The 57,671-nt window shown below is 61.0% G+C and carries 33 protein-coding genes (1 of these 33 running past the window's edge); 19 read left to right on the plus strand and 14 right to left on the minus strand.

What is annotated here, in order from left to right; genetic code table 11:
- Nucleotides 1-9,473, minus strand: a 9,473-nt coding sequence (locus FBY03_RS00005) for a peroxidase family protein (RefSeq protein WP_147170128.1), incomplete at its 3' end; no start/stop codon positions are given.
- A gap of 1,110 nt (nucleotides 9,474-10,583) precedes the next feature.
- On the minus strand, nucleotides 10,584-10,961 hold the full coding sequence (locus FBY03_RS00010) for a DoxX family protein (protein WP_147170129.1): 378 nt from the start codon (nucleotides 10,959-10,961) through the stop codon (nucleotides 10,584-10,586).
- Between the two features lie 312 nt (nucleotides 10,962-11,273).
- Here FBY03_RS00010 and FBY03_RS00015 point away from each other — a divergent pair, with 312 nt between their 5' ends.
- The 3 genes from FBY03_RS00015 (at nucleotide 11,274) to FBY03_RS00025 (ending at nucleotide 17,035) form a co-directional block, all read left to right on the plus strand.
- The gene (locus tag FBY03_RS00015; protein WP_147170130.1) at nucleotides 11,274-12,605 is read left to right on the plus strand and encodes a deoxyguanosinetriphosphate triphosphohydrolase; all 1,332 of its coding nucleotides are present in this window, start codon (nucleotides 11,274-11,276) and stop codon (nucleotides 12,603-12,605) included.
- Between the two features lie 264 nt (nucleotides 12,606-12,869).
- Nucleotides 12,870-13,928: an FUSC family protein gene (locus FBY03_RS00020; protein ID WP_147170131.1), complete on the plus strand. Its 1,059-nt coding sequence runs from the start codon at nucleotides 12,870-12,872 to the stop codon at nucleotides 13,926-13,928.
- Nucleotides 13,929-14,077: 149 nt separating this feature from the next.
- A complete protein-coding gene (locus FBY03_RS00025) occupies nucleotides 14,078-17,035 on the plus strand; it encodes an HD domain-containing phosphohydrolase (protein ID WP_147170132.1) in 2,958 nt (985 codons plus the stop codon).
- A 103-nt stretch (nucleotides 17,036-17,138) separates the two neighbouring features.
- On the opposite strand, the gene FBY03_RS00030 is transcribed toward FBY03_RS00025, so the two are convergent.
- Nucleotides 17,139-17,480, minus strand: coding sequence for a YggL family protein (locus FBY03_RS00030; RefSeq protein WP_147170133.1), 342 nt, complete (start codon nucleotides 17,478-17,480; stop codon nucleotides 17,139-17,141).
- 236 nt (nucleotides 17,481-17,716) lie between these two features.
- On the opposite strand from FBY03_RS00030, the gene dacB reads away from it, so the two are divergent.
- On the plus strand, nucleotides 17,717-19,159 hold the full coding sequence (dacB, locus tag FBY03_RS00035; protein ID WP_147170134.1) for a D-alanyl-D-alanine carboxypeptidase/D-alanyl-D-alanine-endopeptidase: 1,443 nt from the start codon (nucleotides 17,717-17,719) through the stop codon (nucleotides 19,157-19,159).
- Nucleotides 19,160-19,234: 75 nt separating this feature from the next.
- Here dacB and rlmKL read toward each other — a convergent pair whose 3' ends face one another.
- Entirely contained in the window at nucleotides 19,235-21,508 is a 2,274-nt protein-coding gene (gene rlmKL, locus FBY03_RS00040) for a bifunctional 23S rRNA (guanine(2069)-N(7))-methyltransferase RlmK/23S rRNA (guanine(2445)-N(2))-methyltransferase RlmL (protein WP_147170135.1), read from the minus strand.
- Between the two features lie 427 nt (nucleotides 21,509-21,935).
- Between rlmKL and rmf the strand changes: the two genes are divergently transcribed.
- Nucleotides 21,936-22,151, plus strand: a complete 216-nt coding sequence (rmf, locus tag FBY03_RS00045) for a ribosome modulation factor (protein WP_083491746.1) — start codon at nucleotides 21,936-21,938, stop codon at nucleotides 22,149-22,151.
- Between the two features lie 89 nt (nucleotides 22,152-22,240).
- Here rmf and FBY03_RS00050 read toward each other — a convergent pair whose 3' ends face one another.
- On the minus strand, nucleotides 22,241-23,269 hold the full coding sequence (locus tag FBY03_RS00050) for a quinone-dependent dihydroorotate dehydrogenase (protein WP_147170136.1): 1,029 nt from the start codon (nucleotides 23,267-23,269) through the stop codon (nucleotides 22,241-22,243).
- Between the two features lie 86 nt (nucleotides 23,270-23,355).
- On the minus strand, nucleotides 23,356-23,577 hold the full coding sequence (locus FBY03_RS00055; RefSeq protein ID WP_147170137.1) for a DUF2835 domain-containing protein: 222 nt from the start codon (nucleotides 23,575-23,577) through the stop codon (nucleotides 23,356-23,358).
- A gap of 150 nt (nucleotides 23,578-23,727) precedes the next feature.
- Between FBY03_RS00055 and FBY03_RS00060 the strand changes: the two genes are divergently transcribed.
- Nucleotides 23,728-24,633, plus strand: coding sequence for a DUF6685 family protein (locus FBY03_RS00060; RefSeq protein WP_147170138.1), 906 nt, complete (start codon nucleotides 23,728-23,730; stop codon nucleotides 24,631-24,633).
- A 63-nt stretch (nucleotides 24,634-24,696) separates the two neighbouring features.
- Here FBY03_RS00060 and FBY03_RS00065 read toward each other — a convergent pair whose 3' ends face one another.
- Nucleotides 24,697-25,026 (minus strand): hypothetical protein, encoded by a 330-nt coding sequence (locus tag FBY03_RS00065; protein ID WP_147170139.1) that lies wholly within the window; start codon nucleotides 25,024-25,026, stop codon nucleotides 24,697-24,699.
- Nucleotides 25,027-25,224: 198 nt separating this feature from the next.
- On the opposite strand from FBY03_RS00065, the gene FBY03_RS00070 reads away from it, so the two are divergent.
- The gene (locus FBY03_RS00070) at nucleotides 25,225-25,446 is read left to right on the plus strand and encodes a helix-turn-helix domain-containing protein (protein WP_147170140.1); all 222 of its coding nucleotides are present in this window, start codon (nucleotides 25,225-25,227) and stop codon (nucleotides 25,444-25,446) included.
- Entirely contained in the window at nucleotides 25,443-25,718 is a 276-nt protein-coding gene (locus FBY03_RS00075; RefSeq protein ID WP_147170141.1) for a hypothetical protein, read from the plus strand. The genes FBY03_RS00070 and FBY03_RS00075 overlap by 4 nt, the downstream gene beginning before the upstream one ends.
- 236 nt (nucleotides 25,719-25,954) lie before the next feature.
- Here the strand turns inward: FBY03_RS00075 and FBY03_RS00080 are convergent, their stop codons facing one another.
- From FBY03_RS00080 to FBY03_RS00100, 5 genes are all read right to left on the minus strand, one after another.
- Nucleotides 25,955-30,817 carry an NAD-glutamate dehydrogenase gene (locus FBY03_RS00080; protein WP_147170142.1) on the minus strand — a complete coding sequence of 1,621 codons (4,863 nt, stop codon included), beginning with the start codon at nucleotides 30,815-30,817 and terminating at the stop codon, nucleotides 25,955-25,957.
- A 337-nt stretch (nucleotides 30,818-31,154) separates the two neighbouring features.
- Nucleotides 31,155-32,459 (minus strand): TRAP transporter large permease, encoded by a 1,305-nt coding sequence (locus FBY03_RS00085; protein ID WP_147170143.1) that lies wholly within the window; start codon nucleotides 32,457-32,459, stop codon nucleotides 31,155-31,157.
- Nucleotides 32,460-32,520: 61 nt separating this feature from the next.
- The gene (locus FBY03_RS00090) at nucleotides 32,521-33,027 is read right to left on the minus strand and encodes a TRAP transporter small permease (RefSeq protein WP_147170144.1); all 507 of its coding nucleotides are present in this window, start codon (nucleotides 33,025-33,027) and stop codon (nucleotides 32,521-32,523) included.
- A 96-nt stretch (nucleotides 33,028-33,123) separates the two neighbouring features.
- Nucleotides 33,124-34,110 carry a TRAP transporter substrate-binding protein gene (locus tag FBY03_RS00095; protein ID WP_147170145.1) on the minus strand — a complete coding sequence of 329 codons (987 nt, stop codon included), beginning with the start codon at nucleotides 34,108-34,110 and terminating at the stop codon, nucleotides 33,124-33,126.
- Nucleotides 34,111-34,463: 353 nt separating this feature from the next.
- Nucleotides 34,464-35,408, minus strand: a complete 945-nt coding sequence (locus FBY03_RS00100; protein ID WP_147170146.1) for a LysR family transcriptional regulator — start codon at nucleotides 35,406-35,408, stop codon at nucleotides 34,464-34,466.
- Between the two features lie 280 nt (nucleotides 35,409-35,688).
- Between FBY03_RS00100 and FBY03_RS00105 the strand changes: the two genes are divergently transcribed.
- The 11 genes from FBY03_RS00105 (at nucleotide 35,689) to FBY03_RS00155 (ending at nucleotide 48,843) form a co-directional block, all read left to right on the plus strand.
- Nucleotides 35,689-36,909 carry an OprD family porin gene (locus FBY03_RS00105; protein ID WP_147170147.1) on the plus strand — a complete coding sequence of 407 codons (1,221 nt, stop codon included), beginning with the start codon at nucleotides 35,689-35,691 and terminating at the stop codon, nucleotides 36,907-36,909.
- A 143-nt stretch (nucleotides 36,910-37,052) separates the two neighbouring features.
- Nucleotides 37,053-38,936 (plus strand): methyl-accepting chemotaxis protein, encoded by a 1,884-nt coding sequence (locus FBY03_RS00110; protein WP_147170148.1) that lies wholly within the window; start codon nucleotides 37,053-37,055, stop codon nucleotides 38,934-38,936.
- Between the two features lie 527 nt (nucleotides 38,937-39,463).
- Nucleotides 39,464-40,216: a 5-oxoprolinase subunit PxpA gene (locus FBY03_RS00115; protein WP_147170149.1), complete on the plus strand. Its 753-nt coding sequence runs from the start codon at nucleotides 39,464-39,466 to the stop codon at nucleotides 40,214-40,216.
- On the plus strand, nucleotides 40,213-40,929 hold the full coding sequence (pxpB, locus tag FBY03_RS00120; RefSeq protein WP_147170150.1) for a 5-oxoprolinase subunit PxpB: 717 nt from the start codon (nucleotides 40,213-40,215) through the stop codon (nucleotides 40,927-40,929). Before FBY03_RS00115 ends, pxpB begins: the two co-directional genes overlap by 4 nt.
- Entirely contained in the window at nucleotides 40,929-41,870 is a 942-nt protein-coding gene (locus FBY03_RS00125) for a biotin-dependent carboxyltransferase family protein (RefSeq protein WP_147170151.1), read from the plus strand. Before pxpB ends, FBY03_RS00125 begins: the two co-directional genes overlap by 1 nt.
- 157 nt (nucleotides 41,871-42,027) lie before the next feature.
- Entirely contained in the window at nucleotides 42,028-42,987 is a 960-nt protein-coding gene (locus tag FBY03_RS00130) for a MoxR family ATPase (protein ID WP_147170152.1), read from the plus strand.
- A gap of 5 nt (nucleotides 42,988-42,992) precedes the next feature.
- Nucleotides 42,993-43,934: a DUF58 domain-containing protein gene (locus tag FBY03_RS00135; protein ID WP_147170153.1), complete on the plus strand. Its 942-nt coding sequence runs from the start codon at nucleotides 42,993-42,995 to the stop codon at nucleotides 43,932-43,934.
- Nucleotides 43,931-44,425 carry a DUF4381 domain-containing protein gene (locus tag FBY03_RS00140; protein ID WP_147170154.1) on the plus strand — a complete coding sequence of 165 codons (495 nt, stop codon included), beginning with the start codon at nucleotides 43,931-43,933 and terminating at the stop codon, nucleotides 44,423-44,425. Before FBY03_RS00135 ends, FBY03_RS00140 begins: the two co-directional genes overlap by 4 nt.
- Nucleotides 44,418-45,437, plus strand: a complete 1,020-nt coding sequence (locus FBY03_RS00145) for a VWA domain-containing protein (RefSeq protein ID WP_147170155.1) — start codon at nucleotides 44,418-44,420, stop codon at nucleotides 45,435-45,437. The genes FBY03_RS00140 and FBY03_RS00145 overlap by 8 nt, the downstream gene beginning before the upstream one ends.
- Nucleotides 45,434-47,203 (plus strand): VWA domain-containing protein, encoded by a 1,770-nt coding sequence (locus tag FBY03_RS00150; RefSeq protein ID WP_147170156.1) that lies wholly within the window; start codon nucleotides 45,434-45,436, stop codon nucleotides 47,201-47,203. Before FBY03_RS00145 ends, FBY03_RS00150 begins: the two co-directional genes overlap by 4 nt.
- The gene (locus FBY03_RS00155; protein ID WP_147170157.1) at nucleotides 47,200-48,843 is read left to right on the plus strand and encodes a BatD family protein; all 1,644 of its coding nucleotides are present in this window, start codon (nucleotides 47,200-47,202) and stop codon (nucleotides 48,841-48,843) included. Before FBY03_RS00150 ends, FBY03_RS00155 begins: the two co-directional genes overlap by 4 nt.
- 229 nt (nucleotides 48,844-49,072) lie before the next feature.
- Here FBY03_RS00155 and FBY03_RS00160 read toward each other — a convergent pair whose 3' ends face one another.
- Both FBY03_RS00160 and FBY03_RS00165 read right to left on the minus strand, forming a co-directional pair.
- Nucleotides 49,073-57,187 carry a calcium-binding protein gene (locus tag FBY03_RS00160; protein WP_147170158.1) on the minus strand — a complete coding sequence of 2,705 codons (8,115 nt, stop codon included), beginning with the start codon at nucleotides 57,185-57,187 and terminating at the stop codon, nucleotides 49,073-49,075.
- A gap of 38 nt (nucleotides 57,188-57,225) precedes the next feature.
- Nucleotides 57,226-57,671, minus strand: the 3' portion of a protein-coding gene (locus FBY03_RS00165; protein WP_147170160.1) for a hypothetical protein. 436 nt of this gene lie beyond the right edge of the window; 446 of the gene's 882 nt are visible here — the last part of the coding sequence; the start codon falls outside the window, past its right edge; the stop codon is at nucleotides 57,226-57,228.

The raw sequence follows: 57,671 nt of genomic DNA on the forward strand, positions 1-57,671 counted from the left end.
GAGCCACCACTGAGCACGTCATTGCCGGCGCCACCTATGAGCACATCGTTGCCCGCGAAACCGAAGAGCGAGTCGTTCCCAGCGAGCCCCTGGATCTCATCAGCGAACACCGTACCGTTCAACACATCGTTCCCCGGCGTGCCAATGATCAGATTACTCACTGGCGCCGTCGCCGCAGATGTGACCGACTCGAAGGTATTACCGTTGTCGGTGTAGCTCACAACGACCCGCAGTTGCTGACCGTTTTGTACATCAGTGGGCGTGAACGTCGCGGCAGTCGCACCGGCGATATCGGTAAAGATCGCGCCGCTACCGGCTTGCCATTGGAAGCTGAACACCACGCCGACGAGTCCGTTAGCGTCGGTGAACGCATTGGTTGCGCTCAGCAGCTGGCCTAGATTCGGAGTGGTATCGCTGATCAGCACCGTGCCAACCGGTAGGACGTTGACGCTGCCCGTGCCGAGCGGCGTGATCGGTGCGGTCGGCGCCGAGAACACCTGCTCCAGCACACCGTTTTGATCTTTGTAGACCGCCCGGACGCGCAGAGCCAGCCCCGTTGCCACGACCAGCTGCGGAATAGCCGGCACGGCGCCGATGAGGAACGCCGGTGGCGGCACCCTAAGATCCGTGCCCACCGTGACAGTGGTGCCCGCCGCGCGCGCGACCTCTCCGGCGGCAAAGAAGGTGATGTCCTCGAAGACGCCCGAGCCCGGAGTCGGCTCGAACTGCCAGAAGAAACTGATGGGCCCGGTGATCGCGCCGCCGGTCGCGGTATTGTCGGCATCAGTGATGCCTGCCGCCGACACGGTCAGCTGTTGGCCGACGGCTGGCGTGGGATCGTCGATCCTCAGCGAGCCGACTGGCGCCGAGTTCACACCGCCGAGCACAATCGCCTGATCGCTGAACTGCAGCCGTTCGATGTTGCTGAGACGGTCGGTGCCGTCCCTGTTCGCGACATTGTCGATGACCGTAACGGTGCCGTCGAGGTTCTCGACCACGGTGTAGTCCGACAACCGCCCGGAATACAGCGCAGTGTCGAAGTTGGGACCGGTCGCCGTCAGAATCTCGCGGACGATCTGCAGTTGCCCGGGGTTGTAGGTGCCGTTCAACATCAGCGGGACCAGCGGCTTCATGCTGTCGAAGGTGGCGATTTCCGGCCCGGTCGGCAGACCGTTGGCGTCGATGCCGGCGCGCACGCTGATACGCACGTTGAGCCACTTGTCGCCGTCGATCAAGTCGTCGCCGCCGCGGCCTGCGATGATGTCGCTGCCGCCGCCACCGAGGATGATATTGCCCCCGTCGAACCGGTCGTCGGCGGTGCCCACGAGGCCGTCGGGGCCGGCGGCAGCGCTGCCGACGAAGGCCCGCAGGCCATTGATCAGGTCGAAGTTGGTGAGCACGCTGCCCTTGGCCCCGGCGATGGCGAGCAGTGCCGCAGTGGAGTCGTCGCCGCTGAGGAAATCGGCGTGGGACGATCCCGACAACCCTTCCACCAGGTCCAACCGGGCAAGGATCGACGCAGTGGAGCCGGGCACCGCCGGTTGATCGAAGAAGCGCAGTCTGGAATTGAGGCCCATGGTCACGCCGACCGGATCGTCCTTGTAGGTCGCCCAGTCGTAACCGGAGAAGCCGATGAACCGGTCCGCCTCGCTGGGGCTGCCGATCATGATGTCATCACCGCCTTCGCCGTCGAAGTTGTCCGGGCCGCCATCGCCCTTGAAGACGTCGTTGCCGTCGATCGGATCGTTGCCAAATGGGTCGAAGTTGTCGCCGGCCACGCCGTCGGCGGAGCCGCCCTCGATCCAGTCGTCGCCTTCACCGCCTTTCGCGAACTCGTTGGCCTTGCTGCCGAGGATGAAGTCGTTGCCCAGGCCGCCGCTGGTGTCGGCCGCGTCCTCGCCGGTGATGATGAAGTCCTGACCGGCGCCGCCGAGGATCAGGTTGAGGCCGTTGCCGCCCTGGATGACGTCGTTGCCGTCCTCGCCGTGGATAACGTCGTCGCCACCGATGTCGGTGATGATGTCGTCGCCGGGACCGCCAAAGAGTTGGTCGTTACCGTAGCCGCCGTCGATCCGGTCGTTGCCGGCGTCGCCATAGACAGTGTCATCGTCCGAGTCGCCGGCGATGAGGATATCGTTGCCGGGCGTGCCGCCCAGCACTACCGTTTCGGCGCCGGTGTAGTGCAGGTAGTTGCTGTCGGGCCCAGGGGTGGCAGGATTGTCGCGGATCACCAGCGGCGTGAGGAAGTCGGTGCGCGGTGAGCCGATCGGGTGGTCCGACGGACCGAAGGGATCGGCGCTGGCCGGCAGATCGTCGGCCGTGCCAACGATGCCGTCGGGACCAGCGATCACGCTCGGGTTGTACTGGTGCGCCTGGTTGACCTCCAGGATGTAGGCCGGCGTCAGGAAAACCCTGGCCGGGAGGTGGGTTGCGTCGGTATTGGCCATTACCAGCGCGGAGAAGGTGTTGTTCTCGAGCTCGGCGCCAAAGTCCAGCGAGGCGGTGCGTTCCAGATAGTAGAAGCGGTCACCGTCCTGGAGCTTCTCCATCTGGTTCTCGAAGACGAAGTTGAAAGTCGAGCCAAGCATGCCGCCGAAGGGCATCTTCTCCTCGGCCAGCCCGCCGACCCAGAAATCGACGTTGTCCAGGCCGGTGATGGTGACGCCGTTGGCGGCGCTCGCCCAAGCGCCGGAGCTGTTCAGGAAGTCGACCCGATCCGCCGGCGCGGCGGCGCCGCCGAACACCAGGTCCGCAGCCGCGGCGCGCTTACCCGCCAGCGTGGTAGCGGCGGTGATGCTCGAATGCGTGCCGTAGGCGGCGATGAAGTTGACCAGGGACTCCGGGTGCTTCATGTGCTGCACGAAGTCGGCCCAGCTCGTGTAGGGCTTGAGCTGTGCATCGCCGGTGGGCCCATAGAACTCCCGCCGCGCCGCGTTCAGGGACGGAATGCCGGTATCGCGACCGCGTGCGAGGTTGATGCTCGGCAGGTCGAGCGGCAGGCCCAGCAGGTTGTTGCGCAGGGCTTCGGTCACGAACTCGTCGATCTCGTTGCCCACCTGGCGGGTGATGCCACGCACAATGGCACCGGCCGCCTCTTCCGGGGTGGGGCCGCTGGCCGCAAACTCGAGCGGGTTGAGGAAGGCTTGAATCAGCCCGATATCGCTCGAGGCGAAGTTCGGGTCCAGCCGGTCGACCTGCTCGAGCAGCATCGAGTGCCCGAAGCGATAGACGGTGTGCGCGAACTCGGCGACGATCGCCGGATTGATCTCGGTGTCGTACACCTGACCCGGGGCGAAGAAGGGATCGACCATCGGCTGAATCATCCGCGCGAATTCCTCGAACACCAGGTGCTGGTACTGCATCTCGGTGCCGAACTTCGCCGTCTGGAACAGCCGCTCGCCGTTCCAGTCGAGCGTGGTGGTATCGGCGGGAACGGCAGTGACAGGCGTCAGCAGCCACTCGTTCAGGAACGACACGTCACCGCTCGCAGCCGTCGCCAGAACCACTGCTTTGGTGTGATCAATCAGCCGGTTATGTTCGGAGTGGAAGATGTGGTGCACGGTGGTCAGGCCGATGTTCTCATTGACCCGGCCGTCACCGGCGATGTAGTGCGCGTCGAGCAACTCGTTGTCGTAGGTGCCCGGCTCGGACAAACCCACCACACTGTCGCTGTCCGGCATCAAGGCCCCGCCGGCACCGAACACCGGCACCGCATTGTGGGCGATGTCGACCAGAAACTCATGACCGGTGCGCACTGCGTTGGTGAGGTCAATCGGCGCCAGTCGGTTGCCTTCCACCAGCACGTCATCGGCGGTCCCGGCAATGCCGTCGGCCCCCTTCATCACTACCTGCGGTAAGCCATGCGGGCCCTTGATGAAATTGCCGTAGGCATCGGTGGCGAGCAGCGGAATATTGTCGACGTCGGCATCGGTCAGGTTGATCCCAAGAATGTCACGCGCCTGCGCCTTGACCACCTTCCAGGTGGCCATGCCGCCGATCACGCTATCATCGGCGGTGCCGAAGTGACCGTCGGCGCCGAGGTCGCGGTTGACGATCAGCTTACCGGTGGCAACCGGAGCGCCGGCGGCATTCAGCGCATAGGCGCGCAGGAACACCTGTTGCGAGGGATGCGAACCATAGGTCTGGTTCTGGTCGACGAACGGCGAGTCGGTGTTGGTCTGCTCGTGGATGTCGTCGGCGGTGCCGAGGATGCCATCGGGGCCGGGCAGATTGGTGGCGCGGGTCAACACCATGAAGTTGGTCGGGCTGCCCGGCACGAACAGCGGGTCGTCCGGTTGCAGCGGGATGAACACGGTGCCGCTACCGCCCTTGGTCACCAAGTCCAGGCCATGGTCGAAGAACTGGCCGAAGAAGGTCATCCACTGATTGAAGGGCGCGGTCAGGCCCGCGTCGGGGCTCACGTTCGGATTGAAGAAGGTCTGGAACGTCGTGCCGTCGGTACGGGTTCCAGTGACGACCTGCGCACCGGCCTTCAACACATCGTCAGCAGTGCCAAGGACACCATCCGGACCGGGATCGAACGTGGCCGCGACCGCCGCCGGGTTGTGGGCGGTCTGATCGACGATCAGGTTGCTGATGGTGCGCGGCTGTGAATCGACCACTAGGCCGCTGGTCTGGGTATAGCTCGTGCCGGCTTCGGCCGGGCGGAAGTTCGGTGTGGTCAGGCGCGGGAATACCGTATCGGCGGCGCCGAACTCGGACTGGCCCGGGAGCAGATTGTTCAACGATCCGTCGACTGTACGCAAACCGAAAGGCATCCGTATGTTCGGCAGCAGCGAGACCAGGTTCTCACCGGCCGCTTGGTGTTCTGCCACCTTGATCTGGTCAAGAATGAACGCCAGATCGGCTTGTGTGTAGCGCACCCCGTTGCTGGGGGCGGTGGTCTGTGGATCGATCAGTGACGGTGCCGCTGGGGGAACGAGTGCGCCGGCCGCCACCGCTGTCGTTGGCGCCGAGAAGACCTGCTCGGTCACGCCATGATCGTCCGCATAGAAGGCTTTGACACGCAGTGCCAGCCCGGCGAGATCCGACGTCACCGTGAAAGTTGGGCCGTCCGCCCTCGGGAATCCGATGCCGATGCGGCCGGGTGCGAGGATGATGTCCTGGAAGATGCCCGAGCCCGGGGCCGCTTCGAACTGCCACACGTAACTGATGGAATTGTGGATCGCCCCGCCTACGTTGTCGGCATCGCTGATGCCGGCCGCCGATACGGTCAGCTTCTGGCCGACGGTAGGCGCGGTGTTGCTCACCGTCAGCGCGCCCACCGGCTCGGCGTTGAGCCCGGGCGTCAGGACCACCGCCTGATCGGAGAACTGCAGCCGCTCGATGTGGGTGAGGCGATCGGTCTCTTCCTTGCCGACATTGTCGGTCACTGTGACGATATCGTTGGCGCCGACATTGAGGGGAACCGCCGGATCGACGACGACGCCGTTGACGGTGATGGTGTAGTTCGCCCGCGGGCCGAGGAAGTTGGCGGTGTCGAAAGCAGCCCCTCCTACGGATGTCCCGGGCATGATTTCACGCACGATGACGAGCTGGCCGGGGTTGTAGGTGCGGTTCAGCATGAACGGGATCATCGGCACCATGCTGTCGAAGCTGGCGATCTCCGGCCCGGTGCCGTCCAGGTTCTGGCGCACGCTGATGCGCACGTTAAGCCAGCTGTCGCCATCGATGACATCGCTGCCGCCGCCGCCCTCGATGATGTCGCTGCCGTCGCCGCCGAGGATGATGTTGCCCGCGCCAAACTGATCGTCGGCCGTGCCGGCGATGCCATCCGGGCCGTTTGCGGCCTCGCCAAGCAAGGCCCGCAGGCCGTTGATGAGAGCGAAGTTGGTGAGGATGCTGCCCCTGGCAGTGATGTTGGCGATGATGGCGGCGGTTTGATCGTCGCCGCGCAGGATGTCGGCGAAGCGCGAGCCCGACAGCCCTTCCACTTCTGCGAACCGGTCGAGGATCGAATCTGGCGATTGCGCCACCGCGCCCACGATTTGTCCCGAAGCGTTGGGTGTCCCGCGCAGGGGGCTTTCGATCGGGAGGCGCATGTCGATGCTGATGCCGTATTTGTCGTCCTTGTAGGTCGCCCAGTCGAAGCCCGACATGCCGTCCATCTTGTCCGGGCCGTCGCTGCCGACGAAGATGTCGTCGCCGCCTTCGCCGATCATTTCATCGAATCCACCCTTTCCGATGAAGATGTCGTTGCCTGGCACATCGTCGGACAACGTGGGGCTATTGTTGTCGCCGACCGCGCCGTCCTGGGTGCCCCCCTCGATCCAGTCGTCGCCTTCGCCGCCCTGTGGCGAGAGGTTGACCTTGTTGCCGAGGATGAAGTCGTCGCCCGTGCCACCGAAGATCATCGAGATGTCTTCGGTGGTAATGATGAAGTCTTTGCCCGCACCGCCGAGGACCAGATTGTTGCCGGCCAGGGTAGAGTTGCCGGCCTGGATGACGTCGTTGCCGTCGCCGCCTTGGATCACGTCGTCGCCGCCGATGTCGGTGATGATGTCGTCGCCGGCACCGCCAAAGAGGTTGTCGTTGCCGTAGCCACCGTCGATCCGATCGTTGCCGGCGTCGCCATAGACGGTGTCGTCGTCCGAGTCGCCGGCAATCAGGATGTCATCGCCAGGCGTGCCGCCCAGCACCACGGTATCGCCACCGGTGTAGTGCAGGTAGTTGGTGTCAGGCCCGGGGGTGTCGGGGTTGTCGCGGATCACCAGCGGGGTGAAAAAGTCATCGCGGGGCGAGCCAATCGGGTGGTTCGACGGGCCAAAGGGATCGGCGTTGGCGGGCAGATCGTCGGCCGTGCCGACGATGCCGTCGGGCCCGGCCACTACGCTCGGGTTGAACTGGTGCGTCGGGTCGGTTTCCAGGATGAAGGCCGGCGTCTGGAATATGTTAGCCGGCAGGTGGGTTGCGTCGCTGTTGAGCATGACCAGTTGGGCGAATGAGTTGCTCTCCAGCTCGGTGCCGAAGTTGAGTCCCGCGGTGCGGGCCAGGTAGTAGAAGCGGTCGCCATTCTGCAGATTTTCCAACTGGGTTTCGAAGACGAAGTTGAAGGTCGAACCCAGCAGGCCGCCGAAGGGCATCTTCTCCTCGGCCAGACCGCCGATCCAGAAATCGATGGCGTCCAGGCCGGTGGTGGTCACGTCGTCTGGCGTGTGCAGAATACCGTCCGCACCGGCGTTGCTGGTCCAGGCACCGGTGCTGTGCAGGAAGTCCAGGCGATCCGCCGGCTCACCGGCGCCGCCAAGCACCAGCAGCACGGCCGCCGCCCTCTTGTCCGCCATCGTAGTGGCGCTGAGGATGGACGCGTGAGTGCCATAGGCCGCAATGAAGTTGATCAGCGATTCCGGGTGCTTCAGGTGCTGCACCAGATCGGCCCAGCTCGTGTAGGGGAGCAACTGGCTGTCGCCGGTCATTTTGTAGAACTCGCGCCGCGCCGCGTTCAGCGACGGAATGCCGGTATCGCGGCCACGGGCGATATTGATGGCCGGCAGATCAAGCGGCAGGCCCAGCAAGTTGTTGCGCACGGCTTCGGTCACGAATTCGTCGATCTCGTTGCCGACCTGGCGGGTCAGGCCGCGCACGATGGCGCCAGCCGCCTGCTCAGGGGTGGGGCCGCTCGCGGCAAAGGCCAGCGGATTGAGGAAGGCGGCGATGAGGCCGAGTTGCTGATCGTTCGTCGGGTGCAGCGGGTCGGCGACAACCGGGTTGAAGTTCGGGTCGAAGCGGTCGACTGTCTCCACCAGCATCGAGTGGCCGAAGCGATAAACCGTATGCGCGAACTCGGCCACGATCGACGCGTCGATCGTGGTGTCGTTGCCCATGGGTGCCAGGAAGACGTCGATTTGCGGTTGGATGGTGCGCGCGAACTCCTCGAACACCAGGTGCTGGTACTGCATTTCGGTACCGAACTTGGCGGCCGCGAACAGCCGCTCGCCGTTCCAGTGCAGGGCCGCGATATCGGCCGGCGTCACCGGCAGCGCCGTCAGTTGGGCGTTGGGCATCAGCCACTTGTTCAGGAAGGCGAGGTCGTTGGAGGCGAGGGCGACACCCTTGGTCTGTTCGACCAGCCGGTTGTGTTCGGAGTGGAAGATCGAGTGTACGGTGGTCAGGCCGATGTTCTCATTGACCCGGCCGTCGCCGGCTATGTAGTGCGCATCCAGCAACTCGTTGTCGTAGAAGCCTGCGGCTACCGGCCCGCCAGCGACGTTGTCTGCATCGGGCGCCAGCATGGCGCCGGTCTGAGCATCAACAGGGTTGGCGGCATTGGCGATATCGATGAGGAACTGGTGGCCGGTGCGCACGGCGTTGGTCAGGTCGATTGGCGCGGCCGGATTACCCTCGACGAGAAAGTCATCTGCGGTATCGGCAATGCCATCGGCGCCCTTCATCATGACCATGGGAAAGCCGTTAGGCCCCTTGATGAAATTGCCATAGTCGTCGGTCGCGAGCAGCGGCACGTCGAACACGTCGGCATCGGTCAGGTTGATGCCGAGCAGATCACGGGCCTGGGCCTTGACCACCGCCCAGGTCGCCATGCCGCCGATTTCGACGTCGTCAGCGGTGCCGAAATGCCCATCGGCGCCCAAGTCGCGATTGGTGATCAGCTTGCCGGTGGCAAGCGGATGGCCGGCGGCGTCAAACTCATAAGCGCGCAGGAACACCTGGTGCGAGGGATGCGAGGTGTAGGTCTGGTTCTGGTCGACGAACGGCGAGGTGGTATTGCTCTGCTCGTGGATGTCATCGGCGGTGCCGAGGATGCCATCCGGGCCGGGCAGATTGGTCGCCCGCGTCAGCACCATGAAGTTGGTCGGGCTGCCCGGGACGTAAAGCGGATCATCGGGCTGCAGCGGAATGAACACCGTGCCGCTGCCGCCCTTGGTGACCAGATCCAGGCCGTGGTCGAAGAACTGGCCGAAGAAGGTCATCCACGCATTGAACGGCACGGTCAGGGCAGCGTCCGGCGTGATGTTAGGGATATTGAAGACGGTCTTGTCGTCGGCAGTGCCGAAGAGACCGTCGAGGCCCGGGCTGGTGACGACCTGTGAATCCGGGTTGGCTGCCGCGGCCGCGACCGCCGCCGGGTTGTTGGCGGTCTGGTCGACGATCAGGTTGCTGATGGTGCGCGGTTGCGAGTCGAAGACGGCGCCGCTGGTCTGGAGGTAGGAGGTCGGCGTGGTTCCGCCAGGGTCGGCGGGACCGAAGAAGCCAGCCGGCCGGACCTGCGCGGTATTGAACTCCGGCGGCAACAGGCGCGGGAAGATGGTGTTGGCGGCGCCGAACTGAATCTGGTCAGCGGCCAGGTTGTTGTAGATGCCGGTGACGGTGCGCAGGCCGAAGGGTACTTCCACGTTCGGCAGCAGGTCAGCCAGACTCGCGCCTGACGCATGCCGTTCGGCGATGAAAATTTGTTCGAGAATGAACTCGAGATCGGACTGGATGAAGTTGGCCATGGCTATTACCTCAATGTTCAAGGCGCAGAAGCGCAAAAACATAAAGCCACGGGCATGCATCGACCTCGCAAAGGCGTGGCTCAGCGTTGCAATTCAGAAAATGACTAATGCCAGGGATAGGGCCAAACGCTCTCTACACCGATAGCCTGTGCTGATCAGCGCCCAACATGGTTTGGCTTTATCCCATCAACGCCGAAGCAAGGTTCGGCGTTGAGCCTCAGGCATAGGGTGGCCCACGGAGTTGTGGATCGAAGAAATGCCCTAGCGAAAAAAGCTGTGCTTTCAGGTGACGCGAAACACTGTTCATAGTGTGTCTCTTCCGTCGGTGGCTGGCATAAGCCACTGCGCCCTCTCCTGCGCAATATGCTTCACCAGCACTCACTCACGTCTTGAATAAAGTACCGGCAGCAGACCCTGTCAATATATCAACCATTAAAAATTAAAAAATAACTTAGCGATTGTAAGTAATTGATAAATATACGAAAACTTATATATTGTAAATTACAAATTTTTCACACTCAACTTAAAGAAAAATTCACATCCAACTAACAATAGTTTCACATACACCCAACTAAAGCCGACACTTTCACTACTTTCACCAAGATTAATAGCGCTGAAAGTCGAGACGTCGACTTATGTGTGAAACCAATAACCACAATTGATCTACGGATACGCATAAGCGAGCCGACTCGAGTGGCCTGAGTTCTATTTATGCCGAGCGCTAAACATGGGTGGGGTTTACCAGCCCAAGGGTGACCGGTAATCAGCGGTCAATGCAGGTGACTGCCTACAGTGCGGCCCCAGCGCATCATCAATGGTGAGCGACCTCATGGCCTGAACGGCCAGGTGATTAACTCAAGTGCGGAGGGTTGAAGGCCGAGACAGGGGTGGCGTTTGCGTGACCAATTGCAGGCCATCAAGCGCTGAGAGTCTGGTGCTGCGGCTGTTCGACAGAAAGCCGGCCAGCACCGTGCTGCGACGCCTCAACTTGTCAGTTCGAGCATGTGCATGCTTAGCACTGAAGTCTGTGTTGGGGGTGGTTATTGCTGGGATCCATCAAAACCCCAGCGACGCCAAGCACCAAAGGCGCTCAGCGTCGCTGGCAAACACTTACTTGCCGCGCTGCGCGTCAAGACTGAAGGCGCCAGCACCTTGCACGTAGAGCAGCAGAAAACCGCCTGCCAGAGCAACGTTCTTCATGAACATGATCATCTGCGTTTGATCACTCCAGTTCATGTGAAAAATCAGCGCCGAGGCTACACAGAACGCGGCAAATGCCAGGGCGACCCAGCGCGTCAGGAACCCGATGATCAGCGCCAGACCACCGCCGAGCTCCAGCAAGATCACCAGAGGCAACAGTGCGCCCGGCACGCCCATGCTCTCCATATAGCCCTGCGTACCGGCATAACCGGTGATCTTGCCCACCCCGGCCAACACGAAGATATGGGCAAGCAGCAGCCGGGCGATCAAGACGATTGCATTATTCATAGAACCTCCTGTTGAAAGAAAACCGCTTCATCCAGCGTTTAGCGTTGAACTCACTCACCGAATAGCCCCGTGGGGTGCCTGAGCGGGAAACCTGCAACTCGTGAAACACGCCCCCGTACTGGCGGGATGCTTCCATTCGCGCTCTGGTTTGACCTTAGCAACGCCCAGCGGCCCCCGCCACTTCAGGCCAGATCGGCGATAAACTCAGCAGCGCCCGGTGCAACCCGCCGCAAGACGCGTTGTTAGGACTTGCGGCCCATCGCGCTAACCCCGAAGCTAGGCCCATCAGCCACTGAATGGCGAGGACTGGCCTTGGACTGGCAAACACTGCTTAACCGCGAACGGCTCGGTAAACCAACGCACAGCGTCGACGAACTGGGCCGCACTCCCTTTCATAAAGATCACGACCGCATCATCTTCTCCGGCGCCTTTCGCCGCCTGGGCCGCAAGACTCAGGTACATCCGGTATCGAGCAACGACCATATCCACACGCGCCTGACCCATTCGCTGGAAGTGAGTTGTGTCGGCCGTTCGCTGGGCATGCGCGTCGGCGAGATGATTCGCCCAGCCCTGCCCGACTGGTGTGAGCCGAGCGATTTGGGCATGGTCGTGCAATCGGCGTGTCTGGCCCATGACATCGGCAACCCGCCGTTTGGCCATTCGGGCGAGGATGCGATTCGCCATTGGTTTCAGCAGGCTGCCGGACGTGGCTGGCTGGATGCGATGAGCGATACCGAGCGCAATGACTTTCTCAACTTCGAGGGCAATGCTCAGGGCTTTCGGGTGCTCACCCAGTTGGAGTACCACCAGTTCGATGGCGGCACACGGCTGACCTACGCGACCCTCGGCACCTACTTGAAATACCCCTGGACCGCCCGCCATGCCGAGGCGCTCGGCTATAAGAAGCACAAGTTCGGCTGCTACCAGAGTGAGCTGCCGCTGCTCGAGCAGATCGCCCACAAACTCGGCCTGCCGCAAATCGAAGAGCAGCGCTGGGCGCGCCACCCCCTGGTGTATCTGATGGAGGCGGCGGACGATATTTGCTATGGCCTGATCGACCTGGAAGACGGCCTGGAAATGGAGCTGCTCGACTACAGCGAAGTCGAGTCCCTGCTGCTCGGCCTGGTCGGTGACGACCTGCCGGAAACCTACCGCCAACTCGGCCCGCAAGACTCCAAGCGGCGCAAGCTGGCGATCCTGCGCGGCAAGGCCATCGAACACCTGACCAACGCCGCCGCCCATGCCTTTGTCGAACAACAGCAGGCGTTGCTCGCCGGCACCTTGCAGGGCGACCTGGTCGAACACATGCATGGTCCGGCCAAGCATTGCGTACAAAGCGCCAAAGCCATGGCCCGGGAGAAAATCTTCCAGGACAAACGTAAAACCCTGCATGAGATCGGCGCCTACACCACCCTGGAAATCCTCCTCAACGCCTTTTGCGGCGCGGCCCTGGAGCAGCACGGCGGACGCACGCCTTCGTTCAAGCACCGGCGCATTCTCGATCTGCTCGGCAACAACGCGCCGGACCCGAGCTGGCCGTTACACAGCTCATTCCTGCGCATGATCGACTTTATCGCCGGCATGACCGACAGCTACGCTACTGAGATGGCACGTGAAATGACGGGGCGTTCGAGCCCGGTGTAACTAATGAAAGGCTATGCACCCATGACCTGTAGCGCCGAGCCGCCGCTTTTGTAGGGTGGGTTAGCCGCGAAGCGGCGTAACCCACCAGCGGGGCCGCGACGGACACGGCTCACAACAGTGTTACCTAGCACCTGCGCGTTCAGCAGGGGTGGTGGGTTACGCCTACGGCTAGCCCACCCTACGAGCGGCGGGCAAGGTGGTGCCCATAGCCATTTTTATCGCAGCATCAGTGATGCATAGCACAGTACGGATAGGCTCTAAGCGATGAAAAGTATCCTGCGACAAACCCTGACCTGGCATGCCGGTCCACTCGCCTGGGGACCGGCAATGGTGGCAGGTTTCGGCTGTGCCCTGCCCTTGCTGCTCGGCCTGTTCAGTGCCCACTCGGGTTTTTTGTGGGTCTCGGCCGGTGCGTTTCTAGCCGCTCAAGCCAACCCCTTGCACCGTTTCGGCATGCTGCGCATGTTGCTACTCATCGGCCTCGGCGCCTGCAGCGCCGGATTGGGCTTCTGGGCGGCAAGCCAGCCGCTGATCAGCCTGTGCCTGTTCGCTGCGTTCGGCTTCCTGTTGGCCTGGCTGCAACGCTTCGGCACCGAGTCCGCTAAATTGGGCCTCGGCCTGGCGGTCTGTTTGTGCTTGGGCCAAGGTCAGCAGGGCATCGGCCATCTGCATAACCCCTATGCGGTGGCGATGTTGTTCATCCTCGGCGGGCTCTGGGTGATGCTGCTGGCATTTGGCCTGCGCGGTATGCACGGCCTGCGCATGTGGCCGTACATGCCGCGTTTCATCAGTATTCTGAAAGTACTGAAGCGTCGCGCTAAGCGCCTACAGCAACGGCAGTGGCGCCTGCATGCACTGGGCTGCACCCTGGCCCTCTCGCTTGCCGGCCTGATCGTCAACCTGACAGGACTGCAACGCGGCTATTGGCTGACCTTGACCGTGGTCACCACGCTGCAGCTGGAGTTTCAGGGCAGCCTGGTGCGCGCCCTGCAATCGAGCCTGGCCAGCTTCGGCGCAGCGGGACTGTTGATTCTGTTCGGCCACAGCCTGCAGAACCCAGCGCTGCTGGTCGCCAGTCTGCTGCCACTGATCGCCCTCAGCCGAGCGCTGCAAGCCAATCATTATGGTCTGTTCGTGATGCAAACCACCCTGATCTTCGTCCTGCTCGCCGAAAGCCTGTCGCAGGACTGGAACCTGGCCGAAATACGCCTGTTCAACGCACTGATCGGCGTACTTTTGACGTTGTTTGTCGCCCTGCTGATGCACGGCCTGCGCCAATGGCTGGACCAGCGCGCGAAGCGCCGGACGGCCCTGCAACGGTAGCCCCGAGCCGATAGACACAGCGCAATCCGCTGGCGGCGTGGTGGCACAGGCCTGCAGCCCACTTATACGAAATCGCTTTTAGTCGGCAGTTTGACCGTCCGTTCACTATGCTTCCTGGGACCACGGCGCAACCCATGGAGTGACGCGCTATGCCCATCAGCACCCGGTCTCCTACTCGCCGATTCCCACTCCACGTCCATATCAGTGCACTGTTCACCTTGCTGTTGCTCTTGACCGGTGTGGCGCTGGGGCTGTTCAACTATCGGCAGACCTCGCAGATCATTTTTTCCAGCAGCGCCAAGCTGTTCGAACGCATCCAGCAGGATGTGCAACGGGATATCGAGCACACCTACCAACCGATTCGTAACCTGCTCAGCTTGCTGAGCCATGGCGAGCAGATTCAAGGGCTCGATCGCTACCAGCGCATGATGCTGCTACCGCTGTTCGTCCAGGCCCTGCGCGACAACCCCAAACTCGCCTCGCTGTACCTGGGTTATGCGGACGGCGACTTCTTCATGGTTCGCCCGCTACGCAGCGACACGCTGAAGAAAGCCTTCGACGCACCGGCCAAGGCGGCATTCCAGGTATGGAGCATCAACCGTTTGGGCCAGGCACGCCCAGACTCCGAGTACCTGTTCTTCGACGACAACCTGCAGTTGCTCAGCTGGCGCCAGAACCTCAAGGAGTCTTACGACCCACGCGCTCGCCCCTGGTACAACAGCGCCCTGCTCAGCGACGAGCACTACACCACAGCCCCGTATGTATTTTTCTCCAGCAGAGAAGTGGGCACCACCATCGCGTTGCACAGCAATGACAAGACCGTACTGGGCGCCGACCTGACCCTGGTCGATCTTTCCGCCACCCTGGCGCAACACCAGGTCACGGCCAACAGCCAAGTCATCCTGTTCGACCCCGCGGGCAATGCCGTGGCCTATCCCGACAGCACGCGCCTGGTGCGGCACAACGACACCCCGCACCAGGTTCCGGCGCGCGACCTCAGCCCGGCGCTGGACGCACTGCTGGCGAATGGCCTGGCCGGCCCACAACAGCGGGTCATGCAACTGCACAAGAAGCGCTGGGTAACGTCGCTCAGCCACCTGCAGGAAGGCGGGCCGCAGGGTCTGTACCTGGCATTGCTGGTGCCGGAAGAAGAACTACTGGCCGACGCTTACGCCATCCGCTGGCAAAGCGCGTTGGTCACCCTGAGCATCCTGCTGCTGAGCCTGCCGCTGGGCTGGCTGGCCTCGCGCATCATCGTCAGGCCCCTGCGTGGACTGGTGCTGGAGTCCGAGGCGATCCGCCGCTTCGATTTCAGCTACCCCGCCAGCGGTCACTCACCGGTACTGGAGGTCGACCAGCTGGCCGAGTCCATGACCCGGATGAAAGAGACCATCGCCAGCTTCCTGGAGATCGCCGCCAGTCTGTCGGCCGAAACCCGCTTCGATGCCCTGCTCAGACGCGTATTGGAAGAAACCGTGGGCATCAGCCAGGCGCAAGGTGGCTTGATCTACCTGATCGACGCCGAAAGCGGGCGCTTGGCGCCACAGGCGCTGATCCTCAATGACCAAACGCACAGCCTCGCGCTGCACGGCATCCCGGCCTACGAAAAAGATGGCCAGCCACTGCCCGACTGGCTGCAACAACCGGCCAATGGCGGCAAGAGCACAGTCACCACTATTGGTTTCGACCAGGCCGGCGAATACCAGCGCCTGCTGCAAGCCCTCGACTGCCCTCGCGTTCACCTGATCGCGACCGGCCTGCACCATCGCCAGGGCGACACCGTTGGCGTGCTGGTATTGCTGCACTGCGACTCTGGCGAAGAATCCGACCTGCTCATCCAACGCCCCGAACGCCTGGCCTTCATCGAAGCGGTCTCCGGCGTCGCCGCATTGTGTATCGAAAGCCAGCGCTTGCTGGAGCGACAGAAACGCCTGCTCGATGCCATCATCCAGCTCATCGCCGGCGCCATCGACGCCAAGAGCCCTTACACCGGCGGTCACTGTCAACGTGTACCGGAAATCACCCTGATGCTCGCCCACGCGGCGGCAGACAGTGAAGAGCCCGCCTTTCACGACTACCACCCCAGCGCCGAAGAGTGGGAAGCCCTGCATATCGCCGCCTGGTTACATGACTGCGGCAAAGTCACTACCCCGGAATACGTGGTGGACAAGGCGACCAAACTGGAGACCCTCTACGATCGCATCCATGAAGTGCGCACCCGTTTCGAGGTCCTCAAACGCGACGCCTGGATCGCTTACTGGAAAGCTCGTGCACAAGGCGGCGCCGAGGCACCGCTGGCCACCCTGCGTGATGAACTGCTGGCGACCCTGGATGAGGAGTTCGCCTTCGTCGCGCGCAGCAATCTGGGCGGCGAAACCATGGCCGACGCCGACCTGGAACGCCTGCAACAGATCGCCGAGCGCAGCTGGGTGCGCACCCTGGATGACCGCCTCGGCGTGTCATGGGAAGAAGCCCGGCGCCAAGCACGACAGCCAGCACCGAACCTGCCCGTCAGCGAACCCTTGCTGGCCGACCGCCCCGAACATTTGTTCGAGCGCCCGGCTGCCGAAATCATTCCCGCAGACAATCCCTGGGGCTTCAAGTTGCAGGTGCCGCAATACAAGTTCAACCGCGGCGAGCTGTACAACCTGAGCATCAGCCGCGGCACCCTGACGACCGAGGAACGCTACATCATCAACCACCACATCGTGCAGACCATCCTGATGCTCAGTCGCCTACCCTTCCCCAAGCACCTGCAGCATGTCGCGGAAATCGCCGGTGGCCATCACGAGAAGATGGACGGCTCGGGCTATCCGAAACGCCTGCGCCGCGAACAGATGAGCCTGCCGGCCAGGATGATGGCGATTGCCGATATCTTCGAGGCACTGACCGCGGCGGACCGGCCCTACAAGAAAGGCAAGCTGCTTTCCGAGTCACTCAACCTCATGGCGGACATGTGCAAAGGCGCGCACATCGACCCGGAGCTGTTTGCCCTGTTCGTGCGGGCGAAAATCTATCAACGTTACGCCGAGCGTTTTATGCAGGCGCAGCAAATCGATGCCGTGGATGAACACAGCGTGCTGAAGAAAGCCGGACTGGCGGACTAAATGACGGGGTTCAGGGCAGGACTGCAGGCAGGTACAGGGTGATGCGGGGTAGCGGGGCTAAACAACGGCCGGGCATGCGTTGCGCATGCCCGGCCGGCAGACATCAGGCCGGGTTGACCTGAGCTTCCGGGTACCAGACATCCATCAACGGGCTGACATTGAAGTCGACCAGCTCGCTGCGACCCTTCAACCAGGCCTCGACAGCGGCGCGCTGCTCTTCGTTGACCGAGCCGCGCTTGGCCAGGCACACCAGGCCATAGTCATCGCCGCCCACATAACCCAGACCGTTGGCGGTCATGGCGTCACTGAGGAACTGATCGAGGAAGGCATCAACGGCTTCGTCGGTCAGGTCCTCTTTAAAGTTCAGGTTCAGCTCAAAACCCAGCTCTTGGAATTCATCCACGCAGAGTTTTTTGCGCAGACGGCGGGAACGGTTGGTAGCCATGGAACAATCCTCAAGAGTGATAACGCGCGGCACTTTAGCAGCTTAGCGCCCGACATGCCCGACTCTCTGTCAACCGAACCACCGGGGGCCAATAAATAACTTGCGCACGCTGGTCGTAGAGCCGCCCTGGCGCCTTGGCCTTCGGGCATAATGCGCCACAATCTGCCAACCCGCTGTGGGACCGTGCGCATAGGCCACGCGTCCTTTTCAGCCCTCGCCCGGAGGGTACCTTCCCCATGCTCAAAACCCTGCGTCAGCTGGCCATCGCCGGCTTGTTACTGCCGCTCGCCTTACCCCTCAACGCCGCCGTCGACAGCAGCTTGCCCAGCAAGGTGCAGCAGGCGCTGAAAGCCAACAAGATCAATTCAAGGTCGCTGTCATTGGTTACCCTGCCGCTTAACGGCCCGGGCAACAGCACCTTTTTCAATGCCGACATTTCGGTCAACCCGGCTTCGACCATGAAGCTGGTGACCACCTATGCCGCACTGGAACTGCTCGGCCCTACGTACCAGTGGAAAACCGAGTTTTACACCGACGGCGCACTGAAGGACGGCGTACTGCACGGCAACCTGTTTCTCAAAGGAGGCGGCGACCCCAAGCTGAATATGGAGAAGCTCTGGTTGCTGCTGCGTGACCTGCGCGCCAACGGGGTGCGCCAGGTGACGGGAGACCTGGTACTCGACCGCAGCCATTTCAACCAGCCGCAACTGCCCACCTTCAATGATGACGGCGGCGACTCCAACAAGCCCTTCCTGGTCACCCCCGACGCCCTACTGGTCAACCTCAAGGCCCTGCGTTTCATCGCGCGCAACGAGGCCGGCACCGTGCATATCGCCGCCGAGCCACCGATTGCCAACATCCGCATCGACAACCAGGTCAAATCACTCAAAGCCGGCAAATGCCCAGGCTGGCCGGACGTGCGTTACAACCCGGTGAAACAGTTCGACGGCACCACGGTAATCGTCACCGGCAAGCTGGCGGCGGGCTGCAGCGCGCAGACCTACCTGTCGCTGCTCGACCACCCGAGCTATGCCGCCGGCACGGTGCGCGCCATCTGGCAGGAACTGGGGGGCAGCATCCTCGGCAAGGACCGCATGGCCGAAGTCCCGAAGGACGCCCGCCTGCTCGCCCGCGCCTTCTCCCCGGACCTGGTGGAGATCATCCGCGACATCAACAAATACAGTAACAACACCATGGCTCGACAGTTGTTCCTGAGCCTCGGCGCGCGCTTTCGCAACGAAGCCGACGGTGACGATGCCAAGGCCGCACAGCGGGTGATCCGCGCCTGGTTGGCACGCAAAGGCATCACCGCCTCGCAATTGGTAATGGAGAACGGTTCCGGCTTGTCCCGCGCCGAGCGACTCAGCGCCCGGGAGATGGCGAAGATCCTGCAACTGGCCTGGAACGGCCCCTATGCCGCCGAGTTCATCAGTTCCCTGCCACTGGTGGCAATGGATGGCACCATGCGCAAACGCCTGCTACGCACCGCCCTGGTCGGCGAGGCGCATATCAAAACCGGGACGCTGAACAATGTGCGCGCCATCGCCGGTTTCAGCCGCGACAGCAATGGCAATAGCTGGGCTGTGGTGGCGATCCTCAACGACCCCAAGCCTTGGGGCGCCTCGGCGATTCTCGACCAAGTGCTGGTTGATCTGTATCGCCAGCCGAAAACCCGCTGACGAACGTGTGGGAGTGAGCTTGGCCGCGATGAGCTGAAGACTCAATCGCGGCCAAGACCGCGCCACGCAAGCCGATCAGCCGCGCGAGGTCAGGCGCCAGGCCCGATGGATTTTCGGGTTGCGGGCGAAGTCCGGGTCCAGGGTCGTCGCGCTGATCTCCTCCACCGCATAACGCGTCGCCAGCCCCTCATCGAGCAGGAACTTGCGGAAGTTGTTGGAGAAGTACAGCACCCCGCCCGGGGCCAGGCGCGCCATGGCCAAGTCGAGCAATTGCACGTGGTCGCGCTGCACGTCGAACACGCCCTCCATGCGCTTGGAGTTCGAGAAGGTCGGCGGGTCGATGAAGATCAACTCATACTCGCCGCGATCTTCCGCCAGCCAGGCCATCACATCGCCCTGTTCCAGCTTGTTCTTGTCGGAGAAACCATTGAGCGACAGGTTGCGCCGCGCCCAGTCCAAGTAGGTCTTCGACAGATCGACACTGGTGGTGCTGCGCGCCCCGCCCTTGGCCGCATGTACGGTCGCGGTGGCGGTGTAGCAATACAGGTTGAGGAAGCGCTTGCCGGCGGCCTCACGCTGGATGCGCAAGCGCAGCGGTCGGTGATCGAGGAACAGCCCGGTGTCGAGGTAATCGGTGAGGTTGACCAGCAGCTTGGCGCCGCCCTCGTTCACCTCCATGAATTGCCCCTGACTGCTCTGCCGCTGGTATTGCTTGCTGCCTGCCTGGCGCTCGCGGCGCTTGATGATCACCTTGCTCTTGTCGACATTCAGCGCCTGCGGGATCGCCGCCAGGGCATCGAACAAGCGCGCCTGGGCCTTTTCCGGGTCGATTGACTTGGGCGCGGCGTATTCCTGCACGTGTACCCAGTCTTCATACAGATCGATCGCCAGGGCGTACTCCGGCATATCGGCGTCATACAGCCGGTAGCACTCGACCCCTTCACGGCGCGCCCACTTGCCCAACTGCTTGAGGTTCTTCTGCAGGCGATTGGCGAACATCTGCCCACCTTCGCTCAGGCGCGCCTGTTCGACGACAGGGGCCGGTACAGGCGCCGGCTTGATCGGATTGCCGTTCTTGTTGTACTGACGCTCTTGCGGCTCCAGCGGCGCCTTGGCGGCTTCAGCCTGCTCCCGCTCACGCTCGCGTTGCTCCGGCGTGCGCCGCTCGCCGGTGACGAACTGCTCCGGCTGCACCTTGATCAGCAACAACTTGCACGGCAAGGCGCCGTTCCAGAAGGCGTACTGTTTGTGGCTGCGAATCCCCATGCGCTTGCCCAGATCGGGCGCACCGGTGAACACCGCGGCCTCCCAGCCCATACAAGCCTGGCGCAGACGCTCACCGAGGTTCTGGTAGAGGTACAACAGGCTGGCCTCATCGCCAAGCCGCTCGCCATAGGGCGGATTGCAGATCACCAGGCCTTTCTGGTTCTGATCCGGGCGCGGTTCGAAGGTCGCCACTTCACCCTGGTAGACCTTGATCCAGTGGCTCAGCCCGGCGCGATCGATATTGTTCCGCGCCGGCTGAATCAGCCGCGGGTCGGCTTCATAGCCACGAATCCATAACGGCGGCTTGGCCAGGCCTTCGGCCTCGCGCTGCTTGGCCTCGGCATGCAGTTTGTTCCACAGGGCCGGCACGTGACCCAGCCAATTGCTGAAGCCCCACTGCTCACGGGTGAGGTTCGGCGCGATGTCGGCAGCGATCATCGCTGCTTCCACCAGAAAAGTGCCCACACCGCACATGGGGTCGGCTAGCGCGCCACCTTCGGCGGCAATGCGCGGCCAGCCGGCGCGAATCAGCACCGCCGCGGCGAGGTTTTCCTTGAGCGGCGCAGCGCCTTGCTGCAGGCGATAGCCACGCTGATGCAGGCTGTGCCCGGAGAGGTCCAGCGACAGAATCGCCTCACCGCGATCCAGGCGCAGGTGGATGCGCAGATCCGGGTTGAGCTTGTCGATCGATGGACGCGTGCCATCGGCCTGACGCAGCTTGTCGACGATCGCGTCCTTGACTTTCAGCGCACCGAAATGGGTGTTGTCGATACCCGAACCATTACCGCTGAACTCCACTGCCAGGCTACCGTCAGGCTCCAGGTGTTCGAACCAGTCCACCTCCAGCACGCCTTCATAGAGGGTTTCGGCGTCCTGCACCGAGAAGCGCTTGAGCACCAGCAACACACGGTTGGCCAGCCGCGACCACAGACACAGCCGGTAGGCAATCTCCATCGTGGCCATGCCGCGGATGGCGGACGTATGTTCGCGCGCCTCCTCGAGCCCCAGATTGCTGGCTTCCTCGAGCAGCAAGCCTTCCAGGCCTTTGGGGCAAGTGAGAAAGAGTTCGTAACGATCCGACATGGGAATATCCAGTGCCTAAGGCAATAAGCGGCGTGAAGAGCAATCAACACAGCCAAAATAAGTGACAAAAAGTCGCAGCGCGACCCTTCGTCGGAATAAACAATGCTCGCAATCGCGAGTTTTTTGCGATGGCATAACACCAGTACACACAGCGCAAACGCCCATGACAGCGGTGCCCACCTGCAAAAGCGGCGCATTTCCTGACCCGCCTTATGGCCACACCCTCAAAAGCATTGCGCCTTTATGACAAAACGATCATTCACAGGCACTCAAGCATTCGATAGAAATCTACCTAGGCCGTCGCCGCAAGGGCGAGGGCACAGGAGGTTCGCGACGCCGGCAGCGAACACCGATGGCAGATACTTTCTGCCCGACCTCGCCACGAGGTCTAAGGGACATAACAGTCAACAAGTGAGGGCAACACCCTATGAGAAGACTTAAGCGTGATCCGTTAGACAAAGCTTTTTTGCGCGGCTATCAATACGGCATCAGTGGTAAATCCCGTGAAATGTGTCCTTTCACTCTTCCCTCCGTTCGCCAAGCCTGGTTAAACGGCTGGCGCGAAGGTCGCGGTGATAACTGGGACGGCATGACCGGCACCGCCGGTATCCATCGACTCAACGAACTTCACGCTGTCGGCTGAACAAGGAACCTACTGACTTCACCATGCGGTCCCATCAGGGCCGCGGGCGCAAGCCCAAGGGCTCCCTCAGGGAGCCCTTTTTATTGCGCTCATGCCTTACGTGGCAGCCCGGCAATTGCATCAACCGCTTCGCGGATCAACGCCGGCCCCTTATAGATAAACCCTGAATAAATCTGCACCAGACTGGCGCCAGCGGCGATCTTCTCGGCCGCGTGCTTGCCTTCCGTGATGCCGCCTACGGCAATGATTGGCAAGCGCCCGGCCAGTTCGCTGGCCAACACCTGGACTATATGCGTGCTCTTGTCACGCACCGGCGCACCGGACAGACCGCCCGCTTCATCGCCAAATTCCAGCCCTTTGACCCCCTCACGGCCCAGCGTGGTATTGGTCGCAATCACCGCGTCCATCCCGGCCTCCACCAGCGCGGCGGCTACCTGCTGGGTTTCTTCGTCGCTCATGTCCGGGGCTATCTTGATCGCCAGCGGTACCCGCTTGCCATGTTGCTGAGTCAAGATTTCCTGGCGCTGGCGCAAGGCTTCGAGCAGCTGTTTGAGCGAGTCACCAAACTGCAGGCTGCGCAAGCCTGGGGTGTTCGGCGAGCTGACGTTGACCGTGACGTAACTGGCGTGGGTGTAGACCTTGTCCAGGCATAACAGGTAGTCATCCACCGCGCGCTCGACTGGGGTATCGAAGTTCTTGCCAATATTGATACCCAGTACACCCTTGAATTTCGCCGCCTGCACCCGTGCCAGCAGATGATCGACACCCTGATTGTTAAAACCCATGCGATTGATGATCGCCTCGGCCTTCGGCAAGCGAAACAGGCGCGGCTTAGGGTTGCCCGGCTGCGGACGGGGCGTCACGGTACCGATTTCGACGAAGCCAAAGCCCAACTGGGCGAAGCCATCGATGGCATCGCCATTCTTGTCCAGGCCGGCTGCCAAACCGACTGGGTTGGCAAACTCCAGGCCCATGACCTTGACCGGCAGGCTGGCAGGCGCTTTGTTCAGCCAAGCATTGAGGCCCAACCGACCGCCAGCGCCGATCAGGTCGATAGACAGTTCGTGGGAGGTCTCCGGAGAGAGTTTGAACAGCAGCTCGCGGGCCAGGGTATACATGGGCAGGCTTAGCTCGATAAGGGTGAAGTCGGGAAGCCAGCGATTATAGCCGTCCAGACGCCCTGCACGCGAGGCGCCCTGGCACTTCAGTTCAAACGCCGCAGGTTCACTAATTCGCCAGCCGCGCTAAACTCCAACTCAAAGGCGCCGTAGACACCCTCATGGGTCAAAAACGGCCGCACATGATGAGCCGGCAGACTGACCCGGCGACCGTCGCGGCTCTGCAGCAGAATGCGGTTGGCGCGGCCTTGATAGATTGCCCGTAAACGCTCGGCAGATAACGCAATATCCAGTACCAGACTGGGCATGGAGGCACCTTCACAAATGAGTGCGGCAATCTTGCCACAAGCGGCGCACAGGTCCCGTAATAAACCCGTCGCATTGTCCGACATAGGCTGTGCAAGGCGCGCAAGGCCCTGTCACACTGGCGTCGGTGATCCTGGAGTTCGTATCCGGCCATGAGTCTGCCCGAGCAACCCGCTACCCTCAGCTCACGCCTTACCGGCCTGGCTCAACGCCTGGGTCTGATCGGTCGTGCACCGCGCCAGATACTGGAGCGCGCAAGCACCCTTCGCCTGCCATTCGCCCCCCTGCCGGCGCATCGCGATAGCATCTGCTGGCTGGATGGCCCGCAGCTTCATCGTCTGGTTGAACTACCGCGTGATGCGCTCTCCGGCCCGGTTCAGGAAGACAAGGCCCAAGCCCGTGCGGTACTGATGCGGATCGTCGAGGTGCATGAGCAGCAGCTGACATCGTTCGACCTGCGTCAGGTCGATGGGTTGTCCAGCAACGAATCCGAGCAAGCCCACTTCCCCTGCTTCGAGGATTACGCGGCCAGCGAAGGCTGCCGCCAAGTGCGCATCATTAGCTACAAAGACTTCGTCAGAACCATCAGCTTGGCCTTGCCGCGGTTTCTCGCTGGCGAGCCCATCGAACTACGTCAAGCCTGCTGGCATGGCGAGAGGGTGTTCTGGGCTGGCGAGCATCACAGCGAAGCCTTCGCCTGTGCCGTGGCCTATGCCCGTCGGCGCGAGCTGGAAGTCCTCCTACCCGCCCAGCTGTCCCGCTACCGTTTGAGCGTCAACGGCCTGACCGAGTTGCAACGCTGCTATCACGTCCTGGCCATGCCCGGCGCCGCTTGGAGCGACCCGGCATTTATGAGCCTGCTGCTGGATAACGGCCTGCCCTACGCACGCCTGTCGCTGCTACGCACCCCAGGCGCTGCGGAATTTCTCCTACTGCCCAAACACTCAGCCGAGGCTACCGCCCTGGGTGAAGGCCTGCGCCTGGCCGGTGCAGCGGATGTGGTGGCCTATCTGAAGACTCTCGCGACGCAAGACGCGACTGAAACCTACCCGCGTTAAAGATAAAGAACCCCGTTAAGCGAAGGGGCTTTGCGTTTCGACTCGTAACCCGGTCTGCTAGGCTCAGCCCGCCCCGTCTTCACTGTCACTCAACTCATCCAGCACGGCCTGGTGACGACTCGCCCACTCCTCCAGAGAAATACCACTGCTTTCCAGCAGATCCGGATTGCACTTGACCAAATAGACCGCCGCCTTCTGTGCGGAATCCGCCACCTTGAGTTCCAGCGGGTGGCGGTCGACCGGCCCTTCGTAAGCGATCCAGCGGCTGAACTCCTCGAACACACTACAGACTTTCTCAAAGTCCTCGTCGTGCATCTTCTGCCAGCCGTTCTCAATATTCTCCAAGCGCTTGGGTTTTATCCCGACGATTTCAGCGAAGGCCGGCCGACTCAAGCCCATCAGCTCCCGCAGACCCCGAAGCCGCTCGCCAGCAGTGAATAGGAAACGCCTCTTCGTCATCGTTGACCCAGCCTTGACGGAAAATCATTATGCCGTTGACTTACTAATAATTAGTAACTAAAACTAACAATGTGGGGACCGGCCCATAGCGAACAGGCTTGCCGAGGAGGTCGTCATGGTGCAGGAAGCCGAATGAAAGTGGAAGAACTTGCCTCAGAGCTCTTCGTTGGCTGCCCCCGCTACCTCACTCAGGAGCGCTTCGCCGAACTGACGGGACTCAAGGAACAGCAGCAAATGCTGACTCGATGGATCGACGAAGGGATCCTGCCCACTCGCCGTTTCGGCCGGCATCGGCTGATCAACATGCAGGTGCTACTCCAGCGCCTTGACCAAGCCAAAGGGACTCAAGGATGAAACACGTCTGCCTTTCACAAGTGTGCCTGCATGCCGTCGATCTGGTTCGGGGCAAGGCCATCCACCTGCAGGAAGAAGAGCGCGCCATCTTCGAACCTTTTTCGTCGATCGGCTATTTAAGCTTCAAGCCCTGCGCGCATACGCCAACCCTCACCCTATGCACCTGCCGCCACCCTGCGCTCTTCGAGTTCTATTTCTACTATCGCTGGCTGCCCGGCAATCTGCATCACTTCAAGCTGCGGCATGGCGAATACCCGCACGAATTAATTTAGCGGCGATGCGACGCTCACACGGGGGTCACCTGCGGCGATTCTTCACAATCGCTGGCCTGGCGGATCAACTGCGTCTGGGCGCAATGACATACGCCAAGAGAGCAGAACGCTAGAGAGCGGTAGCCCCCACCACCTGACCTGTATTTCGCATGAGCGTCGACAATAGGATTTACCCGACAGCCGTTCCATAAAAAAGCCCCGCACTAGGCGGGGCTCAGACTTAGCTCAGGCATGCCTCAGGGAATGCAGACCCCATGCTGGGCGCTTTGCGCCAGATCCATCAGCTCACGATTGGCGACCGCGTACATGGCGTAGTCGGTGCCGGTCGAGGCGCGCAATTCGGCGAGCATGACCTTCCAGCGCTCGACCAACGGACGATGCTGCTCCAACCATACGCCTACGCGCTCCTCGATCTGTTCGGGTCCGCCAGCCATTTGCAGAACCGAAACGGTGATCGCCCGCTGCTGCCAGTCCAGATCATCACGGAATGCCTCCCGCGCCAAGGCTTGCCAGTTGCTTTCCACTGCCAGGCTGGTGATCTGCTGCACGTACCAGGACAGTTCCAGCGCCCCGCCTACGGCGAAGTAAGCCGTCGCCACCTGCACGGGATCCTGACCGGTGACATCCGAGGCTTCGATAATCGGCAGCAAGGTGTACAAGTGGCTGGTGCCCGCCACCACGCGCGCCAACGCCTCAGGCACACCGGCTTCGACATAACCCTGGAAGCGCGCCAGCCACTGCTCGCGGGCAGGACCTTCGAGCAACTCATCCAGGCGCATGGCCAAGGCTTCGATGCGGGGAGCAAAATGCGCCACATCGCGCGCGGCATCCAACTCGTTGCGCCGGCTACGCAAGAACCAACGCGTGGCGCGACGACCCAGGCGCATCAGCTCGTCCATCAGGGCCAATTGCAGTTCGGCCGGCACTTGGTAATCCAACGCTTCGATCTGCTGCCACCAATGCGGCAAGCGGAACACATCCCGCACGATTACATAGGCGCCCGCGACATTCGCCGCGCTCATGCCGGTGGACTCCTTCAAGCGCTGCACGAAGGTAATGCCCATGTGGTTGACCAGATCGTTGGCGATCTGCGTGCTGACGATCTCGCGCTTCAGACGATGACGGCGCATGGCCTCACCGAACTTATCGGCTAGCAAGGGTGGAAACGCGGTTTCCATCTCACGCGCCAGGTAGTCATCATCCGGCACCTGGGATTTCAGCAGCGACTCTTTCAGATCGATCTTGCTGTAGGAAATCAGCACCGACAGCTCGGGACGCGTCAGTCCCTGGCCACTGGCGGCACGTTCGTTGAGCTCCTCGTCCGTGGGCAGGAACTCCATGCCGCGATCCAGCTTACCCGCGGTCTCCAGCGCGCTCATCAGACGCTTGTACTCGGCCAGACGCTCACGCGCGCGGCGCTCGGCAATCGACAGCGCCTGCGTCTGCTTGTAGTTGTTGCCCAACACCAAACTGCCTACCGCGTCAGTCATCTCGGCCAACAACGTGTTGCGTTGCTTACCGGTCATGTCCCCGGCGGTGACGATCTCGTTGAGCAGGATCTTGATATTCACTTCATGGTCGGAGCAGTCCACCCCGGCGGCGTTGTCGATGAAGTCGGTGTTGCTGGCGCCGCCGTTGAGGCCGAATTCGACGCGACCAAGCTGGGTCACGCCGAGGTTACCGCCCTCGCCCACTACTTTTGCGCGCAGCTCGCGACCGTCGACACGCAGCGCGTCGTTGGCCTTATCGCCCACATCGGCATGGCTCTCCTTGCTCGACTTGACGTAGGTGCCGATGCCGCCGTTCCACAGCAGGTCGACCGGTGCTTTGAGCAGGGCATTGAGCAGCTCGGTCGGCGCCAACTTGTCGGCGCTGATATCGAAGCGTTCCTGCATCTCCGGGGTGATGGCGATGCTCTTGGCGCTGCGCAGGAAAATACCGCCGCCAGGAGAAATCAGCGAGGCGTCGTAATCCGCCCAGGACGAACGCGGCAGGTCGAACAGCCGCTGACGCTCGACGAAGCTCTTCGCCGCATCCGGATTAGGGTCGATGAAGATGTGCATATGGTTGAAGGCCGCGACCAGCTGCAACTTGTCGGAGAGCAGCAGACCGTTGCCGAATACGTCACCGGCCATGTCGCCGATGCCGATTACCGTGGTGTGGTCCTTTTGCACGTCGATACCGCGCTCACGGAAGTGACGCTGTACCGAAACCCAACCCCCTTTGGCCGTGATGCCCATGCCTTTATGGTCATAACCGGCCGAGCCGCCCGAGGCGAAGGCATCGCCTAGCCAGAAGTCGTACTCGCCGGCAATACCGTTGGCGATATCGGAGAACGTCGCGGTGCCCTTGTCGGCGGCGACCACCAGGTAGGGGTCGTCCTCGTCATGCCGTACCACGTTGACTGGCGGCACCACCTCGCCTTCCTTGAGGTTGTCGGTGATGTCCAGCAGACCACTGATGAAAATCCGGTAGCAGGCAATCCCCTCGGCCTGGATCTCATCACGCGAACCGCCCACCGGCAGGCGCCGCGGCACGAAACCACCCTTGGCGCCGACCGGCACGATCACCGCGTTCTTCACCTGCTGCGCCTTGACCAGGCCGAGTACTTCGGTGCGGAAGTCCTCCTCGCGGTCCGACCAGCGCAGGCCACCCCGGGCAACCTTGCCGCCACGCAGGTGGACACCCTCGACACGTGGCGAGTAGACGAATATTTCGTACTTCGGCACCGGCTTGGGCATGTCCTGAATAGCCCGCGGATTGAACTTGAAGCTGAAGTAAGGCTTGCCCAGCCCCGCTGCATCGACCTGATAGAAGTTGGTGCGCACGGTGGCCTTGATCAGGTCCAGGTAGCGCCGCAGGATGCGGTCTTCGCTGAGCACCGCAACATTGTCCAGGGCGTTGACAATCGCCTGCTCCAGCTTCTGTTGCTTGCCCTCCAGATCTTCGGCAGTCAGCTTGCGCGCCAGATAGAAACGGGTCTTGAACAGACGCACCAATTCCTTGGCGATATTGGTGTGACTGACCAGGGTGCTGGCGACGTAGCTGAGGGAGAAGCCCAGGCGAATCTGCGTGAGGTAACGCGCATAGGCACGCAGCAAGGCCACATCGCGCCACGGCATGGCGGCAGTCAGCACCAGGCGGTTGAAGGCATCGTTTTCGGCGTCGCCGCCGACGATATGCACGAAGGCATCCTGCAGGGTGTCATTGAGCTGCTGGATATCGACATTCAACCCTTCGGCATAGGTGAAGGCGAAGTCGTGAATCCAGAACTCGCGACCATCCTGCCGGTTGAGGCGATAGGGAAACTCACCGAGTACACGCAGGCCGAGGTTTTCCAAGACCGGCAAGACATCCGAGAGCGGCAACGGCGTGTCGGCGTGAAACAGCTTGCAGTGCAGTTGCTGGCCACTCTGAATCAACGGCTGGTAGAAGCTCATCACCAGCGGCCGTTCGTTGCTCAGGCTGAGCAAGTGCTGCATGTCGACTACAGCAGAGTGCGGCGCACAGCGCTCACGGTAGCCCGCCGGGAAACCACCGGGGAAGTCCGCCAGCACATTGGTGCCCTGCGCTTCGCCCAGGGTCTCCACGATCAGACCAGCGTAATCGTCATTCCAGGAACGACAGGCCTGGATCACTTCTTTTTCCAGGCGTACCGGGTCGATCTGCACTTTGTTGTTCGGGTCGACCCGCAGGATGAATTGCACCCGCGCCAACACCGACTCGGAGAAGAAAGTCCAGAACTCGACGTCGGTGCCCTGCAGGCGCTCCATCAGTACCTGTTGAATCTTCAGGCGGATCTCAGTGGAGTAGATATCGCGCGGTACATAGACCAGGCAGTAGCACACCCGCCCATAAGGGTCGCGGCGCAGGAATACGCGAATTTTGTTGCGTTCCTGAATCTGCACGATGGCCATAGCTGTGTTGAACAGCTCATCGACCGAGGTTTGAAACAGATCGTCGCGCGGCAATACTTCCAGCACCTGAGCCAGTTCCTTGCCCTGGTGCGCCTTGCTGTCGAAGCCCGCACGCTGCTCGATCACTGCGACCTTGCGGCGGATATAGGGAATATTCCACACGCTCTCGGCATACACCGCTGAGGTGTAGAGACCCATGAAGCGACACTCTTTGACCACCCGTCCCTTGCTATCCAGCTCGCGAATGGAGACGAAGTCCGGGTACGCCGGACGGTGCACCCGGCTCGGTTCGGCGGCCTTGGCGAAGGACAGCAACAGCGGCGCGCGCAGATAGCTGACCGCCTCGGGATCGATATGCTGCTCCTCAGCCTTGAGCCCCTTGCGCAGTCGCTTGGACAGGCCCAGCAAGGAACTCTCGTCATAGACCACCGTGCCGCCCTCGGCAGCATCGGCCACGGTAAATTCCTCATAGCCGAGGAAGGTGAAATGGTCGTCGAGCAGCCAGCTGAGGAATACCTTGATTTCATCGAGCTCGGCGCCTTCGACCTTGAGCTTGGCCTTACCCAACCAAGCCAACAGTTCCTTGGCCTTGGCCTTCATCGGCTGGAAGTCGGCGACGCTCAGGCGCACCTCCTTGAAGACTTCCTGCACGGCTTTTTCCAGAGTTCTTAACTCGCCAGCACTGGCGCAGCGGTCGATCTCCAGAAAAATCAATGCTTCTTGCAGCACACCCTCGCCCTGCGTGCCGCTTGGCAGGATCTCCAGCAGCTCGCCACTGTTGCTGCGGCGCACGCTGAGCACACTGTTCTGCAGGGTATGAATGCTGTAACCACGACGGTTCAGCTCCATGCGCACCGAGTCGACCAGAAACGGAATATCGCGATGGAGAACTTCCACCGCACTGTGGGTGGACTGCCAACCGTGTTTTTCATAATCGGGATTGAACACCCGCACTTCGGTCTTGGCAGGATCGAAGCGCTCCAGGAGACGCCACGCCGACAAGGTGCAGCCCACCAGGTCGGAAAGGCGACGCTGGGTGAGTTCCTCGAGAGCGATGATGCCGAAGAATTGCTCGGCGAACAGGGCGACTTGTGGCAACGCCTGCTCACTGACGTGCTGCGCCAAGGCCGCTTGCAGTTGATGCTGGAAGTCGGCTTTGCTGGCCGCAGTAAAGAACGCCATGGTTGTGCTCCGATTGGCTTGTGATTCGACTAGGGCAGTCGCGAGTCATGACTGGCGCCACAACGCTGTAGTTCAACGTTAGTCTAGGAGGCCACGATTGCATTAAAGTGGCTGCCCCCGAACTCTGGCGACGTCAACGACTCGCTGGTCACATTTGCCGGATGAGCTTAACGATGGAAGCCACCGCAGCGCTTGCCGCGCTGCGACATTTTCTTTCAAGGCTGCTACTCCCGGCAGTCAAATGCGATGGAAAGGGCACCCCTCCTCCAACCTGGAACATCGGGTGGCCGTTGCACCGCCGACAAAGAGCGCCGCAGCGCCCTTCGCCCAGATGGACTCAGACGCCCCGCATCGCCTGCGGTAACAGCAGAACGATCTGCGGAAATGCGGTGATCAGGATTGCCGCCAGTACCAGCAGCAGGAAGAAGGGGAAGCTGGCCTTGGCCACTTTCCACATGTCATACCCCGTCAGGTTCTGGATGACGAACAGGTTGAAGCCCACCGGTGGAGTGATCTGCGCCATCTCGACCACCAGAATCAGGAAGATGCCAAACCACAGCAGGTCGATGCCCGCGGCCTGCACCGCCGGCAGCACCACCGCAGTGGTCAGCAGGATGATCGAAATACCGTCGAGAAAGCAGCCCAGGACGATAAACAACAGGGTTAGCGCCAACAGCAATAGATAGGGCGAAAGCTGCTTGGCGATGATCCAATCGGCCAGCGCCGAAGGCAGCCCGGTGAAGCTCATGGCCGAGGTCAGATACGCGGCACCGAGCAAAATGAAGAAGATCATGCACGAGGTACAAACCGCGCCCATCAGGCTGGCCATAAAGGTCTCGCGGCTCAGCGAGCCCGAGCACAGGGCGATCAGCAGTGCGCCGACAACCCCGACCGCCGCCGCTTCAGTGGCAGTGGCAAAGCCGGCGTAGATTGAGCCGATCACCGTCATGATTAACAGCACCACGGGAATCAGCAACTTGGAACCCCGCAGCTTCTGCATAAATGGCAGGGCTTCGGTTTCTTCCGGCAGTTTGTCGCGATTGAACATCGCCCAGAGCATCAGAAAGCCACTGAAAATCGCCAACAACAGCAGACCCGGTAGGATGCCGGCGATGAACAGTCGGGAGATGGACACCTGCGCAGCCACGCCATAAACGATCATCATGATCGAAGGCGGAATCAACAGACCCAAGGTGCCGGCCCCCGCCAGCGACCCCATGGCAATGTTGTCCGGATAGCCACGAGACTTCAGTTCCGGCAGGGAAATCCGGCCGATGGTCGCCGCCGTGGCCGCCGACGAACCGCTGACCGCCGCAAAGATGCCGCAGCCGAACACATTGACATGCAGCAGGCGTCCCGGCAGCCCACGCATCCACGGCGACAAACCATTGAACATGTCTTCAGAAAGTCGCGTGCGATAAAGGATCTCGCCCATCCAGATGAACAGCGGCAATGCCGTCAACGTCCAGCTGGCACTGGAAGCCCAACTGGTGGAGGCGAGAATCGAGCCAGCCGGCGCACCGCCAAACAGCTCCATGCCGATGATACCCACGCCGATCAGCGACAGCGCGACCCATACACCCCCACCGAGCAACGCAAACAACGTCACCAGCAGGGTGACTGCAATTATCATGTGGTCCATGGCTAACTCACTGATGCGGTGCGGCCACAGCCGCAGAAAAGAAGGACGTCTCGGACAGCTCTCATTCGCTCATCGCCGCGCTGACGTCGGCGACCTCGAAACGCCGCCCCAGGCATACCAGTACCAGGCGCTCGGCCATCGCGATTACCAGGATCAGGGTGCCGAGCAGCATCGGTAGCTGTGGCAGCCACATCGGAATGGGCAGCAGGCCGGACGACACCTCGTTGAACTCGTAGGACTCGATCACGAACAGCGCGCAATACCAGGCCAGATAGGCGGCGATCGACAGCCCGATGAGTGTGCTCAGCACATCGGCGAAAAAACGCCCGCGAGCCGGCAGCAACCCACACAGCAGTTCGACACGAACATGTGCGCCACGCTGCAAGGCATAGGGCAACGCCAGGAAGCCCGAGGCCGCCATGGCGTAAGCAGCAAACTCATCCGCGGAAGGCACCATAGTCCCCAGCTGACGCGAGACGATCTGTGCGACCACCAGCAGGCAGATCAGCACGAGAAACACACCGGACAGCCATCCGGACAGGGTGTAGAGCTTATGCAATGGCGTCATGGTCCGCAGAATCCCCTGATCGCTGGTAGATACCGGGGTACAACGCGCACTGCATGCACAGATGCGCGTTAACCCCGATGATTCGAGACGACGGCGTCAGTTCTTGTACGCGTCGATGATTGCCTTACCGTCGGCGCCGGATTTCTGCAGCCATTCGTCGACCATGGTTTGCCCGATTTTCTCGAAACCGGCTTCGACTGCCTCAGGCGCGCTTTCGGCGACCTGCATACCGTGATCGGCGAGGGTCTTCACCAGCGCACTGGTCTCCTCCTGAGCGATCGCCCAGCCGCGAGTCTCGGCACGGGCGGCGGCTTCCAGCACAGCTTTTTGCGAAGCCTCAGGCAAACGTTTGAAGGCACGCGCATTGACGATCACGAAGTTCTTCGGAATGAACGCCTTCACGTCATAGTAGTAGGAGACAAAATCCCAGGCCTGGGAATCGACTCCGGTAGTGGGCGAAGTCAACATGCCGCTGATCATGCTGGTACTGAACGCCTGAGGGATTTCACCGGTTTGGATTACCGTCGGAATAGCCCCCATCAGCTCGGCCATGCGCGAGGTCGCCGGGTTATAGGCACGAAACTTCATGCCCTTGAAGTCATCCATGCTGCTGACCGGGGTCTTGCTGTAGATGCTCTGCGGCGACCAGGGCATGGCGTACAGCAGCTTGATGCCCTGCTTGGCAAGACGCGCCTCCACCGCCGGACGACTGACCTCCCAGAGCTTCTGCGCCTGAGTGTAATTGCGCACGAGGAAGGGCACGCTGTCCACTTCATAGATCGGGTCTTCGTTGCCCAATACCGACATCAGCACGTCGCCGACCTGAACCTGACCGGTCTGCACCGCGCGCTTGACCTCGGGGCGTTTGAACAGCACCGAGTTGGCATGGATGCGTATCTGCAACTCGCCGGCGGTGGCGGTTTCGACATCTTTGGAGAAGTCCTTGGCCACCGTGGTGATGAAGTTGCCGTCGGGCTGCTCGACCGACATGTTCCAGCGCTCGGCGGCCTGTGCGGAAAACGCAGCAATGCTCAAGGTGCAGGCCAGAGCCGACAGTGCGCAGCGAAACGAAGTGCTTTTCATAAGTTTCTCCAGATTATTGTTGTAGGCGCCATGGTCTGTGCCGGCGCTTGAGGGAAAACACCCCGAGTCTTGTTTAATAGGCACAGCCTGTCCAACTAGAAAAACCGGGAGCGCATGATCGGAAATCGTTATGAGGTGAAACGCGGCAGACACAGGGTGAACGCACCATCGAGGCGCAGAAGGCGCATGAATTATAGGGGAAAGGCTAATATTTCGCGGCGCCTCCTTGGCTGCGAAGTCGATCAGCGGATTGCAGTCGCTACTGTTGCGCGCAGACATTCGCGCAACGGCGCTTCGTTTGCCCACTCAGCGCACCGACGCGCCACAGTATTGGCGGTGCCGGCCTCACCGACTCAGTCGGTGCTCTGCTCCACAGCAGGGATCGTCAGCACCACCATGGCTTCGCCCATCTGCTCGCCGTACTCGCAGAGCACCTCACAAGCGAGTGCGACTATGTCTTCGCTCAGCTCAAGGCCAGCACCGGTGCGCCATGTGGCGACGATGCCAAGTGGCGAAGGTTGCGGTACATCATCGAGAATGGTCAGCACGCCCTGCTTCAGCTCTTCGCTGACCAAGGCCGCCGGTAACGCGCCGATGCCGAAACCGTCACGCACTAAACGTGTCATGGCCGCCACGGAATTCACGCAACTGATCCGCGGCGCACTGACGTTGCCGGCGTGCAGCAGGTTGAGGATGTCCTGGTGCGGGCGGGAATTTTTCGAGAAGGTGATGATGCGTTCTTTAGCCAATTCATCCATCGATGCATAGCCACGGTGATACAACGAGCCGGTCGGCACTATCCATTGCACCGGGAAGTTCGCCAGCTCCAGATTGCGCACACTGTCGCCGTTGACCATATCGGTCTGCAAAATGATATCCAGATAGCCCTTCTGCAATTGATCGCAGAGATTACGCGCGGTATCGGCCGTCAGCTCGATTTCCACCGCCGGGTAGCGCTCCATGATCTTGGTCACGAAGGGGCTCAGCCAGGTGTGAATAACCGTGTCCATAGCACCAACACGGATGCGCCCCTGGATGTTGCCGGTATCGCTGATTGACTGCTTAAGCGCCTGCATGGTGTCGATCATGCGCTCGGCGTATTCGAGCACCTTCTGCCCTTCCGGCGTCAGCGAAACGCCTTTCGAATCACGTAGAAAAAGGCGCACCCCCAGCTCGTCTTCCAGTGCGGCAATACGACTTGAAATAGAGGCCTGGGTGCTGAACAACTTTTCCGCGGTGAGACGAAAACTCTTCAGGCGCGCCACCCACACGAAGGTCTCGAGAAATCTCAGGTTCATGGCTGACGGGCCCCTCTCGGTAATGAAATTCAGTTGCAGGTAAGCAATACGCAATGATGCACGCGAAGCAGACCGCACGCCAATTTCGAGCCTACCCCCTGAATGCCGTATCGAATTTTCTTATCACCCGTCCCCCTGTTTTTCTCGTTGGACGCGTCCGTCTTCTCCTCCCAAGAATGCCCCGGCGGTATCGCAAGCCCCAATAAAAACAAACATAGAACTGCGTCCTGCCCAGCAGCCGCCTCTGCGCTGCGTGCATGGCGTCCAGGAGATACTCCGGATGACCCCGAACAATCGTATAGCGGCCCTACTGATAGCCAGCAGCAGCCTTCCCGGTCTGGCCAACGCCGATTTCATCAGCGACAGCAAAGGCACCCTCGAGCTACGCAACTTTTACTTCAACCGTGATTTTCGCCAGCACAACGCACGCGACAAGGCGGAAGAATGGACCCAGGGTTTTCTCCTGCGCCTGGAGTCTGGCTATACCGATGGCACGCTGGGTGTGGGCCTCGACGCCACGGGTCTACTGGGACTGAAACTCGACTCCGGCGCTGGCACCGCGGGCAGCGGCCTGTTGCCGGCCGACCGTTCCGGCGGCTCGCAGGACGAGTACTCGAAGCTCGACCTGACGGCGAAATTCAGAGTATCCAAGAGCACCCTGCGAGTTGGCTCCTTGGCCTTTCGCAGCCCGATCGTTTCGTCGAACGACTCGCGCCTGCTCCCGGCATCGTTCCGCGGCGCACTGCTGAATGTGCAAGAGATCGACCAACTCACCCTGCAGGGCGGCAAGATTGATCGCATCAAGGCCAACAGTTCCACCGACTACAGCGAGATGAGCGCCAACCGCATCGGCGGCAGCAGTGACTCGTTCGTGTTTGCTGGCGGCGACTACAAACTGACCCCCGAGCTCAGCGCCGGCCTGCACTACGGCAACCTGCAAGACATCTACCAGCAGTACTACAGCACCTTGGTTTACCTCAAGCCACTGGGCGAAGGCCAGGCGCTCAAGACCGACCTGCGCTTTTCCAAGAGCCAGGAAGCTGGCAACTTCCGCGACATCGACAACCAGGCCTTCGGCGCCATGTTCACTTACACCCTCGGCGGCCATGCCTTCGGTGCCGGCTACCAGCGCATGAGCGGCGATGATCCATTTCCTTACATCGCCAGCAGCGACCCCTACCTGGTGAATTTCATCCAGATCAATGATTTCGCCAACATCGACGAACGCTCCTGGCAGGCGCGCTACGACTATAACTTCGCCGCAATTGGCGTACCCGGCCTGACGTTCATGAGCCGCTATGTCTCCGGCGACAACGTACAGGTTGGCGCCAGCAACGCTGGCAAGGAATGGGAGCGCAACACCGACATCGCGTACGTCGTCCAGCAAGGCCCGCTGAAGAACCTCGGGGTCAAATGGCGTAATGCGACCGTGCGCTCGAACTTCGGCAACGACCTGAACGAGAACCGCCTGATCCTCAGCTATAGCTTGGCGCTCTGGTAAAGCGCTGCACGGCCGACGGTCAGGCACCGTCGGCCCTTCTCCTGTTCCGCCAACTGCCTGCGGCGTTGGCGCTTTCGATGCTCAAGCTATCCAATCACCGGCCGATGCCTGTAACTCATGCCCGAAGGTGGTGAGGAGTATCCATGCAGTTCTTCCTATCCTGGAAACAGAAGTTCCGTCTATTGATCATCGTTACCCTGATCAGCCTGGGCCTGATGGCGGCCTCGTCGTTTTGGGCGAGCCAGCGATTGAGTACCTCTCTGCAAGCCCGCGCAGAAGCCACGGCCTACGCTGGCGCCTCCTTCGCGCTGATGAACGACTGGCTGAAACTCGGGCCCCTGCGCCAAACACTCACCCCCGAAACCCAAGACGCCTTCCCTCAGCGGCTGAACGCGCTCGAACAGCGCGCCGGACAGTTCGTCGCCCAGGCCCAAGGCCTGGGGCACAGCGTGATCGCCGAGAGCGCCAGGCAGATAGAGCAGCTGATCCTGGCCGAAACCGACTTGCAACGACAATGGCTGGAGCTGAGCCAGCAACTCGGTCTGAGCCCCTTCACCGGCAAGCGCCAGGCCCTGGCGAACAGCGCAGAGAAACTGGAGCCGATCAACATCGGTCTGATTCGCCCCTTTATCGCCGCAGCCCTGAGCAACCAACGCGACTACCTGGCGACCTTCGACAACGGCTACGCAGACAAGACCGAGGCGGCCATCGGCGACATGCAGGCCAAAATCGAGGAACTGGACTGGCGGGAAAACCAGATCGGACAGGCGGTCACTGGCTTTGCCGAGGCCTTTGCCCAGGCGCACGCACTGATCCAGCAGATCCGCGAGATCGACACGCAGCTGGCCAGCCTGGGTTGGCAGATCGAACAACGCATCGATGAGCAAAACCTCACGCTGAAAGACGGCTTGCTCACCACCACCGCCCTGCAAGCACAACAAGCCCGCCGCGCTTCGCACTGGATCATGGGTCTGAGCTTCGTCGGCGTCGCGCTGTTCCTGCTGCTCACCCTGAGTCAGGCTTCGCGGACCCTGATGAGGCAACTGAACAATGTCACCCAACTCCTCACTCAGGTCGCCTCCGGCAACCTCACCGGCACACTGCCAGTCGGCCGCAACCCCAAGGACGAGTTCAACCAGCTGAGCGCGACGACCAACCGGATGATCCAGGGCATAGGCCGGATCGTCAGCCAAGTCATCGACGCCAACCGCGAACTGGCCCAACTGCACAGCCACCTCAGCGAGGCAATGCGCCGCCTCGGCGAAAACAGCAGCCAAGTTGAAATACAGACCGAACAGGCCGCCTCGGCCTCGCAGCAGATCTCGGCAACCATCAACGAGATGGCGCAGCGCAGTTCCGACGTCGGCAACGCCACCCACACGGCCTACGACTCGGCCCGCAGGGGCAGCAGCATCATCGACGCCAGCGTCGCGAGCATGGACCGGTTGTCGCAGCTGATTCAGGCCACCCATGCACAGGTCGCCCTGCTCACTCAATCCAGCGAAAAGGTGGCCGGCATCATCGACGTGATCAACAGCCTGGCGGACCAGACCAATCTGCTCGCCTTGAATGCCGCCATCGAGGCCGCCCGTGCCGGCGATGCAGGACGTGGCTTCTCGGTGGTGGCCGACGAGGTGCGCTCACTGGCGCAGAAAACCGTCTCGGCCACCACCGACATCGCGCGCATCGTCGGCGAGTTCAAGCAACAGACGCAGAGTATGGATGAGCTGATGACCAGCGGGTTGTCCCTCGCCGCGGAAAGCGAGCGGCATACCGGACAGGTGGCGGGCGTCATCGAGGAGATCACCCAATCGATGGAGCGACTCAGCGGCGAGATGAATCAGGTCGTGGTGGCCATCGAGGAAATTTCCAGCAGCACCGAGGACATCGCCGGAAAGATGGAGGAAATCAACGTCCACACCGGCGAGACCAAGGGCCTGCGCCTGAACCTGGATCAACACACCCGAAGTCTTTCCACCCAGGTCGAGGCCCTGAACCGCAGCGCGCAGCAGTTCCAGGTCGACTGACTGGCGCCTGGCCTGCGCGACGGTCCTAGTCGTCGGCCAATCCCGCGTCGCCACCATCAGTAAGGCCTCTACGAACCAATCATGAGTACGGCCCTCGGCACCGGACTCCGGCAGGTGCCAGACGCCCATGGCTACGACGTGCCAGCGATCGGCAAACCTTCGCCCTGCTTGACGTGGATGGCGCCCTCGCCCTGCAGCGACGGCAGGTATTGCACAGCATTCGAGTGCGCTCGAGCGGGCCGGCAATACCGTCCTGCATGACGCAGATCCGCCAGGCCGCGGGCATCCTGGCACCGGGACCAGAGGTGCTCGGGCGTTTGGCCGCAGTGGCGACGAGCACAGCGGCAACCATCGACTTTTCCTATCTCCGGTGCACGTTTTTATTAGTTGGACGTGCCAAGTGCTCCGTTGAAGAATGCTGCACGGTCCATTTTTCATAGACAAGCCCGTGCAGTGGCCACTCAACAGCCGTCGCTACCTGCGTCTGACAGACCAGAGCATGACGCTCCGCCCAGAGGAACACTTCCGTGAACAGCCTGCTTCTGAACTGCGATATCGGCGAAAGCTTCGGCCCCTGGACAATGGGGATGGATGCCGAGGTCATGCCCTATATCGACTGTGCCAACATCGCCTGCGGCTTCCACGCGTCGGACCCCAGCACCATGCGCAAGACCGTGGCTCTGGCCGTCAGCCATGGCGTGCGCATCGGTGCCCACCCGGCCTATCAAGACCTGGTCGGTTTCGGCCGGCGTTCGATGGATTGCTCGGCGCAGGAGGTCGAGGACCTGCTGCTCTACCAGATCGGCGCCCTCGAGGCGATCTGCCGCAGCCAGGGCAGCCGCGTCAGCTACGTCAAACCACACGGCGCGCTGTACCAGGACATGATGCGCAAACCGGACACCCTACGTGCAGTCATGCGCGCCGTAGCCAGCTATGACAGGAGCCTGCCGGTGATGCTGATGACCACTCGCGACAACCGCCAGGCGCAAGCCATCGGCGACGAATTCGGCATTACCCTGTGGTTCGAGGCCTTCGCCGACCGCGCCTATGACGCGGCCGGCTTTTTGGTCGCACGCAGCCAGCCCGGCGCGGTGCACCACGACAGCGACGTCATCGTCAACCAGGCCACCACCTTGGCCAAGGGCGATGCGCTGCTCGCCAGCGATGGCAGCGCCCTGCCCTTGCAGGCCCACACCCTGTGCGTGCATGGCGACAACGCCGGTTCGGTCGCCGCAGTACGGCGCATCCGCCAAGCCTTCGACGCATTGGCCCGGGCATGACAGCGCGCGCCCCTGTGCCCCGGCTCGAAGTTGCCGGCATCGATAGCTTGATCCTGCGCCTGTTCGACAGCATCGAAGAAAGCAACATGCCCTGGCTGCTGGCCGCCAGCCAACGTCTGCGCAGCAGTTTCGGCGATGCGCTGATCGACCTGGTACCGTCCTACACCACCTTGCTGCTGCACTACGACCTCCAACGCAGCAGCGCGTCCCAGGCCCGTGAGCTGATCACTCAGGCGTTCGCCGACCTGCAACCAGCCAGCACCGCAGGGGGGCGCTGTCACAGCTTGCCGACCTGGTACGACCGCAGCGTCGGTCCGGAACTGCCGCTGCTGGCGCAACGCAGCGGCCTCAGTGAAGCCGAGGTCATCCGCCGCCACAGCAGCCATGAATACCAGGTGTTCGCCCTCGGCTTCGCCCCAGGTTTCGCCTTCATGGGGCTGGTCGAGGAAGTCCTGGCCACACCCCGCCTGAGCACCCCGCGCAAACGCATCGCACCCGGCAGCGTAGGCATTGCCGAACGCCAGACTGCGGTCTATCCAGTGGCCTCACCGGGTGGCTGGAACCTGCTCGGCCGCAGCCCAGCAAAACTCTTCGACCGCAATATCGACGGCTACAGCTTGCTGCAGCCAGGCGACCGGGTGCGTTTCGAGCCCATCGACCACGCCGAATTCATCCGCCTCGGCGGCGATGACAGCCCTCTGGAGATGACGTAATGCAGCACTCCCCCACCACTGGCGGATTACGCGTCGAACGCAGCACGCCCTTTATCCAACTGCAGGATGCCGGTCGCTTCGGCGTGCGCCACTTGGGCGTAACCCAGAGCGGCGCCCTGGACTGGATATCCATGTACTGGGCCAACTGGTTGCTGGGCAATCCGCTCGGCGCCGCAGTACTGGAGATCACCCTGGGCAATCTCAACCTGCTCTGCGAACAGGACGCTTGCCTGGCCCTGGCTGGTGCGGACCTCGGCGCCAGCCTGGACGGCCAGCCTCTGGCACCCTGGCGCAGCTTCAACGTGCGCCAAGGCCAACAGCTCAAGTTTGCCCAACCACGTCATGGCGCGCGCGCCTACCTGGCGGCTCCCGGCGGCTTCGATGCCCCCAGCGTGCTCGGCAGCTGCGCCAGCATGGCCCGCGAGGAGCTGGGCGGCTTGCAGGGTAACGGCAAACCACTGGCGACCGGCGAACGGCTGACTTGGCGCGGTACGGGGTTGCGGCAACGCAGCCTAGATGAGCGACTGATTCCTGTATTCACGCCCTCACCGCGCCTGCACTTGGTCATGGGCGCGCAAATCGGCGACTTCAGTGGGCAGAGTTTGTTCGACGTATTCAATAGCGCCTGGAAGATTGATTCACGCTCCGATCGAATGGGCATGCGCCTGCTCGGCCCACGGTTGCATTGCCGCCGCTCAAGCATGGTTTCCGAAGGGATTCCACTGGGCGCCGTGCAGGTGCCACCCGATGGCCAGCCGATTGCCCTGCTCAATGATCGCCAGACCATCGGCGGCTACCCGCGCCTCGGCGCCCTCACCCCCCAAGCAGTCGCGCGCCTGGCGCAGTGCCTGCCCGGTGAGGAGCTGCGCCTGGCGCCTGTGCAGCAGGAATCGGCGCAAGACTCGCACCTGCGCCTGCTCAATCAATGGCGGCCAGGCTAGCCGCTACCTCGCCCACTCATTCTGGAGTGCCTCGCTCAGCGCCTGTCGCATGGCGAGGATGCCGAGTCGTGCATAGCCGACACATTGGTAAATGCATTAAAGTCTGGGCCGTCGCTGCGCCTGGCACGACGTGCATCCCTCCATAAAGAGTCCAACGATGGAACACCGTGAAGCGCTTGTCGCGCTACGACATTTTCTTTCAAGTCAGATACTCGGCCAGGAAAAACTCATCGAAAGGCTACTAATTGCCCTGCTAGCCGATGGCCACATGCTGGTCGAGGGGGCTCCCGGCCTGGCCAAAACCAAGGCGATCAAGGAACTGGCCGAAGGTATCGAGGCTGAGTTCCATCGCATTCAGTTCACCCCAGACCTGTTGCCTGCCGACATCACCGGTACTGAAATCTACCGCCCGGAGACTGGCAGCTTCGCGTTTCAGCAGGGGCCGATTTTTCATAACCTGGTACTCGCCGACGAGATCAACCGCGCCCCGGCCAAGGTGCAGTCGGCGTTGCTCGAAGCCATGGCCGAGCGTCAGGTCAGCGTCGGCCGCAATACCTATGACCTGTCGCCGCTGTTCCTGGTAATGGCCACGCAGAACCCGATCGAGCAGGAAGGCACCTACCCGCTGCCGGAGGCTCAGCTCGACCGCTTCCTGATGCACGTCACCATCGGCTTCCCGGATGCCGCGGTGGAGCGCAAGATTCTCCTGCAGGCCCGTGGCGAGGCGCTCAATGGCGAGACCAAACCCGAGCACAGGGTTAGCCAGCAGGCTATTTTCACCGCGCGTAAGGAAATCCTTGGCCTGTACATGGCCGATGCGGTGGAGGAATACCTGGTGCAGCTGGTGATGGCCTCGCGCACGCCGAGCAAGTTCGACCCCGAGCTGGCCGAGTGGATCGCCTATGGCGCCAGCCCGCGTGGCTCGATAGCCCTGGACCGCTGCTCACGCGCGCATGCCTGGCTGGCGGGCCGCGACTTCGTCAGTCCGGAGGACATCCAGGCAGTGCTGTTCGACGTGTTGCGCCACCGCATCATCCTGTCGTTCGAGGCCGAGGCCGCCGGCATCGATCAGGACCGCGTGGTGCAGCGGATTCTCGACGTAGTCGCCGTCGCCTGATCGCTATGCATGCACTTCCCACGCAACCCGGTGTCCGGGTCAATCTCGCCGAGCTGATCGAGATGCGTCACCGTGTGCGCGAGGTGCAGTTGTTCTCCACCCCGGCGCGGCGCAGCCCACTGATTGGTCTGCATCACTCCAAGTTACGTGGCCGCGGCGTGGACTTCGACCAGGTACGCGTCTACCAGGCCGGCGATGACGTACGCACCATCGACTGGCGCGTTACCGCACGCACCCAGGAGCCGCACACCAAGCTGTTCCATGAGGAACGCGAACGGCCGACCTATATTCTGGTCGAACAAAGCCCACGGCTGTTTTTCGGCTCGGGGCTGATGTTCAAATCGGTACTCGCGGCCCAGGCCGCCAGCCTGATCGGCTGGGCCGCCCTGGAGCACAACGACCGCATCGGCGGCTTGGTATTCGGTAACCACACGCAGCACGAAATCAAGCCGCGGCGCAGCAAGCAGAGCCTGCTGCAATTGCTCAACCGTCTGGCGCTGGCCAATCAGGCGCTATCGCGCGACGCGCAGAGCCAAGCCGACAGTTTCACCCTGGCCCTGCGCCGCGCCCGCGAAGTGTTGCGCCCCGGCAGCCTGGTGATCGTTCTGTGCGACGAACGCACTCTGGGCGACAACAGCGAACAGCAGTTGCAGCTCCTCGCCCGGCATACCGACCTGTTGCTCCTGCCGCTCTCCGACCCGCTCGATCACGCCCTGCCCGCCGCCGGCCTGCTGCGCTTTGCCGAGCGTGGCGCGCGGCTGGAACTGGACACTCACAACCTCGACTTGCGCCAGGCCTACCGCGCCCAAGCTCAGGCGCGTATCGACCGTTGGCAGCGCCTGGCGCAGAAGCTCGGTGTGCCCTTACTGCCCCTGAGCACGCAGACCGAGCTGATCGAGCAACTGCGCGATCAGCTCAACGTCCAGCGCCCCAGGAAGCAACCATGAACCCGCTGGACCAGCTCGAACCGTTAATCGCCCCTGCCGCGATCGGCTGGTGGCCACCCGCGCCGGGTTGGTGGCTGCTGACCGCATTGCTGCCGCTGCTGCTCTGGGGGTTGCTCCAGCTGTACAAACGGCTACCGCGTCGGGCCAAGGTCACAGACAAAGCGCAGCAACTGGATCTGCTGCGGCAAGCCGCGCTGAACGAACTCGAGCTGCTGAGCAAGCCCTACTATGGCGTGCCTGCCGGCCCCTGGTTGCAGCAACTCAATGCATTGCTCAAGCGCCTTTGCCGCCAACAGTACCCACAGAGCGATAGCCACTTGCTTAGCGGCCGCGCCTGGCTGGCCTTCCTCGACAACCGCTGCCCGGCTGCCGGCCTGACCCGCTGGATGATCCTGGTCGAAGGCGCCTACCGCCCGCACTGCACCCTCGATGACAAGGCCATCGAAGGGCTCAACCAAGCCGTCGCCACCTGGATTGGCAAACATGTTTGAGTTCGCCTGGCCCTGGATCTTCCTCCTCGCGCCACTGCCCTGGCTGTTGCGTATCCTGCTGCCCGCGGCGGACAGCGGCGAGGCGGCACTCAACATCAGCTTTCTCGACGAACTGCAAGAGCTGTCTGGACGCCGGGCACGGGCCAGCCTGCCTGCCTGGCGACAACAAGCGCGCTTCGTGCTGCTGTGGTTGTTACTGTTGAGTGCCAGCGCACGCCCGCAATGGCTCGGGGAGCCGCTGCCCCTGCCGGCCAGCGGCCGCGATCTGCTGGTCGCGGTGGATGTCTCCGGCTCGATGGATTACGCCGACATGCGCTGGGAAGAGGAAGACGTTAGCCGTCTGACCCTGGTCAAGCACCTGCTCGGCGACTTTATCGAGGGCCGCCAGGGCGACCGCGTCGGCCTGATCCTGTTCGGCAGCCAGGCCTATCTGCAAGCCCCGCTAACCTATGATCGGAAGACGGTCCGCACCTGGCTGGACGAAGCCCTGATAGGCATCGCCGGCAAGAATACCGCCATAGGCGATGCCATAGGCCTGGCAGTCAAACGCCTGCGCCAGCGCCCGGCAGACAGTCGCGTGCTGGTGTTGGTCACCGATGGCGCGAACACCGGCGGCGAAATAGAGCCCTTGACCGCAGCGCGCCTGGCCGCCGAGGAAGGGGTTAAAATCTACCCGATCGGCATTGGCGCCGACCCTCGGCAAAGCGCCGCGCTCGGCATCTTCGGCCTCAACCCGGGGCTGGACCTGGACGAGCCGACCCTGCATGCAATAGCCGAGCTGACCGGCGGAAAATACTTTCGCGCGCGCGACAGCGAGGAACTACAAGCCATCGAAAGCAGCCTCGACCGCTTCGAACCGGTGGCCCAGCAACCGACCCTGACGCGCCCCACCTTGGCGCTGTATGCCTGGCCACTGAGCGCGGCCCTGCTGCTGAGCCTGCTTCTGGTGATCCGCGAACTGTGGCCACAACTACGGCGAATGCCCAGGCAAAACGGGGCGAAAGCATCATGATCGAACTGTCGCCAACCGCACTCTGGCCGCACTGGCTGCGCCCTTACTGGTTACTCCTTCTGCCGCTGCTGAGCTGGCTGCTGTGGCGCCTCTGGCACCGCGAAAAACGCACTGGCCGCTGGCAATTACTGTTGCCGCCGACATTTCATGCCGCTCTGCTCAGCGGCGGCGCAGGCCGTACCAGCCGCCTCCCCTGGATAGCCCTCGGCCTGGCCTGGTCGCTAGCCTTGCTGGCCTTGCTCGGGCCGAGCTGGCAACGCTTGGAGCAGAGCAACCAGAAGCCTGCCGACCCATTGGTCATACTGCTCGAGCTGAGCCCGGAAATGCTCGCCGCCGACGCCTCGCCGAACCGTCTGGAGCACGCCAAGCGCAAGGTGCTCGACCTCCTGCAGGCACGCAGCGATGCGCAGACCGCTATCGTGGTCTTCGCCGGCAGTGCCCACATCCTGGTGCCGCTGTCCGATGACCTGAGCACCAGCCGCAACCTGCTCGAATCGCTCAAGCCCTCAATCATGCCCGAGCCCGGGCATCGCGCCGATCTGGCCGTGAGCAAAGCCCTGAACCTGCTCGAACAGGGCGCGCAAGGCCAGGGCCGCCTGCTGCTGGTTGGCAGCACCTTGAATGAGCAGGAGCGCCTTGGCATCAGCCAAGCACTCGACAACCGCGGTGTGCGCCTGCACATTCTCGGTATCGGCAGTATCCAGGGCGCCCCCATCACCCTGGCAGGCGGCGGTTTTCTCAAAGATGCCCAAGGCACCATCCTGATCCCCCGCCTGGACAATGCCGGACTCACGCACTTTGCCCAGACCATCGGTGGACGTTACCACCAGGCCAGCCTGGATGACCGTGACCTGCGTAGCCTCGGCCTGCTCGAGCGCCCCCGACAACTACGCAACGATGGCGAACAGACTCGCCTGCAGGCCTGGGCCGATCAGGGTTACTGGTTGCTGCTGCCGTTGCTCCTGCTGGCAGCTTGCGCCGGGCGCCGCGGCTGGCTGCTATGCCTGCCCTTGCTGTTGCTGGCACTGCCTCAGCCGAGCTACGCCTTCGGCCTCGGCGATCTCTGGCTGCGTCCGGACCAGCAGGGTCAGCGTCTGCTCGCAGCCCAGCGCCCACGCGAAGCAGCCGAGCGCTTCGAAGACCCGCAATGGCAAGGCCTGGCGCTGTACCAGGCGGGCGATTACGCCGGCGCTGCCGAACGCTTCGCCTCGGACGACAGTGCAACAGCACACTACAATCGCGGCAACGCCCTGGCCCTCAGCAATGAATTGGAAGCGGCCGTGGAGGCCTACGCCCAGGCCCTGGAGCGCCAACCGGACCTGGCCCAGGCACAGAACAACATGGCACTGGTCGAAGCATTGCTGCGCCAGCGTCAGGAACAACAGGAACAACAAGAGCAACAAGAACAACAAGAACAACAAGCATCGGCAGAGAATCCGTCGAACGATGAGCAAACTCCACCTGAACAGCCCCAACCCGGACAGCCCGGTCAGGACGTGGATAAGCAACCGCCCAGTCAGCCCGAGCCGGGCACCAGCGATGAACCCGCGAAGCAACCCGCGCCCGGCGACGACAAGCGTACGCCTAGCAAACCCGCCACAGAGCCAAGCAGTGAGGAACAGCTAGCTAGCGCAGAAGAAGCCCTGGATGACGAGCGCCGTCAGGCGTTAGAGCAATGGCTGCGGCAGATCCCCGATGATCCGGGCGAGCTACTGCGGCGAAAATTTTGGTACGAACAGCAACAACGCCAGGAACAGACTCGATGACCCGCCTGCTCTGCACCCTCCTCCTCGCATTGCTGGCATTCCAGACCAGCGCACAGGGTTTTAACGCGAGCATCGACCGGGCTCGCCTTAACCATGGGGAAACCGTCGAACTGACCCTCGAGTCGGACGACGCCACCCTGTTCGGCAAACCAGAACTCGGCCCGCTCAACGAATTATTTGAAGTACTCGGCACCCGTCAGGTCAACCGTCTGACCACCCTCAACGGCAAGTCACGCGCCATCACGCGCTGGATCGTCACCCTGCAACCCAAACAGAAAGGCTATGTGGTAGTGCCACCCCTGCGCCTTGGCGATATGCAGAGCCTGCCCATCACCCTGCACGTGCAGGAAACCGGCCGCGACACCGACAACCATCAGCTGGCCCCGGTGTTCATCGATGCCAGCCTCGATCAGGAAAGCGTTTACGTACAGGCGCAAACCCTCTTGACCCTGCGCATCTATCACTCCGTCTCCCTATACGACGACAGCAGCCTGAGCCCGCTGGAAATGCCGGAGGCGCGCATCGAGTCACTCGGCCCGCCGCGCACCTATGAAAAAGACATCAACGGCGTGCGTCATGGCGTGATCGAGCTGCGCTATGCGATTTTTCCGCAGCAGAGCGGCGAATTGACCATCCCGGCCCAGGTATTCAGCGCCACGGTGGTGGATCGCTCAGGCAGTAACGATTATCTGCCCTTCGGCCCCCGCACCGGCAAGGTGACGCAGGTCAGGTCACCGCAAATCCCACTCAGGGTCAAAGCCAAACCGGCCGACTACCCCAGCAGCGTGCCCTGGCTTCCGGCTCGCGCCCTGAGCCTGGTGGAAGCCTGGACGCCCGATCCCGACCACGCCCAAGTCGGCGATTCGCTGACCCGCAGCCTGCTGCTCAAGGTCGACGGGCTCTCGAGTGCCCAACTGCCTCCTTTACCGGCGACCAGTGTCGATGGCCTGCGTCGCTACCCGGACCAACCACAGCTGGGCAACCAGGCCAACGAACATGGTCTGATCGGCAGCCGCGAGGAGCGTGAGGCGCTGGTGCCCAATCGCCACGGGACATTCGAACTGCCCGCGGTGGAAGTGGTCTGGTGGAATACCCAGGAGGATCGCCTGGAACGTACCAGCCTGCCGGCGCACAGCCTGGACGTCGCGCTGAATCCCAGCCTTGAGCTGGAAGCTGCAGCCCCCCCGGCGTCGACACAAATCATCGAGCCAGGCCCGCCTCTCTGGCCCTGGCAATTAAGCAGCGTACTGCTGAGCCTCACCACCCTGCTCGGTTTTGCCCTGTGGTGGCGCGCACGCCGCCAGCCAGCAGTACTGCGGGCGGCCCAAGCCGGGCCCAGCCCGCGCACCTTGCTTGACGAGCTCAAACGCGCCTGCCTGGCCAACGACTCGCTGGCTACCCGCCACGCGCTCGACGCCTGGGCCCGCCAGCAACCGGAAACCCTGGCGGGCATGGCGGCTCGTTTCGTGCCCCTGTCCGATGCACTGGATGGCCTGAACGGCGCGCTATACAGCGAAACCGGTCAGCAATGGCAGGGCGAAGACCTCTGGCGCGCAATACGCAGCTTGCCTGCGGCCGAAGGTGCTGAGCACAGCGCCAGCCAAGACGTCAGTTCGCTACCGCCGCTGTACCCACGCTAACGCCATCAGCATGGCAACCTGCTGGGCAGGTTGCAGGCGCGGCTGCAGCCATCCGTGCAAAGCAGCAATGGTTTCGGTTCGACAGCTCTGCCTCAACAGGCGCATCGCCTGGGTGCGTAATTGCATTCACTTGCACACCAAGTTGCATCACTACTGAACAACAAGTGCTGACAAGTGAAAAAGCTCAAGACCAATACCATCTTGGCCTTGAGCTCACTCCAGCTGACAGTTATTGCCAGTTGGCGGCAATCACCGGCGACAGGTCCGCCTGGTAATTTTCTGGCAACGTTATCTGCCCTGCAGCGGGCGGAGCAAACGCAGCCATAGCACTCACCAAGTTTTGCACTTGACTGTCCAGCAGCATATGCCCATCAGCTGTCTTGAACTGCTCGACGTGATAAGCGTTGCCGAGATACCAGTCTTTGACCGTCAGCTTGTCGGAAGTGCCTATGATGCTCACTTCAAGATTGTTCGACACCTTACGGAACCACAGTTGATCGGTGTCTATACCTCCCAGGAACTGGGCGACGTCGGTATTGCCGGCTGTAGCATCGTTCTCCACCGCCGTATCGGCGCCATAACCCCGACCCAGCACGTAGGTGTCATTACCGGTTCCGCCCGTCAAGGTATCCGCCCCACCTTGACCGTCCAGCCTGTCGTCGCCGGCTGCGCCTGTAAGGGAGTTAGCGGCAGCGTTGCCGATCAGCACATTGTCAAGCGCATTGCCGGTACCGTTCAAGGTACTGCTGCCCGTCAGTGTCAGGTTTTCAACGTGGTTGCCCAGTGTCAGGGTGACACTGGATTCGACAGTATCGATACCTTCGTTGGCATTCTCGGTGATTACATCCGAGACCGTATCGACCACATAGGTGTCATTTCCCAGCCCGCCACGCATGGTGTCGATGCCGCCTCGGCCGTCCAGGCGATCATTGCCCGCCCCGCCAGTCAGTGTATTTTTGCCACTGTTGCCGGTCAGGATGTTGTCCAGCGCATTACCCGTACCATTGAGCGCAGCCGAACCGGTCAAGGTCAGGTTCTCGATGTTGTCGCCCAAGGTCAGGGTGACGCTTGACTCAATGGTATCGATGCCTTCATCGGCATACTCGGTCACCACATCGGTCGTGCGCTCGACCACGTAGGTATCATCACCCAGCCCCCCCAGCATGGTATCCGTGCCGGCCTTGCCATCCAGGCGATCGTTGCCAGCGCCACCGATCAAGGTATTCGCGCCGGAGTTTCCGGTCAGTACGTTATCCAGTTCGTTGCCCGTACCGCTAATGGCGCTACTGCCGGTTAGCAACAGGTTCTCCGTGTGCGCTGCCAGAGTCAAAGAGATGCTGGTTTCAACCGTATCGATACCGCCATTGAGGCCCTCGATGATCATGTCACCAGCGTTGTCGACCACGTAGGTGTCATTCCCAGCCCCCCCGATCATCACATCCGTGCCACTTCCTCCATTCAGGCGATCATTACCACGGCCACCTACGAGATAGTCTGTTCCGCCCGATCCGTTCAGCGTGTCGTTGCCAAAACTACCCTCAAGCACGTCGGAGGCGCTCGTACCAGTAAGCGTACGACTCAGCAGTGAACCCACTTCAACAAATGCCGTTTCGTATCGGTATTCCTCACCGTCGAACCAGTCATATTGAAAACTTACCTGTCCGACGAAACCGGCAGAGGGTGTGAGCGTGATCAGGCCAGTATCGCGGTCGTACTGCACATTCAGCTCGTCCGATCCGGACACGTAGTTGATCTCCAGTGCCTCATTGCCCTCAATCAGATCGTCTCGCAGCAGATCACTCGCTGCGATGACCACCGAACTGTCCGACACCACCTCATAGTTCTTCTGCACCTTGACGGAAACCTGCCCCACCGAAGACTTCACGTAGTCGGATACGCCATAACTAAACGAAGCGATCCCATAGAAGTCGGAATCAGCAATAAAGACGATCTGGTTGCTGCTATCGATGAAGACCTGCCCGTTTACAGCGCCACTTACCCCCGTCAGATATAACGGCCAGAAAGAGGTCGCCTCAGGATCCCAGTCGTTCTGTATGAGCTGGTACGAGTTCATAAATAGTGGGTAGTTGGCACGAGCAGTGAAACTATCCTCGATCGCATTCGGTGCTTGCTCGCTGGCGATAACGTTTAGCAAGAGGTCGCTGGCGCTGAGTACCTGTCCGTCGGTGAAGCGAATGATGTCGCTCGCGAAATTCTGGTTGTATGTGACGGTGGGGAGATCGAGAAAGCTCTGCAGGCGAATGGAGTCGGTCGACCCACCGAATCTAAGTAGAATGTCACTCCCGCTGCGCTCATAGGTAACTTGGTCCAAGCTGTATCCAGCGACGTCCAGGGTCATGGTGGCAATGCTCGAATACCGCGAGATCTTGTCAGCGCCGTCACCTACGCCGTAGCGCAGGGTCTTATGGCCGCTCCCGCTCAGCCAGATAGTGTCATCACCCCGGCCCCCGATTACGGTGTCGTTGCCGTCGAGCAGCGTGATGCTGTCATTGCCGCCCAACCCCTGAACGACATCGTTCCCCGCTTGCACCGTGAAGGTGTCGGCGGCGTCACTACCAATCAGATAGTCGTCCGTCAGCTTGCTGTCTCCCAGGAAGAACCCGCCTCCGGACAAGCGGCCATACTGGCCAAGGGTGTCAGCATTAGGGCTGTAGCCAGTGCTGTAGTAGAGGACATCGATCCACTCGCTATCGTTGTCGATCTTGCGAGCATCCAAAAACACCCCGTTGAGTTCGCTGAGCGCGATATCTTGTAGCGAAGAGCCATCGGAGAATCGCAACTCGAAGAAGCTGGCTTTATCCGCCGCAGAACTCGCCCGAAAGAAATTCGCTTGCCAGATTCGGTCCCCAGCATTGGACCGGCTAACCATGCTCAGGTGGTTGCCAGCACGCAGGTAACTGAAGTCGTCCCTGACCATGTCCATAAACTCGATATGAGCAAAGTTGTAGTAGCTATCGCTGCCATAGCCTGCGGCGTACCTGATAGTGAACTGCAGACGGTCGCCACCCACAAAGTCATCGCCCTCACCCGCATCGATGATAGCTGCACCTTGGGCCCTGATCGTGTCATTACCATTGCCGGCATACACCACGTCCTGGCCGCCCCGCGTGAGGATGTAGTCATTGCCATCGCCACCGTAGATCACATCATCTCCGGCACCTGCGTCGATAAAGTCATCGCCTGCGCCGCCGAAGAGCTGATCATTGCCGTCGCCCCCCTGGAGCGTGTCATCGCCCAGATCACCGTGCAGGATGTCGTCCCCACCCCAGCCCCAAAGCTGGTCGTTGCCATCGCCACCTGCGAGGGTGTCTGCGAACAGTGCCACACCGTTCAGATAGTCGTCGCCAGCCGTACCTTGCTGCGTCAAGCCCCAAAGGGTTAGCTGGCTTGCGCTCCAGACCACGCCGCTGGCGAAGCGGATTTCCTCGATCCAGTTGCGTCCATCGGTATGGCTGTACCAATCCTTGAGGGTAAGTCGATCTATACCATTGGCATGAGCGAGCACCAGATCGTTACCCAGGTGCTCAATGGCAAGATCACCCGGGCTGATGCCGTCCGCATAGACGACTGCATCAAACCCGGCGGTATCCGCAATTATGTCGGCACCATCACCGGCCGCGATCAGGTAACGGTCATCTCCGGCGCCGCCGTTGAGCAGATCATCACCTGCCCCACCGACCAACTGATCTGAATTCGTGCTGCCGTTAAGGGTGTCATTGCCGGCGAGGCCGTAGAGCGTCGTAGACTGCCCGACCAGCGCACTCAGTACGTCGTTCTGCTCCGTTCCGCTCTGCACGGTCAGGTTCTGGAGAATCCAGTCCGGCGTCCAAACTGTGCCATCGGCGAACTCGATGCGCTGTATCAAGGCCGAGCCGTCCGCTAACCAGTTACTCAGTACCAGGCTGTCGTTGGTGCCCTTGATCTTCAGTATCAGATTTCGCGAGGCGTCCGCCGTAAGCTCGATATCCGCTGCGGCCAAACCAGCGGCAAAGCGCAGGGTGTTGGTGCTGCCATCGTCGACCTCAACCAGGGTATCGGTCCCCTGGCCCCTCGCGTACAGATATAGATCAGCCCCGGCACCGCCTTCCAGGCGATCACTTCCGGCGCCGCCATCCAAGAGATCGTCCCCCGCCCCAGCCAACAGCGTGTCGTTACCCCCTTGGCCAAACAGCTGATCGTTCAGGTTGCTGCCGAGTAACCGGTCATCTCCACTGCCCCCGACGGTGTTGAAGCCACCGCCCAGGAGCGCGGCATAATTCAGCGCCGAGCCGTCGGCGAACTCGAAGCGATCAATGATGCGTCCATTGGCGGCATCGGCTGCATTGAAGTTATGAATCACTAGTTTGCCAGCCGGCTCACCGGCGATCACCACCTCCAGCGTGTCATCCGCGCCTACCGCCAACCGTACATCCTCATGCCGAATACCCGCACCAAACAGAATGCGGTTCGGTGCGACTGGGCCTGCGGAAACAGTAAAGCCACTGTTGTCATAGATATGATCAACACCGTCGCCACGCTCGTAAACATAGGTATTTCCGCCGCCATCGGCGGTCAAAATGTCGTCGCCATGTCCGCCGCGGAAAGTGGCTCCGCCTCCGGCGGCGCTGAGTTGGTTGGCCTGGGCACTGCCGATCAACTGAGCGTTAGCCGCCAAGGTGGTGATGTTCACTTCATCCTGCGAGGTGCTGGCGTAGAATTCTTTCAGGTTATGCACACTGCCATCGGCGAATTTCAGCGTCTGCACGCCACCCGTTAACCCGTCTTTGAGCAACAAATCGTCATTGGCGCTGTAGCGCAGATGCAACCCGCCATCCGCGGTCTGGGTCAGGACGATATCGCCAGTGCCTATGCCCGTACCGAAGGCCACGCTGTTATCACCCTCATTATCCTGGATGTACTCGATGTAGTCCTCGGCCGAACGCTCTCCATCGCCAAGGTTAAAGACGTATGTATCGTCACCCGCTTCACCGGCAAAGTAATCGAATCCAGCGCCCCCCTGCAGCCAGTCATTACCGGCCCCGCCCCAGAGCAAATCGTTACCAACGCCGCCGAGCAAGCTGTCATCGCCGTCATCGCCGTTTAGGTGGTCGTCGCCTTCACCGCCGGCAAGGCTGTCGTCGTTGCCGCCGCCGAACAACGTATCGTCACCTATCCCACCATCAAGCGTGTCCTTACCGTGGTAGGCCGCATCGAGTAACGAATAGTCACCCTCGAGGTAGTCGTTGCCCTCACCACCTTGCAAGAAATCATTGCCACCGCCGCCCCAAATGCTGTCGTTTCCTGTCTCGCCAAAGAGCAGGTCATCCCCGCCCCCTCCCGATAATTGGTCGTCTCCTGATCCGCCAAAGAGCACGTCATTTCCAACAAGCTCAATGTCAGTCTCGCTTAGCTCATCGCCCCATAGCGAATCGTTACCCTCACCGCCGCTTATGAAATCATTGCCACCGCCGCCAATGACTATATCGTCACCTGCGCCAACATATATTTTATCGTCACCATGTTTATTCGAAGGGAGTGCAACATAACTTGATGACGGGAAAAATGAGGAACTCTCAAGGGTTGACATATCGCCATGAACCGTGTCATTTCCGGACCCCGCGATTATAGTATCCGCTCCAGCACCGCCGAAAACTCTATTGTCACCATCCCCGGCGTTTATAAAATCATCATAGAACTCTTTGCTCAATGATGAGCCAGCTTGCAGTAGCCCGTAGAGTAAGCCGTCAGCAAAGCCAACATAACCGTCTCCAGCTATTACGTCATTTCCCCCACCTGCAATTAAAGTATCCCTGCCACTACCACCTCCAAGAAAATTACTACCTTCCATATCAACTATATAATCATTTCCTCCGGCGCCACTTATTCTGTCATTCCCGGCCCCTCCATCAGCATAATCATCACCATCACCGCCTGCATCCTTGTCAGCTCTATCATCTAAAAATATTAAATCTGAACCAGTCCCACCAAGAACCGTGTCGTTACCAGTCCCTCCTTCTAACCAGTCATTATTGCCAGCGCCTTTAATATAATCGTTACCCAGCAGACCATACAGACCTCGACTTACCCAATTACCGAGCAACACATCATCTCGACTACCTCCCTCGAAAGCATAATATGGGTCCACTGGATGGCGATGGAGATAATCATCCGCAACGAATAAAATTCCCAACCCATTTATATACGATTGGTCTAGACTATTCCCTTGATCATCCCTCCAGCCAAAAGTACTCTCCCGCCCCTCAAAACTTGCATACACCCAATAATCAGACCCCACATACTCTTCAGAATCATGGTTGTAATAATACGCTTGGCCAAGAAGCCCACTCCCCACAGTAAACTGTGAACCTGGCTGCACCGGCTGCGTTACCTGCGGAGAGTCTTTTTCCTCTACGGTTACCCCAAAAGCATTCTCAAAGCTGGAGGCAGCTCCATTAAAGAAATTCTTTATCGTGACTGTGTCGCCAGCCCCACCGACAGGAATGGCAACTAAATCTCCGCCACCACTGCGATGGTATAAGTTCCCATCTTCATCAAAAAAATCGGCAGCTTGCTCTAAATGGTACAAAAGCTTATCGATCTTTTTCCCGTTCAAATAAATACTATTGACACCCAATTTATCGACAACAACATCCTTGCCGTCACCCGCTACAAAATAATAGCTATCATCTCCAGACCCGCCGTCCAGCTGATCGTTTCCGATCCCGCCGATCAAGGTGTCGTTTCCCTCACCGCCGATCAACGTATCTTGGTCCTCACCGCCATCGAGGGTGTCGTTGCCGGTGCCGCCGAGTAGAGTGTCGTTACCACTATCACCCCACAGCTCATCGTTGTCGGCACCGCCATCGAGGTAGTCGGCACCCTCATCGCCATGCAGTGCATCCAGGCCGTCCGCGCCGGCTAGGGTGTCGTCATCATTGCCGCCGGACAGCGTGTCATCGCCGCGTCCGCCGGACAGTTGATCGTTACCGTCCTCGCCATAGAGCTTGTCGTTTCCGGTGCTCTCAGGGTTCAGGTCGTCGCCGTCGAGCAGGTCATTGCCTGCGCCGCCATAGAGTTCGTCATCACCGTCGCCGCCGCGCACCACATCGTCCTGGGCTCCGCCGTGGAGCGTGTCGTCACCCGCCTGGCCATACAGCAGGTCGGCGCCTGCGTCGCCATACAGCTCGTCGCCGCCATCGCCGCCGAACACGCGGTCATCGCCCTCGCCGGCGTGGAAGGTGTCGGCATGCAGGGCACCGATCCAGCCTCCTTCGCCCCAGAGGGTTTCGCTCAGGCCGGTGGCCTCAAACGTCAATGGCGCTTGTAGCGCTGGCGCCGTGGAGAAGTCGTTGCGCATCACCGAGTTGATATCGCCGTTGAACCCCGGATGAGACTCGGACAACATCCGATGAAAGTCGGAGAGGAAGTTTCTGAGGAAGTTGGTCAGGATATCCATGGACAAACCAGCCGGCGCACCTCCCACCATGGCCGCCAGAATGGCGGGAGCATTCGCCGCCAAACGGTTCAGGACTTCCGAGAAATTGGTAGGAATGAATTCATTGTTGAAAACGCCCACTACCTTGCCATTGTCCTTGGCGACCGCCACCTTGTATTTAGCGTCGGGCAACTCATAAATCGAATAAATTTCCGGATGCGCTTCGTAATCGCTGAGTTGTTTGCCGAACACTGCGGCTGGAAATGAGGCCAGCAAGCCGCTGAGTGCACCGGTCGAAATCAGACGGTTAATAAACGAGGTGGAATTCAGTTCCTGCCCGTTCCACAACTCACCGATCACGGTCACCACCGCTTCCATGGCGTCGGTTTCGTTCGGTAAAGGTTCCAGGTCGAAATCCTCGAACCGCTCCATCCATCCCAAGATGCCATCCAGGAAGTTGCCGGGGAAGTAACGTTCTAAATCCTTACCCTCACTGGAGTCGCGTTTCCAACGCTCGCGCCAGGCAGTCGCGGCGGTGTTGAACATGTCTTGGACTGAGATGAAGCCGGTATGGGTGTTTCCTTCCTCATTCGCATCTAGTTTCTTTTCTATAAAAATCAAACTTTCTTCAGCCACCGCCTGAGACAGGTAATAAACACCGGCATAGTCGTCGGCCAAACCATTTTGAAGCAAGAAATTTGCAACAAAGGCCACGCCCCCTGTGCCTTCGCTGAAAGTAGCAATCTGGGCCTGCTCCAGTGCTTGTGTAACACCCGTCATGTTATAGAGGGCCATGTAATAGCCGCCTCTATCTCCCCTGTCGAGAAAGTTTCTTAGATAATCCCGCTCTTGCTGGGTTATTTTCAAAAAACCAGACTCAACAAAACCGCTCGTCGCATCGAATTTCATGATCAATTCCCTTTGTCAATTTGAAGAAAATTAGATTTCTATTTAGCAACAAAACTTCTAACCAGCTTTCTAACCGCGCTAGAAATTTCCTCCCAATTTTCTATATCTTTGTGTGCGATTCCCATTGAGACCCTTCGCCCCTCTGCATTGAGATAAAGCTTGCAACCTGTGGTCATACAGTTCATAGCCACGCCCTCATCATCAGCAGTTATATGATGAGGACTTACTAGATAGGCAGAGCGTCTATTAAACCTACAATTCAGCGGAGACATATCGTCTTCTGGCTTCCCAGCCAAGAATTTCCTTGCATCAGTATTTATTTTCAAGTAAGAGTCGTTATAGCAGTTTCTAGTTGAATAACGTTCAAGCCCAGCGAAAAACCCATCACGCATAATTACTGAAGAGGTAGAGGCGCTTCGTCTCATCCATTGTCTAGTTGAATATCCCCCAGATGTAGACCGCTCCACATCCATCGAAAACCGCC

The sequence above is a fragment of the Pseudomonas sp. SJZ079 genome, assembly GCF_007993865.1.
Taxonomy (GTDB): domain Bacteria; phylum Pseudomonadota; class Gammaproteobacteria; order Pseudomonadales; family Pseudomonadaceae; genus Aquipseudomonas.

Coding starts and splice junctions, on each gene's coding strand:
- FBY03_RS00010 (WP_147170129.1), bottom strand. CDS start 10,961: ATGAATAATGCAATCGTCTTGATCGCCCGGCTGCTGCTTGCCCATATC.
- FBY03_RS00020 (WP_147170131.1), top strand. CDS start 12,870: ATGAAAAGTATCCTGCGACAAACCCTGACCTGGCATGCCGGTCCACTC.
- FBY03_RS00025 (WP_147170132.1), top strand. CDS start 14,078: ATGCCCATCAGCACCCGGTCTCCTACTCGCCGATTCCCACTCCACGTC.
- FBY03_RS00030 (WP_147170133.1), bottom strand. CDS start 17,480: ATGGCTACCAACCGTTCCCGCCGTCTGCGCAAAAAACTCTGCGTGGAT.
- dacB (WP_147170134.1), top strand. CDS start 17,717: ATGCTCAAAACCCTGCGTCAGCTGGCCATCGCCGGCTTGTTACTGCCG.
- rlmKL (WP_147170135.1), bottom strand. CDS start 21,508: ATGTCGGATCGTTACGAACTCTTTCTCACTTGCCCCAAAGGCCTGGAA.
- rmf (WP_083491746.1), top strand. CDS start 21,936: ATGAGAAGACTTAAGCGTGATCCGTTAGACAAAGCTTTTTTGCGCGGC.
- FBY03_RS00050 (WP_147170136.1), bottom strand. CDS start 23,269: ATGTATACCCTGGCCCGCGAGCTGCTGTTCAAACTCTCTCCGGAGACC.
- FBY03_RS00055 (WP_147170137.1), bottom strand. CDS start 23,577: ATGCCCAGTCTGGTACTGGATATTGCGTTATCTGCCGAGCGTTTACGG.
- FBY03_RS00060 (WP_147170138.1), top strand. CDS start 23,728: ATGAGTCTGCCCGAGCAACCCGCTACCCTCAGCTCACGCCTTACCGGC.
- FBY03_RS00070 (WP_147170140.1), top strand. CDS start 25,225: ATGAAAGTGGAAGAACTTGCCTCAGAGCTCTTCGTTGGCTGCCCCCGC.
- FBY03_RS00075 (WP_147170141.1), top strand. CDS start 25,443: ATGAAACACGTCTGCCTTTCACAAGTGTGCCTGCATGCCGTCGATCTG.
- FBY03_RS00080 (WP_147170142.1), bottom strand. CDS start 30,817: ATGGCGTTCTTTACTGCGGCCAGCAAAGCCGACTTCCAGCATCAACTG.
- FBY03_RS00085 (WP_147170143.1), bottom strand. CDS start 32,459: ATGGACCACATGATAATTGCAGTCACCCTGCTGGTGACGTTGTTTGCG.
- FBY03_RS00090 (WP_147170144.1), bottom strand. CDS start 33,027: ATGACGCCATTGCATAAGCTCTACACCCTGTCCGGATGGCTGTCCGGT.
- FBY03_RS00095 (WP_147170145.1), bottom strand. CDS start 34,110: ATGAAAAGCACTTCGTTTCGCTGCGCACTGTCGGCTCTGGCCTGCACC.
- FBY03_RS00100 (WP_147170146.1), bottom strand. CDS start 35,408: ATGAACCTGAGATTTCTCGAGACCTTCGTGTGGGTGGCGCGCCTGAAG.
- FBY03_RS00105 (WP_147170147.1), top strand. CDS start 35,689: ATGACCCCGAACAATCGTATAGCGGCCCTACTGATAGCCAGCAGCAGC.
- FBY03_RS00110 (WP_147170148.1), top strand. CDS start 37,053: ATGCAGTTCTTCCTATCCTGGAAACAGAAGTTCCGTCTATTGATCATC.
- pxpB (WP_147170150.1), top strand. CDS start 40,213: ATGACAGCGCGCGCCCCTGTGCCCCGGCTCGAAGTTGCCGGCATCGAT.
- FBY03_RS00125 (WP_147170151.1), top strand. CDS start 40,929: ATGCAGCACTCCCCCACCACTGGCGGATTACGCGTCGAACGCAGCACG.
- FBY03_RS00130 (WP_147170152.1), top strand. CDS start 42,028: ATGGAACACCGTGAAGCGCTTGTCGCGCTACGACATTTTCTTTCAAGT.
- FBY03_RS00135 (WP_147170153.1), top strand. CDS start 42,993: ATGCATGCACTTCCCACGCAACCCGGTGTCCGGGTCAATCTCGCCGAG.
- FBY03_RS00140 (WP_147170154.1), top strand. CDS start 43,931: ATGAACCCGCTGGACCAGCTCGAACCGTTAATCGCCCCTGCCGCGATC.
- FBY03_RS00145 (WP_147170155.1), top strand. CDS start 44,418: ATGTTTGAGTTCGCCTGGCCCTGGATCTTCCTCCTCGCGCCACTGCCC.
- FBY03_RS00150 (WP_147170156.1), top strand. CDS start 45,434: ATGATCGAACTGTCGCCAACCGCACTCTGGCCGCACTGGCTGCGCCCT.
- FBY03_RS00155 (WP_147170157.1), top strand. CDS start 47,200: ATGACCCGCCTGCTCTGCACCCTCCTCCTCGCATTGCTGGCATTCCAG.
- FBY03_RS00160 (WP_147170158.1), bottom strand. CDS start 57,187: ATGAAATTCGATGCGACGAGCGGTTTTGTTGAGTCTGGTTTTTTGAAA.